The following is a 57,671-nucleotide window of genomic DNA, read 5'->3' as shown; positions in this document are numbered from 1 at the left end:
CTGGTTCACGCTCACTCTTCTAAAGGCGCTGCTGAATCTGTTGATGCTTCTGCTCTGTCTGGTGACCAAAAAGCACTTCGCCGTGATATCCACAAGACTATCGCGAAAGTAACGGACGATATCGGCCGTCGCCAAACGTTCAACACAGCAATCGCTGCGATCATGGAATTGATGAACAAGCTAGCGAAAGCACCTCAAGAGTCTGTACAAGATCGTGCAATCCTTGATGAAGCGCTAAAAGCTGTTGTTCGCATGCTTTACCCAATGACGCCACACATCTCTTACGAAATGTGGATTGCACTGGGTGAATCAAACGTAGACTCAGCAACATGGCCAACTTTCGATGAGAAAGCGCTAGTTGAAGACGAGAAAACTATCGTTGTTATGATCAACGGTAAGCTACGTGCGAAACTAACCGTTGCTGCTGATGCAACAGAAGAGCAAGTTCGTGAGCTTGGTCTAAACGATGAGAACGCTAAGAAGTTCCTAGATGGCTTAACTATCCGTAAAGTTATCTTCGTACCAGGTAAGCTTCTAAACATCGTTGCTAACTAATTTCGTTAGCACAATGCAATTGCTAAAGAATTAACGAACTTAATTCATCAAAAGCAGTCTGTAGACAGGGTAGCTAATTGCCCTGTCTACTTATTTAAGCGCTTTAGACTTGAGCCTAACCACTCAAACGAACTAAAGCCTTTAAATAAGTATTCTACCTTCATGAGAGCCATCAAATAATGCGCCTGATTTCACTATCTTCATTGAAAGTTACTGTTGTTGTTTTAACCGTCAGCCTATTAAGTGCGTGTGGTTTCCACCTACGTGGTGATTACTCCGTACCAGAAGAACTCAACAAGATCTCCGTAACCAGTTACGACCAATACAGTACGTTTACACGTATGATGAAAGGTCAACTGCGTATGAATGATGTAGAAATTGTGCCACCGGCTGAGAATACACCTAACCTGCATATTATTAGTGAGAGCGTAGGTGAGCGAACTCTGTCTCTATACCAAAACACTCGTGCAGCAGAGAAAGAACTGACATTCCGCGCTTCATACCGCGTAACTGTCCCGGATCTAGGCTCAAAGACGTTCTCAACCAGCGTAACCCGTAGTTACCTAGATAACCCGCTAACTGCACTTGCGAAGTCGGTTGAACGAGACATGATCGAAGATGAGATGCGTAAGTTGGCAACAAGCCAAATCCTTCGTCAGATGGCTCGACTAAAAGCGAACATTGCAGCTGATAGCATGGACCTAGATGCACTAGAGCACGTTCAAGTGAAAGAACTCGAAAAGCAATACAACATCAAGAATGTTGAGATCGTACCAGCTTCAGAAGAACAACCAACACTTAGCGATTCGGCTGAGTAATAGGTTTATTTGATGCGTATTTTTGCTGACCGCTTATCAGAGCAACTTATTAAACAGTTGAGTAATGTTTACCTAATTTTTGGTAACGAACCGCTACTGTTGCAAGAGAGCCGAGAAGCGATTCAAAAGGCTGCAAAACAGCAAGGCTTTGAAGAACGTCACCGCTTTGCGATTGATAGCAGTCTCGACTGGAATCAAGTCTACGACTGCACTCAAGCACTGAGCCTATTCTCTAGCCGTCAGGTCATCGAGCTTGAACTGCCAGAGTCAGGCGTCAATGCCGCAATAGCGAAAGAGCTACTCGCAATCTCCGAGCATATCCACAGTGATATCTTGTTAATCTTGGTGGGCACTAAGCTCACCAAAGCTCAAGAAAGCGCTAAGTGGTTTAAGGCTCTTTCGAATCAGGGTCACTGGGTCAGTTGCCTAACGCCAGATGTCAGTCGGTTACCTCAGTTTGTCCAAGCGCGTTGCCGTCAAATCGGTTTAACGCCAGACCCTGAAGCGATTCAAATGCTGGCGCAATGGCATGAGGGTAATCTATTTGCTCTCACCCAAAGCCTAGAAAAACTGGCTCTCCAATACCCAGATGGAAAACTCACGTTAGTACGCTTAGAAGAATCGCTGAGTCGACACAACCATTTTACTCCATTCCATTGGAGTGATGCGTTATTGGCAGGCAAAGGTAACCGAGCACAACGAATCCTGCGTCAGCTAGAAGCTGAAGGTGTCGAACCCGTCATTTTATTACGTAGCATACAACGAGAGCTTGCTCTGCTATTACAAATGCAGCAACAAATGAAACAGATGCCGATTGGTCAGGTCTTCGAAAAACACCGTATCTGGCAATCTAAAAAGCCTCTTTATAACGCCGCGCTAACAAGAGTTTCGATTTCTCAATTACACTCTTTGTTCGCGTTGCTCACTCAAGCTGAATTGATGACAAAAACTCAATATGAGCAGTCGCCTTGGCCACTAATTCATCAGTTAAGCGTAGAGTTTTGTATCCCTTCAGCTTCAATACCATTCCACGCATAAAAGCGTGTTATATTCTAGGGTCAACAAGCCCTAAACAAAGCTAAATTCAGATTAAAGGAACACCCAGTGTTACGTGAAGAACTAAAAGATTTTCTTGCAGACAAAGCCGACGACATGAAAGCAGAATCGATTGTAACTATCGATGTAGAAGGCAAATCAAGCGTTACTGATTACATGATTGTTTGTACTGGCACCTCTAAACGCCATGTTGCCTCTATTGCACAGCATGTTGCTGATGAAGTGCGTAAAGCGGGTATGCAACCTCTAGGTATGGACGGTCAGCAAGAAGGTGAATGGGTTGTTCTAGATATGGGCACAAGCATGCTTCACGTTATGCAAGAAGAGCATCGTGAGCTGTACCAACTAGAAAAACTTTGGGGCTAAGCTTTGAAGATCCAGTTAATCGCAGTTGGCACAAAAATGCCAAAGTGGGTTGAAGAAGGGTTTCAAGAATACAAACGCCGCTTCCCTCACGATATGCCATTAGAGCTCATTGAAATTACTGCAGGAAAGCGCGGTAAAAATGCAGATATTGCACGCATTCTTCAAAAAGAAGGTGAAGCGATGCTGGCTGCAGTTCCAAAAGGCAACCGTATTGTCACGCTCGATATCCCAGGTAGAAAGTGGGATACACCTCAACTTGCTGAGCAATTAGAAAGTTGGAAGCTGGATGGACGTGACGTATCTATCCTAATTGGCGGGCCTGAAGGATTAGCACCTGCATGTAAAGCGGCCGCAGACCAAAGTTGGTCTCTGTCTGCGCTTACTCTCCCTCACCCATTAGTACGCGTTATCATGGCTGAAAGCTTGTATCGAGCTTGGAGCATCACTGCTAACCACCCTTATCATCGAGAATAAGCGTTAATGTTACGTAAACGTAGCCAAATCCGCGATTACAAAGCAGAAGCACGACTATTTACTAGCCGTGCTTTTGTTGCGTTTGCGGGGATCATAGTCATGATGTCGATGTTGGTTGTTAACCTGTACAACATTCAGGTCAATCAATACCAAGACTATAAAACTCGTTCTAACGACAACCGTATCAAGGTCGTTCCGATCGCCCCTAACCGTGGTTTGATTTACGATCGCAACGGTATACTTCTTGCCGAAAATCGTCCTGTTTTCAATCTAGAAATCATACCCGAAAAAATTAAAGATATGGATGACACGCTTGCTCGTCTGCAAGCATTAATTGAGATCCCGCCAGAGCGTATCGAGCGCTTTAATCGTGATCGTCGTAATTCACGACGCTTTAAATCAGTACCTATTCTTAATCAACTGTCTGAAGAACAAGTTGCCGTCTTCTCTGTAAACCAACACAAATTCCCAGGTGTTGAAGTTACGGGAACTTTGAAGCGTTTCTACCCTTACGGTGATGTGCTCACTCACGTAATAGGCTATGTATCGCGCATCAATGACCGTGATATGCAGCGCTTGATGCGAGAAGAAAAAGACGCCAATTACCAAGCTACACGTGATATCGGTAAGTTGGGTATTGAGCGTTATTACGAAGATATGTTGCACGGTACAGCTGGCTACCAAGAAGTCGAAGTTAACAGTCGTGGACGAGTGATTCGTACCCTCAAATTTGTCCCTTCGGTTCCAGGCAAAGATATCGTACTTAACTTAGATATCAAGCTACAGCTATACGTACATAAGTTACTTGATGGCCGCCGTGGTTCAGCTATCGTTCTCGATCCGAAAGACAATGGCGTGTTAGCCATGGTATCGAGCCCAAGCTACGACCCAAACGCATTCGTGCATGGTATCTCGTCTAAAGGCTATAACGCGCTACTTCAAGACAAAAACCGCCCTTTGGTTAACCGTGCCACGCTAGGGATTTACCCACCAGCATCGACGATCAAACCCTTCATTGCTGTTGCTGCTCTGCAAGAAGGTGTTATTACACCTAATACAACGCGTAATGACCCAGGTTATTGGAAGATCCCTAATTCAAAAACAAGACCATTCCGTGACTGGTTGCGCTGGGGACACGGTGTCGTGGATATAGAAAAAGCGATTGAAGAGTCGGTGGATACCTTCTTTTACCAAATTGCTTATGATCTCGGCATTGATCGCATATCCAAATGGATGATGATGTTCGGCTTTGGTGATTATACTGGCATCGATATCTACGAAGAAAGCAAAGCCAATATGCCAACTCGTGATTGGAAGATGGCCAGACACCGTGTGCCTTGGTATCAAGGTGATACTATTCCAGTTGGTATTGGACAGGGCTACTGGACTGCAACACCCATGCAGATTGCAAAAGCCACATCAGTTTTGGTCAATGAAGGTGAAGTAACCGCACCTCACCTACTTCGTTCAACCATTGATAACGGTCGTCCATTCGATGAACAAATCATGTCGGACATTGAAACTTACCCACCGCTAACCGGGGTTAAGAAGAAGTATTGGGATATCGCTCAGGAAGGTATGAGGCTGGCTAACCACGGTAAAAAAGGCACGGCAAGACGTTCATTCCAGAAAATGTCTTACCAAACCGCTGGTAAATCGGGTACCGCGCAGGTATTCGGCTTAAAAGAAGATGAAGAGTACAACGCGGATGAAATCGCAGAGCACTTACGCGATCACGCCCTCTTTACGGGTTACGCGCCTTTTGAAGATCCTGAAGCCGTCGTGACTATCGTTCTAGAGAACGCAGGTGGCGGTTCTTCTAACGGCGGCCCAGTAGTAAGAAGGATTTTAGACCATATTATCCTTGCAGAAGATTATCAAAGTGAGCCAATTAAATAATGAAACTTGATCCTTCAACTGGACGAAATAGAGCCCTATTCGAAAGGCTGCATATCGACCTGCCGCTATTGCTCGGCATTCTGGTTTTAATGGGCTTTGCCCTACTGATCATGTACAGCGCAAGCGGACAAAGCCTTGCGATGATGGATCGCCAGGCGATGCGCATGGCTCTGTCTTTAGGTGTGATGATCTTCCTAGCGCAAATCTCACCTCGCACTTATGAAACCTTGGCACCACTGCTATTTGTAGGTGGTGTCATCTTGCTATTGGGCGTGTTGTTCTTTGGTGAAGCCTCTAAAGGCGCCCAGCGTTGGTTAAACTTCGGCTTTGTTCGATTCCAACCGTCAGAGCTATTAAAGCTCGCGGTGCCTTTGATGCTGGCACGATTTATCGGTAAGCGCTCACTTCCACCAACATTCCAAACATTAGCGATCTCGCTAGTGATGGTGTTTGTACCGACGATTCTAATCGCAAAGCAGCCTGACCTAGGTACATCTATCCTTATCGCCGCATCTGGTATCTTCGTGATATTCCTGGCTGGTATCAGTTGGAAAATCATTGCTAGCGCGGCAATCGCATTAGGGGCATTTATCCCAATCCTATGGTTCTTCTTGATGCGTGAATATCAAAAAGTGCGTGTTAGAACCCTTTTTGATCCTGAATCAGATCCATTAGGTGCGGGTTACCACATCATTCAAAGTAAGATTGCGATAGGTTCGGGTGGTATATCAGGAAAAGGTTGGCTGCAAGGCACTCAATCTCAATTAGAATTCATTCCAGAGCGCCACACCGACTTCATTTTTGCGGTCATCGCCGAAGAGTGGGGCATGATTGGTATCTTGTTCTTGCTTGCTATCTACCTGTTTATTATTGGACGTGGCTTAGTGCTTGCGAGCCAAGCTCAAACCGCATTCGGTCGAATGATGGGCGGCAGTATTGTACTGAGCTTCTTCGTTTATATTTTTGTAAACATTGGCATGGTAAGTGGCATTCTACCTGTGGTTGGTGTTCCTCTTCCTTTAGTCAGTTATGGTGGTACTTCAATGGTTACCCTTATGGCTGGTTTTGGTATTTTAATGTCGATCCATACACACAGAAAAGCATTCTCAAAGGCGACCTAATCGATGTCTATTACAACGTTTCCAAAAAAAGCATCCTTGGTTGATGAGCTGCCAATCAAAAAAATAGCCTCTATCTTAGGGCTAGCGATTTTAATCAATGGTTGTTCTTCAAAGCAGCCAACAGGCCGCTACGATATTGATTCAGATATTGCACCAGACGCACCTATCTCAGTAGAGCATCTCGAGGATGCTCACCCTCAGTATGAACCTTATAGTTTAGGTGGTAACACGGATTACACTTTACGTGGCGAAGACTACAAGATCGTAAAGAAGACCGAAGGGTTTACTGAGAAAGGCAAAGCCTCTTGGTACGGTAAGAAATTTCATGGTCACTTAACGTCTAACGGCGAGATCTATGACATGTATTCGATGTCTGCGGCGCACAAAACATTGCCAATTCCAAGCTATGTAAAAGTGACGAATACCGACAATAACAAAACGACGATTGTTCGTATCAATGACCGCGGCCCATTCCATGAAGGCCGAATCATTGACCTTAGTTATGCGGCAGCTTACAAGCTCGATGTGTTGAGAACCGGCACGGCAAATGTTGAGATTGAAGTCATTACTGTGGCTATGCCAACCGACGCAAATAAAAAGGCTGCTTTACCGCAATTTATTATTCAAGTCGCAACATCTCCACATGAAGATAGAACAGAGAAGTTAGCGAAAGATCTAGCCGAAAAGCTAGAAGTAGCAACGTTCTTGCAGCCAAATGATGACAACTACCGTCTGATGATTGGGCCATTTCATGACTATGCTCTGACTCAAGAGAAATTAGAACAAGTTAAGCTAATGGGTTACCCGTCAGCTTATATAAAAAAACACACCCTAACTCGCTAATTAATCTAACAGTTACTTCTGGTAATCAGCGCTCTGGTGTGACAGAGTGATTCTGTTAATATATGAATAGTTCACCAAATAATTGCATTCAAAATGATTAAATCTAATAAACTTGTTAAATCGATTTTTGCTACTTCTGTTGCTCTTTCTGCAACGATAGCTACATCGTCATTCGCCGCTCCTATTGTTGTTCCTGATGCACCTCAAATCGCCGCTAAAGGTTTTGTTCTGATGGATTACCATTCAGGCAAAGTACTAGCAGAGAAAGAGATGAATACTCAGCTTTCTCCAGCAAGTTTAACCAAGATGATGACGAGCTACGTGATCGGCCAAGAGCTCGACCGTGGCAACATCAACCTAAACGACGATGTTGTAATCAGTGAAAATGCTTGGGCTAAAAACTTCCCAGATTCATCTAAGATGTTCGTTGAAGTGGGCACTACGGTTAAAGTTGAAGAATTAAACCGCGGTATCATCATTCAATCAGGTAACGACGCATGTGTTGCTATGGCTGAACACATCGCTGGCTCTGAAGATGCATTCGTTGACCTAATGAACGCTTGGGCAAGCTCTATCGGCATGAAAGACACGCACTTTGCTAACGTGCACGGTCTAGACAACCCGAACCTATACTCAACGCCTTACGATATGGCGCTACTTGGTCAGGCGCTGATTCGCGACGTACCAGACGAGTACCGTATCTACTCAGAGAAGAAATTCACATACAACGGCATCACCCAATACAACCGTAACGGTCTGTTATGGGATAAGAGCATGAACGTTGATGGCATCAAAACGGGCCACACAAGCAATGCAGGTTACAGCCTAGTAAGCTCAGCGACAGAAGGCAAAATGCGCCTAGTTGCTGTAGTTATGGGCACCAAGAATGCGAATGCTCGTAAAACAGAAAGCAAAAAACTGCTTAGCTACGGCTTCCGCTTCTTTGAAACAGTGGCACCACACACAGCCGGTGAAACCTTCGTAGAAGAGAAGATCTGGATGGGTAGCAAGGACACAGTTGCACTGGGTGTCGACGAAGATACGTTCGTTACGCTACCTCGTGGTCAAGCTAAGAACCTGAAGGCAAGCTTCGTTCTTGAGAAAGAGCTAGAAGCGCCAATCAGCAAAGGCGATGTGGTTGGTAAACTATTCTACCAAGTAGACGGTGAAGACGTTGCTGAATACCCACTACTAGCACTTGAAGATGTGGACCAAGGCAGCCTATTCAGCCGTCTATGGGACTACCTAGTTCTTCTGTTCAAGGGTTTATTCTAAACAAGCCAAAGGTTTGTTCTAGGTAAAACCTAAGCTTGTTGTATAGCTAACCTAATGAGTAAGTTCATGATTTACTCATTAGCGAACCCAAAGCCGCCATGTGCGGCTTTTGTTGATCTTGAGTTCGGTGATATTTACACGTAATATTCCGCCTTATTACTCGTGTCTGTTGACCGAACACGCTTTTTATCGACATTTCGCCAATTTGCGAGAGTCTAGCCTTTTGGAGCTAATCATGAACATCAATTCTGATGCAAAACTAAAAGACCTCTTAGAGTTCCCTTGTTCATTCACTTACAAAGTAATGGGCCACGCTAAGCCAGAACTGACTGAGCTAGTACTAGAAGTGATCCAGCGTCATGCTCCTGGTGACTACAGCCCAACGCTAAAACCGAGTGCGAAAGGTAACTACCACTCTGTTTCTATCAATATTACTGCGACTTCAATTGAACAAGTAGAAACTCTTTATAAAGAACTGGGCGAGATCGAAATCGTTCGTATGGTTCTGTAATCTCCGATTACACATGAGAAACAGCGGCTTATTGCCGCTGTTTTTGTTTAAAGCACCCTATCTAGCTCAAATTCATTCAACTTAATTTTCAATAAATACAAAGAAAGTTGAAAAACCTTGCAGTCCGTCTGTAGTTAGAATCATGTTTCGCGTTTATAATGCGTTCACTTTATTAATCCTTGAGGGAGTGCAGCTTTGCAAAATAAGCTAATCGTAAAAAAATTAGGCCGTCAGGATTACGAACCTGTATGGAAAGCCATGCATAAGTTCACAGACGAACGCACGGAAGAAGACGTAGACCAAGTTTGGTTGGTTGAACACAACCCTGTCTTCACTCAAGGACAAGCAGGTAAAGCTGAGCATGTATTAAATGCCGGTGATATCCCTGTAATACAAAGCGATCGCGGTGGCCAAGTGACTTATCACGGCCCAGGCCAATTAGTGGCTTACTTTCTGATTAACATCCGCCGCAAGAAATTCGGAGTGCGTGATTTGGTGACTCATATCGAGAACCTCGTAATCAATACTCTGAAAGCTTACAATATAGATTCAGCTGCCCGACCTGACGCTCCTGGTGTTTATGTCGATGGCAAGAAAATCTGTTCACTCGGATTACGTATTCGACGTGGCTGCTCGTTCCACGGGCTAGCACTCAACGTCGATATGGACCTGTCTCCATTCCTACGTATTAACCCATGTGGTTACCAAGGTATGGAAATGGCGCAGGTAAGCCAACTCGGCGGACCAAGTGAACTAGAAAACGTTGAGCAACAGTTAATACAAGAGCTCGTAGAGCTACTCGGCTATGACCAAGTAGACATTCAAGCCACCAGTAACATTACAGCAGAAGCATAAAATCATGAGCAAACCAATCCAAATGGAAAAAGGCGTTAAATATCGTGACGCTGACAAAATGGCATTAATTCCCGTAAAGAATATGCCTGCTGAACAGAAAGAAGTTCTACGTAAGCCTGAATGGATGAAGATTAAACTTCCTTCAGACAGCCATCGTATTCAAGAAATCAAATCAGCAATGCGTAAAAACAACCTGCACTCAGTTTGTGAAGAAGCGTCTTGCCCTAACCTAGCCGAGTGTTTCAACCACGGTACGGCAACGTTTATGATTCTTGGCGCTATCTGTACTCGTCGCTGCCCGTTCTGTGATGTTGCCCATGGTCGTCCTGTTGCTCCTGAAGCTGAAGAGCCGAAGAAACTGGCTAAAACAATTCAAGACATGAAACTGAAGTACGTTGTAATCACTTCAGTTGACCGTGATGACTTGCGTGACGGCGGTGCTCAGCACTTTGCTGACTGTAACCGTGAGATTCGCGAACTCAACCCAAATATTCGTATCGAAACACTGGTTCCAGACTTCCGCGGTCGTATGGACGTTGCGCTTGACCTAATGAAAGACAACCCGCCAGATGTTTTCAACCACAACCTAGAGACAGCGCCACGTCTATACCGTAAAGCGCGTCCAGGTGCGAACTACAAGTGGTCTCTTGATCTACTGAAGAAATTCAAAGAGCAGCACCCTGATATCCCAACAAAATCAGGTGTGATGATGGGTCTTGGTGAGACAAAAGAAGAGATCGTTCAAGTACTGAAAGACCTTCGCGAACATGGTGTGACTATGCTGACACTAGGCCAATACCTAGCACCAAGCCGTCACCACTTACCAGTAGAACGCTACGTGCCGCCTTCTGAGTTCGATGAGCTGAAAGAGATTGCTCTAGAGCTAGGCTTTACTCACGCAGCGTGTGGCCCGTTTGTACGTTCTTCTTACCATGCGGACTTGCAAGCTCAAGGTATGGAAATTAAGTAATCACGATTGCTTAACGAACAATGCAAAGGCGCTGAATATTATGTTCAGCGCCTTTTTTCTATCTTGTTCGTGCCGCTATAGCTTTATATTTCGTGCCACTAAGCTTTATATAAAAACAACAAAGCCACTCTTTATGAGTGGCTTTGTGCTTAATATTTCAAGTTCAGAGGAGGTAATTTCAAAAAGCCCAGATAGGGTTCTGCATTAACCGAAAGATGCCCAGATAACCGTTGCTACCAAAATTGGGCACACAAACTTCACATACATTGGCCAAACCTTACCAAACCAACCAAGTTGAAAATCAGGACTGCCTTGTTCAAGCTCTTTCACTTTTGAAGCTCGGCTCCATACCCAACCACCAAACACACAGAACATCAGTGCAGCGACTGGTTGAAGATACTGAGTTGCAATCATCGCTACCATGCCAAACATCGCAGCAAAGTTGTAAACAATCACCACACTAAACAGCGCGATAGCACCACCAATCACCCAGCTTGTTGGCGTTCGTCTAGTATTGAAACGCTCACTCACTAGCGCAACCGGGCCTTCAAGCATCGAAATCGAAGAAGTCAGTGCAGCAATCGTTAGTAGTAAAAAGAACACAATCGCAAAGATCTGTCCAAGCACACCTAAGCTATCAAACATCAAAGGCAGAACCGTGAACACTAGCGTGTCTGAGCTTAACAGCGAGCCATCTTCCGCGTAGATTTGAACGCCTTTTTGCATCGCAACAAACATCGCAGGCATAACGACTAAGCCCGCAATAAAGGCAACAGCAGTATCAACCAAGGTTACGTTCATCGCCATTTTTGGCAGGTTCTCTTTCTTACTTAAGTAAGAGCCATAAACCAACATTGAACAGCCACCAATGGTGAGCGAGAAGAAGCCTTGTCCCATCGCTGCTAGAATCAGCTTTCTATCCCACACTTTCTCAAAGTCTGGAACTAGGTAATGTTTTAAGCCTTCCATCGCGCCAGCTTGCGTCATGATGTAGACAAACAATAGGCCGAACAACACAAACAGTGCGGGCATTAAACGCGTCGACCATTTCTCGATACCTTGTTTAACACCACCCTGTACAATCAAAATCGTCAGTACGTAGAACGCAACAGTACCAAAGACATTACGCTCAACGCTGAAGCCTTTAAACCAATCAGCAATCGCTTCTAGGCCGATAAGATCCGCGACCGCACCAATTAGGAAACAGATCAACCAGCCACCAACAATACTGTAAAACGCCAACACTGCGCTTGGTACACTCAGTCCAACCCAACCGACAAACTCACCGACTTTCTTACCCAAAGGGTTTGTCGTCAAAGATCGCATGCTATCAACTGGGTTTGCTTGGCCGTGACGGCCGATAGCCATCTCTACCACCAGCATAGGGAAAGCAACCACGAAGATCATGATCAAATAGACCAAAAGGAAAGCACCGCCACCGTTGCTGGCAACTTGAGTCGGGAAACCCCAAATATTACCCAAGCCAACCGCTGCACCAGCCGCTGCTAAAATAAAACCTAAACGAGAGCTAAAGTGCTCTCTTGAAGAGGAAGATTGTTGGTCCATATCGCCCGCATTAAAAATCAGTGAACTAGTTGAGAAGTACAGTAATAAAAAGCAATGATAGGCACAACCAATAAATGAACAATTCTCTGATTTTTACAATCAATGCACTATTTAGAACAACAAAATTAACAAACAACCAGTCTTATCGTTCAATTATAAGCAACAAAGCGAAGCAGTAGGCTTAAGAAGGAAATGGATTGAATTGAGATAAATACTCGCCGTGTGGTTCCATTTATACAAACAAAAAGAGCACCGACCGGTGCTCTTACTATTCATCACTAGACTCGAATTAAATTGTGAAGACTTGGTAATCTTTTAAGTTCGGAATGATTTCATGCAGTTCTTGCTCTTGTTCTGCCATCTCATCAAGTGAATCACAGAACTCATTCGCTTCCTCCTGTACTTGTTGAGAGTGTTCTTTCATTCGCTCTTCAACTTTCAGCTTTAATTCAGCCATACTGTCAGCCAGTTCAGTCAGGTTTAGGCCACCGTCTTGTTTCATTTTTTCTGACATCGCATTAAAAGCGCTAGAGATAAATTCTTGGTTAAAGATTTCTTTCGCCTTCTCGAAATCTTCAGACCAGCCATTGGCCATCGAATCAAAGCTTTCTGCAGGCAACACTAATTCGCCATCTTTGTAATAACGCGCTTCCAGTTCTGCAAAGTAGGTTTTCATTGATTCTTTTACATTATCAAATGACTCAGGTGAATCCAGGCTAGCCGCGATATCATCAATCACGTCATTGGCTAACGCTAAGCTATCGTTGGCCATTTGTTTCGCTCGAGGTAAGTACTCACTCATGTTTTCGCGATATTTCTCAATCGCCGCTTGTTGGTCGGCATCAAGCTCAACCTTCTCACCATGAATATAGAGGTCGTTGTTATCATCAAAAACGGCCGTATCACCATTCACTTGATGGATTTCGACTTTTTGGTCATCAATTCGTAGTTCATTCTTCAAATCAACTCGACACTGAGCAGCAAACGTTGGCAAGCTCACAACAACGATAACCGCTGTTAGTGATGCAATTAATACATTGTTTTTCATAACATCCTCTCATCAATCTGACAGATTACTATACCCTTGGTATATGCTCCTTTGTCAGAGAAACGTTTTATATCTATTAGTCAGTTAGTTAGTCGATAGAGATAACTTCGTAGCAAAACTGTTTATCTGCGACCTTAAACTCAATCTCATCACCAACTTCTTTACCCATTAGAGCCTGGCCAAAAGGTGCATTTGCCGTCACGATGGCAATCTCATTCTCATTCCACGTGACAGAAAGTCCGCCGACTCTCGGCCCCATAAAAAAGTGTTTATATTGATCATGCTCGTCAATGACCACAACGTAACTGCTCACCGTAACCTTCTCACTATCACGCAACACTAAGTTACGATAACACTGAATATCGTCTTCACACTCTTGTACCCTCACCGCTTGACCATGGGCGAGATACGAAGCTTCTAATGCCAATGTATCGTACTTATGTTCAGGCACTGTCTCTTCATCTGTCGCAGCATCAATAGCGCGTTGAGTAGCAGATTGTGCGATACGTAATCGGGATTCAAGTTGCTCTATGATTATTTGGCGAAGCTCAGACTTATTCATACTATTGGGGTGCTTTTCTATAGGAGCTACAGAATAGAATTAGGTACAATCAGGTGCAAGACATTTGATTCATCAAGCGACGCTATCATGAATAGGCGCCCGCTTTAGCATCAATACGACACTTAATAACTCAGGTAGAACATAAATGATTGAGCAGAAGCTAAAACAAGTATTCGGATTCGACTCACTGCGCAATGGGCAAAAGCAAGTCATTGATAACGTTCTATCTGGTCACTCGACTGCCGCGATATTCCCGACAGGCTCAGGTAAATCGCTGTGCTATCAATTACCAGCATTAGAGTTACCGCACTTAACCTTGGTGATATCGCCACTGTTAGCCTTGATGAAAGACCAACTCGCTTTCCTGCACAGTAAAGGCATTAGCGCAGCGGCAATCGAATCAAGCCAAGACCGACAAACCACACAACAGGTTATGCAGTCAGTGCGTAACGGTGACACCAAGATCCTCATGATCTCCGTCGAGCGCTTGAAGAACGAACGCTTTCGTCAGTTTATCTCCCAAGTGTCGATCTCACTGCTTGTGGTCGATGAAGCGCACTGTATTTCAGAATGGGGACACAACTTCAGACCCGACTACCTGAAGCTTCCTCAATACCAAAAACAGCTCAATATTCCTCAGGTTCTACTACTGACAGCCACTGCGACTACAGCGGTTATCCAAGATATGAAGTCAAAGTTTGAAATTGATGAGGAGCGCGTTGTGGTTACGGGTTTCTATCGTCAAAATCTCGATCTGTCGATTCAACCTTGTGAACAAACCAGTAAGCTAGAAACCTTGTGCAATGTGGTTAACCAAGCTTCTCTCGCTCCGACTATTGTTTATGTCACCCTTCAACAAACGGCAGAGATGGTGGCTCAGCAGCTTCGCAATGCTGGCGTTAATGCAGTGGCTTACCATGCGGGTCTTAAGCCTGAAAATAGAGATGCTATTCAACACCAATTCATGAATGATGACGTGAGCTGTATCGTCGCAACTATCGCGTTTGGTATGGGCGTGGATAAGTCCAACATTCGCCGAGTGATTCACTTTGACTTACCAAAATCGATCGAAAACTACTCACAAGAGATCGGCAGAGCTGGTCGAGATGGGCAAGCGTCTGAATGTATTTTACTGGCTAACAAACACGGTTTAAGCACACTCGAGAACTTCGTTTTTGGTGATACGCCAGACAACATATCGATCCAAGCGGTATTAAAAGAGATCTACGAAAATCAAAACATTGGCGCTTCTGGCTCGAATCAATGGGAGATCATGCTTAATCAACTATCACGTGAATCCAACATTCGTCAGTTACCGCTAAAAACACTACTGGTGTATCTCGAAATTGAAGGTGTGATTGAGCCCAAGTACAGCTACTTCGCAGACTACAAATTTAAGTTCATTCGTCCGAAACAGCAGATCACAGAGCAATTTCAAAGTGAACGTCGTCAATTTGTCGAAGCGATTTTCCAATGCTCTCCTCAAGCAAGAGTGTGGTGCCAAGTCGACTTCGATGCGCTTTGGACACACTTCCAAGCCGATCGTCAGCGTGTGATTGCGGCTATCGACTACTTCAATGAACAAGGTTGGATTGAACTAGAAAGCAAGCAGATCACCGATGTCTACGCGATCCACAATACTTCTGAAGATATGATGCAACTGTCAGAGCGTCTAACTGAGTTGTTTAAAGCAAAAGAAAACAGCGAGATAAACCGCCTTAACCAAATGCTGAATTTCTTTGAGGCGGATACTTGCCTAAGCTCACGCCTTGCGAGTTATTTTGCCGATGATAAAGCACCAACAAACTGCGGTCACTGCTCTGTATGTCGAGGAGAAGTGGCAATCTTACCAACCGTTGATGTTGAACCTATCGATGATGAGACGGTGATGACATGGATACATGAGTTTATTTCGGCTAGCCAACAACTGATTACCGACGAGGCAATTACTCGCTTCTTATGTGGAATCGCCACCCCGCTTTCAACCAAACTCAAAGCCAGTAAAATGGTCGGTTACGGCAAGCTAGAGCAGCAACCGTTCAGTGATACCTTAGCGCGAGTAAAACAACTTCCTAGGTAATTCTTACTTATAAAAAACCGACTAGGCTATGAAGCGTAGTCGGTATTCATCTCACTCATTATCTTTAAAAGAAGCTCAACTGACGCATTTGGTCTTTAGGTTGCAGCATTACGCTTAAACCAAGCAGGCGTATTTCTCGCCCCTGTTGTCTTTTCAGTATTTCACTAAGCAGCTCTTTGAAGTGTTCACGATCGAGAGAGGCATGGATGTGTTCAATCGTGGTTTGTTGAAAGTCGGCGAACTTGAGCTTAATGCCCTGCTTGATGATCGCTTTGCTTGGGCTAGCCTTTTCTAAGCGAGTCTCGAGTTCAGGAAATAGCTTATCTTCGATTACCTGCCAACATTCTGCGTAGCTTGAAATGTTTTGGGTAAAGGTGCGCTCTACACCTACCGATTTTCGCTCGCGCTCGATGATAACTTCTCGATCATCAATGCCATGACTGCGCTTCCAGAGTGATGCACCTTGACGGCCAAACTTGAGTAGGAGGTCTCGATAGTCAGACTCTTTGATATCCTTACAAGTAAAGAAACCCGCTTGGTGCAGCTTTTCTATGCTCACTTTGCCGACACCGGGAATCTTTTCAAGTGGTAGCTCATCGATCACTGATTGCACGTCTTGTGGAGGGATAACAAACTGACCATTGGGCTTATTCAGATCTGAGGCCACTTTCGCCAAGAATTTAATCGGTGCAATTCCTGCAGAAGCTGTCAGGTTCAGTTCGTTCCAAATATCACGGCGAATAGACTCGGCAATAAGTGTTGCTGAACCGTGACACCGCTTAGAATCGGTGACATCAAGGAAAGCTTCATCCAAGGAAAGTGGTTCAATGATTGATGTGTATCGAGAGAAGATTTCACGGATCTTTTTAGATATCTCGACATAGACCGACATTCTTCCCGGCACAACCAATAGATTAGGACAAAGCTGTAGGGCCTTTCCGGTAGGCATTGCAGAGCGAACACCAAACTTGCGGGCTTCATAATTACAGGTGCTCAAAACGCCGCGTTGCTTTTCATGCCCACCAACAGCTAACGGGCGATTTCGGTAAGCAGGGTTATCACGCATTTCTACAGCCGCGTAAAAACAATCCATATCGACATGGATTATTTTTCTGACTTTCTTTTGGTCCGAACTGCACATTTGGAAATAACTCAACCTTACAACTGTATCTATGAACAGTATAATCAATTATTCTCAGATTTAAAATGATCTGGAGTCCAGCTCAACAGGTTTCACTTCATTCGCCGCCCACTATTCTGATAGTATTGTTAGGAGTATTTAGTCTATAAGTAGGGATAGCTTTTGAGTGAAAAAATACTAGTGGTAGAGGATAGTCGCGCATTCAGAAACTATCTTTACCAACAATTTAAGAACGATGGCTATGAAGTTGCGTTGGCGGAATCTGTAGAAGAAGCCAAAGCGATCTTAGAGCAAGAAACGGATTTCTTGTGTGCAGTCCTCGACTACTGTTTACCTGACGGCCAAGACGGCGAGATCATTGATCTCGTCTTAGGCTATCAACAGAAAATCATTGTCCTGACCGGGATGTTCGACAATCAACTGCGAGAGCAAGTCCTAGCCAAAGGCGTTATCGATTACATACTTAAAGACAGTATGTCATCAGTAAGCTACCTACTTCCCCTGGTTCAAAGAATTTCGAATAATCGCCATCACAAAGCATTGGTTGTCGATGATTCAGCGGTCGTTCGCCGTTACATAGCTCAACTTCTAGAACACCAATATATCCAAACTATCCAAGCCGAAGATGGCGAACAAGCATTAAAGCTCCTTCATAACGATCCCGATATTACGTTCGTTGTTACAGACCATGATATGCCGAAGAAAGACGGTATAGCGATGATCCGTGAGATACGACGCGATCACGACAGAAACCAGTTGGCTATTCTAGGGTTATCAGGCAGCGATGATCGCACCATGACAGCTCGATTCCTTAAAGCGGGGGCTAACGACTTCCTTTACAAGCCTTTTAACCAAGAAGAATTTTTTTGCCGTATCCATCAACTGCTTGATATGAAAGAAGCGGCCAACGAGCTATTTCGACATGCCAACGAGGATGCTCTTACTGGCTTATGGAACCGTCGTTACCTGTTCAATCAAACATGTAAAGGTTGTGAGCAGCGCAGTATAGCCATGATGGATATCGACTTCTTCAAGAAAGTGAACGACACCTACGGTCACGATGGTGGTGATGCAGTCCTCGTGGAAGTCGGCAAGATCATCAAAGACCATTTTAAAGATGATGTTGCTGTACGCTTCGGTGGCGAAGAATTTTGTATTCAGTCGTGTGGTTCGTTTGAGAGCTTTGTTGACAACTTAGAGTCCATGAGAGAAGCCATTGAAAGCCATGTTGTTGAGCATGACTCTCAAAGAATCAAGGTCAGTATCAGTATCGGCGTAACCGATTTAGACGCGAAGCTAGATGAGCAGATCAAAGCCGCTGATGAGCTTCTTTATACGGCAAAAGAGCAAGGTAGAAACCAACTAGTGTTTGCGCGTAACAGCATGCAAATCGAACAATAGTCATTCGCCTCTGTTTCCATTTTTGGTATACCAAGATTAATTGCTAGACCTCAAAACTAAAAAAGCTCAAGACGATAATCTTGAGCTTTTCAATTTGAGGGCATAGATAACTCTATCCCCTATGACTGTCACCAATTAAGCGATACGGTCTTTACTCCAAGCCGCTTCTTTTTGTTGACGCTCAGCCAGCTTCTCTTCACGGTATGCTTCACGTGCTTCACGCTTCTTACGCGCGTCACAAGGTTCAGGGCAGTTACATACTTTATCAATACCAACAGCACCCAAACCGCCACAGCTACCTTTCACAACTTTCTTTTGGATAATGTAGCCAATTGACATCGCTGCGATTACTGCAAGAAAAACACCAAATGTAATCAGAAATGTATTCATAATTATCTCGCTTACCTTATTTACCTAAGTATGGCTTAAATGCTTCAGAAGCAATTTCTTTAAAGCCATCTGCTGTTTTTACCACCATGAACACTGGGATGTTATGTTGGTTTGCGACTTCCATTCCTTTTTCCTCACCTAAGACCATAAGGCCCGTAGATAAGCCGTCTGCAGTCATTGAAGACGGGTTTAAAACAGTCACAGAAACCACTTTATGGTGAAGAGGCTTTCCTGTTTCAGGGTTGATGATGTGTGAGTAACGAACACCATCACGTTCAAAATAGTTACGGTAATCACCAGAGGTTGCGATAGCCATATCACCCGGCTCGATGATCTCTTGGATATTACGCTCATCAACGCTTGGTTTCTCAATCGCGATACGCCAGCCCACGTTCTCACGGTTTAAACCTTTCAGACGAATTTCGCCACCGACTTCAACCATGTAGTTGTGAATACCGATAGAATCAAGGTAGTCAGCGACGACGTCAACACCCCAACCTTTTGCAATCGTGGATAGATCGACATACAGGTTAGGTAGGTCTTTCTTCAACATGTTGCCTTCAACGCTAAGATGATGAATACCAACCTTAGCCTTGCGAGCCGCCAGCTCTTCATCTGATGGCACAACTTCAGGACGAGCTTCAGGACCAAAACCCCATAAGTTAACTAACGGACCAACCGTTACATCCAGAGCTCCTTCAGTAAGACCGTTCAAACGAATCGCTTCTTTCACAACCGTCGCTGTTTGCTCAGATACTTCGAACGCATCCGCACCTTTATGCTGGTTGAAACGGCTTAATTCGGAATCTTCACGGTAAGTCGACATCTGGTCGTTTACTTCTTCAAGTAGACGATCGATCTCTGTATGAACTTCATTAGACTCAGGAAATTCATCACCATTGATGTATTTAATATTGTAACTCGTGCCCATCGTTGGGCCACTCAAATGCACTTGCTCTCTTGACTGCTCACAGCCCGCAAGAAAAATCAAAGAAGTTAATGCAACAAGCCAAATTCTCACTTGCTTACTCCTGTCTAATGTTGAGGATTTATATAAGGAAAAATAAGAGTAAAAAATAGGTATTTTGAATGCCTTACTCTTTCTTATATAAGCCAGTATGTTGTCAAAAGCTGTCTTAGAAAAACAAATGGCTGACTCGTAGGAGTCAGCCATAATATCAATCACTTAAGTGGATTAACCACCGAAGTCATCTAGTAGGATGTTTTCATCTTCTACACCAAGATCTTTCAGCATGCCGATAACAGCAGCGTTCATCATCGGTGGACCACACATGTAGTACTCACAATCTTCAGGAGCTTCGTGATCCTTCAGGTAGTTTTCGTACAGTACATTGTGGATGAAACCAGTGTAACCGTCCCAGTTGTCCTCTGGTTGAGGATCAGACAGTGCACAGTGCCACACGAAGTTTTCGTTTGCAGCCGCTAGGCCATCGAAATCTTCAATGTAGAACATCTCACGCTTAGAACGTGCGCCATACCAGTAAGACATCTTACGAGTAGACTTAAGACGCTTAAGTTGGTCGAAGATATGAGAACGCATAGGCGCCATACCTGCACCACCACCGATGAATACCATTTCATTGTCTGTGTCTTTAGCAAAGAACTCACCAAATGGACCAGAAATAGTACACTTGTCGCCTTCTTTAAGAGACCAGATGTATGAAGACATCACACCAGGAGCAACATCAGGGTTGTTTGGCGGCGGAGTCGCGATACGAACGTTCAACTTGATGATGCCTTTCTCTTCTGGGTATGAAGCCATTGAGTAAGCACGGATTGAATGTTCTTTAACGATAGACTCGTAACGGAATAGGTTGAACTTATCCCAGTCACCACGGTATTCCTCAGGAATATCGTAATCTGCGTATTTCACGTGATGTGGTTCAGCTTCAATCTGAATGTAACCACCCGCGCGGAACGGTACTTCTTCACCTTCAGGGATTGCTAGCGCAAGTTCTTTGATGAAAGTAGCTTCGTTGTTATTCGAGATAACAGTACATTCCCACTTTTTAACACCAAAGATATCTTCGTCTAGTTCAATCTCCATGTCAGTTTTCATAGCAACTTGACATGCAAGACGTTCGCCTTCGCGAGCTTCACCTTTTGTGATGTGATCAAGTTCAGTAGGTAAGATGTCGCCACCACCAGACTTAACTTTTACACGACACTGACCACAAGAGCCACCGCCACCACAAGCAGAAGATACGAAGATACCAGCGCCAGCCAGGGCACCAAGTAGCTTGCTACCAGGTTGAGTAACGATCGCCTTTTCAGGGTCGCCGTTTACTGAAATAGTGATGTCACCTGATGGTACTAACTTAGACTTAGCGAAAAGAATCACTAGTACTAGAGCCAGTACAATAATGGTAAACATCGCTACGCCAAGAATAATACTAAACATTTGTTATTCCTTATTACTGGGTGCTTACCCTACAGTTGAACACCAGAGAAAGACATAAAGCCTAACGCCATCAGACCAACAGTAATGAACGTGATACCAAGGCCACGAAGACCTGGAGGTACGTCAGAGTACTTCATCTTCTCACGGATACCCGCAAGAGCAACGATAGCTAACATCCAACCCACACCAGAACCGAAGCCGTAAACAACAGATTCAGCAAAGTTGTAGTCACGAGTTACCATGAAAGATACACCACCAAAGATTGCACAGTTAACTGTGATCAGTGGAAGGAAGATACCTAGTGCGTTGTACAAAGGTGGGAAGAAACGGTCTAGAACCATCTCTAGGATTTGTACAAGTGCCGCGATAACACCGATGAATGCGATGAAGTTAAGGAAACTTAAATCGACACCTTCAACAAGCGCGTTTTCTTTCAGGATGTGTGTGTAAACAAGGTTGTTTACAGGAACAGCGATTGTAAGTACTACAACTACCGCAACACCAAGACCAAAAGAAGTTTTAACTTTCTTAGATACCGCTAGGAATGTACACATACCTAGGAAGAAAGAAAGCGCCATGTTTTCGATGAAAATCGATTTAACTAGCAGACTAATATAATGTTCCATGACTACCTTACCCCTTCGCTTCTACTTGTTCTGGTTTGAACACACGAATTGCCCAAATCAAGAAACCAATTAGGAAGAATGCAGAAGGTGCTAGAAGCATCAAGCCGTTTGGCTGATACCAACCACCGTTGCTCACTAGAGGTAGTACTTCCATACCAAATAGTTTGCCAGAGCCTAGAAGCTCACGGAAGAAACCAACAGTGATAAGAACGAAACCGTAACCAAGACCGTTACCAAGACCATCGATTAGAGATGGGATTGGCGCAGACTTCATTGCGAATGCTTCAGCACGACCCATTACAATACAGTTAGTAATGATTAGGCCTACGAATACAGATAGCTGCTTAGAGATATCGTATAGGTATGCTTTAAGCACTTGGTCTACCACGATTACTAGTGATGCGATAATTGCCATCTGAACGATGATACGCACACTGTTAGGAATGTGGTTACGGATCAAAGAAACGAAGAAGTTAGACAGAGCAGTAACGAACATTACCGCGATAGTCATAACAAATGCTGTTTCTAGCTTAGTGGTTACCGCAAGAGCAGAACACACACCAAGAACCTGTAGCGCGATTGGGTTGTTGTCCAACACCGGCGCTAAGATGCTCTTTTTAATTTCTTTTGCACTAGACATTAGTTCAGACCTCCGTCACGAACTTTTGCTAGGAACGGACCAAAGCCCATATCACCTAACCAGAAGTCAAATGTATGTTGAACACCAACGCTAGTCAGTGTTGCACCAGAAAGGCCATCTACACCGTGCTCAGAACCTTGAGGAGCGCCACCTTTAACAACCTGAATAGCAGGTTTGTGGTTTTCGTCGAATAATTTCTTACCAACGAATTGAGCGCGCCAAGATGGGTTCTCAACTTCACCACCAAGTCCAGGAGTTTCACCTTGCTCGTAGTAAGTGATACCAGAAACTGTGTTGCCATCAGTTTCTACCGCAACGAATGCGTACATCATTGACCATAGACCGTTACCGTGAACAGGGATGATAACTTTAGAAGTTTCAGCGCCATCTTTCACAAGGTATACAGTACCCGTGTTAGCACGACGAAGGATCTTAGCGATGTCATCTTCAGCTGAAAGCTTGATTGACTGAGCTGGATCTTTTGCCGCTTTACGTTGGTCGTATGCAGCAGCATCGCCGTCAACGAAATCGCCAGTAGCGAAATCAACTAGACGAGGTTCAATGTTCTCTGCGTACAGTTCAGGGATATTACCCGCAAGTTCAATGCCCGCAACTTCAAGGATCTTAGTTTGCTGATCTAGAACCGCGTTAGCTTGTTGCTTAGGTTTAAGAACAACTGCAGCTGTTGAAACGATGATTGAGCACACTAGGCTCAATGCGATAACAACAAACAGCGTCTTTTTAATGCTATCGTTATTACTTGCCATAGCGCGCTAGTCTCCGCTTAATGTTCTTCTCGATTACAACGTGGTCAAACAGAGGAGCAAATAGGTTTGCGAATAGAATCGCAAGCATCATGCCTTCTGGGTATGCAGGGTTAACTACACGAATCATTACACACATTGCGCCGATTAGGATGCCGTACCACCACTTACCACCATTGGTAAATGACGCTGATACAGGGTCTGTTGCCATGAAGAACATACCAAATGCGAAGCCACCTAGAACTAGGTGCCAGTGCCAAGGCATGCTGAACATTGCGTTAGTGTCAGAACCGATCACATTAAACAATGTTGATACAGCAATCATACCGATCATAACACCAGCAATGATGCGCCATGAAGCAATGCCCATGTATACGATCATTGCAGCACCGATCATAAGTGCAAGCGTTGATACTTCACCGATAGAACCTGGAATGTTACCAATGAATGCGTCCATCCAAGTGATCGTCTCACCAGATACCGTGTTCATTAGCGCGCTACCACCGCCTTGAGCCCATTGGCTAAGCGCTGTTGCACCAGAGAAACCATCAGCTGCAGTCCAAACTACGTCACCAGAAATCTGAGCAGGGTATGCAAAGAATAGGAACGCACGGCCAGCAAGTGCAGGGTTTAGGAAGTTACGACCCGTACCACCAAAAATCTCTTTAGCAACAACAACACCGAAGGTAATACCTAGTGCAGCTTGCCATAGAGGAAGTGTTGGCGGAACAATAAGCGCGAACAAGATAGAAGTAACAAAGAAACCTTCGTTAACTTCGTGCTTACGCACCATACAGAACAGTACTTCCCAGAAACCACCAACGATAAAGACCGTCGCGTAGATAGGTAAGAAGTAAGTCGCACCCAAGAGCATCTTACTGCCCCAACCTGCATCGGCTCCTAAGGAGGCTCCAAGCATTTCGGTTAGCCAGTAGTGCCAGTTACCATCAATGATAGAAACTAGTTCTGCACCTGAATACATGTGGTTTAGTGCTGCAATAGCTTGACCACCTGCGTTGTACATACCCCAGAACATTGCTGGGAATACCGCAAGCCAAACCATGATCATGATACGTTTTAAGTCAACGCTATCACGGACATGCGAGCTTTTCTTTGTAACTGTACCTGGTGTGTAGAAAAGTGTTGCTGCAGCTTCGTAAAGCGCAAACCACGTTTCGTGTTTACCACCTGGTTCAAAATGATGCTCGATGTCTTCAATAAACTTTTTAAGGCCCATGAAAATTACCCTTCCTTCACAATTGTATCTAGGCATTCACGAAGTAACTGACCGTACTCGTACTTACCAGGACATACAAAGGTACACAGTGCTAAATCTTCTTCATCTAGCTCTAGCGCACCAAGTGCTTGTGCACTATCAACGTCGCCAGCACATAGATCGCGAAGCAGCAAAGTAGGCTCCATATCTAATGGCATTACTTTCTCGTAGTTACCAATTGGAACCATAGAGCGATCACTACCGTTTGTTGTCGTTGTCATGTTGAACAACTGACCTTTAAACACGTGACCAAGGAATGAACGAGTAACAGAGAACTTGTTCTTACCAGGCATAGCCCAGCCAAATAGCTCTTTATCACGACCTTCACGAAGAACCGAAACCTGTTGATGGTAACGGCCAAGGTAAGCATGTGGACCTGAAGCGTGAACACCAGATAATACTGAACCTGAGATCAGGCGAACTTCACCTGGCATCAACTCGCTGTCCGTCAACTCTTCAAGGCTAGCACCAATTTGAGTACGAACTAGGCGTGGGTTATTAACTACTGGACCAGCCAGAGAAACAACACGCTCAGAGTAAATCTCACCAGTAAGGAACAACTTACCGAATGCGATAACGTCTTGGTAGTTAATGCTCCACGCTACATTTTGTGCATTTACCGGGTATAGGTAATGCATATGCGTGCCTGCAAGACCTGCAGGGTGTGGGCCATCAAAAACATGTTCTTCAACGTTAGACTGAGCTGAACGAGGTAAGCTAGTACCTTTTTTACAAACGTACACTTTACCGTTAGTCAGAGTTGAAAGAAGATCTAAACCAGCAACGAAAGCATCAGACTGCTCGTTAATGATTAATTCTGGCTCAGCTGCTAGCGGATTAGTATCCATAGCAGTAACGAAAATAGCCTGAGTTTCAGAATCAACTGCTGGAACCTTGCTGAACGGACGAGTTCGCAAAGCGGTCCATGCGCCAGACTCAACTAACTGAGCTTTAACCGTTTCACGGTCAAGGCCTACTAGTTGGTTAGCTTCATAGCTATTGAACGTGATTTGCTCATTGCCTGCTACTTCAATCACTACTGATTGAAGAACACGCTTAGCACCACGGTTCACTTCAATAACTTTACCGCTTGCTGGAGAAGTAAATACAACACCTGGGTTCTTTTTATCTGCAAAAAGAACTTGGCCTTTCTTCACTTCATCACCAACGCGAGCATGCATCGTAGGACGCATACCAACGTACTCTTCGCCAAGCAAGGCGACTTTAGTGATGGACTTACCATCATTAATCACCTGGGATGGAGTTCCTGCGATAGGAAGATCCAAACCCTTCTTTATTGTAATCATACGCACTTGCACTACTTTATCGGGAAAAAGATTCTTTTAATTGCGTAAATTCAGGACGTTTTAAAATCGCCCTTAGACACGACATTACAGTGTCCGGTTTTGGTAAATTTGAGATACCAAAATCGCAACATTACATTAATAAATTCACCACAAAGATTATGTGAGATTTATCAGGTGCCGTATTCTAGCATTTTTTGACAACTTGATGCCATGACCAATAACTTGAATACGGCCTATATTTGGTGAGATTTGAAGCATATGGACTCTGAAATATGTATAAATTTGACGAGCCGCACAGATAAAATGGCTTTTGAATCGTGTTTTAAACAAGAGGTTAATACTCTGTCACAAACTCATATTTTTCGAGTTATGTTGAAACACTGTTAATAAAAACACTACTCGTTGTGGGTATTTTCAACCGCTCGATTTACCATCAGTTTGAGTGATATAACAACGAAAAACAGATGTATTTGGCAACAAAAAAGGTGGCATCGCCACCTCTTCTATATTCGATTACTCTACTATTTCCCACCGCCCATACACATTGGGCTATCTGGCACGTTATCTAGCTGCTTCAACCATTCATCTTTTGTATAAGTGTGAATGGACAGTGCGTGAATATTGTTCGCAAGCTCTTCTGAAAGAGCTTTATTTACCGCTCGATGACGAGCAATAAGGCGTAAACCTTCAAACGCATCGCTGACAACAATCACTTTAAAATGACTCTCAGAACCGGCCGGAACATTGTGCATATAGCTCTCATTGATCACGTTTAAATGACTTGGTGAAAACTCATTGTGCAATTTTGTTTCGATAACTTCTTGGATCATTGTGATTCCTTTATAACGTATTGGCATTATCCGTGGGGTGAGTATAAACCCTAATAGGTCGAGTGTCCGAGTATTTAATAGCGAATGGCATAGGTTTGGTTGAGTTTTATCTATCTTGTTCAGGCCGCATTTGAGACAATATCTTTGTTATTTCTTACATAAGTATCTCAAGCAATGAAAACCGAACTTACCCTTCACGATAGAACTTTAACCTTACATCGTTTCCCGAAACGTTCAAATGAAACCCTTCAAGCTTGGGATGCGGGCGACGAATACCTGATCAGTCATGTTGAAGAGATGAACCTCGAACCTGGCAAACACATCCTGATCATGAACGACAGCTTCGGTGCCCTATCCGCTTGGTTCTCGAAAGATCATGATGTCACTATGATGAGCGACTCATTTATCTCTCACCGTGGTGCCCTGAAAAACTTGCAGCGCAATCAAAGTAACCGAGTGAACTTCTTGAACACGATGGATGATATCCCACACGGTATCGATCTTGTGATCATGCAGCTGCCAAAAACAAATCGTCACCTAATCTGGCAATTGAGTCAGCTACGCCAAGCATTGCCTGAAGGCTGCCAAGTGATCGGCGTCAACAAGGTAAAAGAGATTCACACCTCTACGCTTAACCTGTTCGAAAAATACCTAGGCGAAACCAAAACATCACTAGCGAAGAAAAAACACCGCTTAGTCTTCTCATCTCCAAACTGCCAACCAATTCAAACGGTAGAGCCTTTTGTTGAATGGGATGTAGACGGTGAAGATATCCGCCTGAAAAATTTACCAAATGTTTACTCAGGGGAAGCACTCGATCAAGGCGCTCGCTATATGCTAGAGCACATCCCTCAAGATCCTGAGCTACGTCATATCATCGATCTTGGTTGTGGCAACGGTGTATTGAGTGTAAAAGCAGGGCAATTGAACCCACAAGCCCGTATCACCTGTGTGGATGAAAGCTTTATGGCGGTGGAATCGGCGCGCCAAAACGTCAAAGATAACCTTGGTGAAGAAGGCAACTTCCAGTTCATCGCCAACAACTGTTTAGATGGCTTCAAGAAAAACAGCACCTACTTAGTGATGTGTAATCCTCCATTCCATCAGCAACAAGCGATTACGGATCACATTGCGTGGCAAATGTTCTGTGATGCAAAGCATGTTCTAAGCAATGGAGGCAAATTAATTGTTATTGGCAACCGACACCTCGGATACGATGTCAAACTAGCAAGACTATTTGGTGAAGCTAACGTTGAAACGCTTGAACTAAACCAAAAATTTGAGATATTACAAGCAACAAGAGAACCTGCGAATTTTAATAAATAAGCAGAAACGGCTTCACAAGAATTTAAGATACCGAGCTTCTGGTGTGAATTTAGAAAGGATAAAGGAATGAAAAAACTGATTTTGGCTGCTTCTATTATGGCTTTGACAGCATGTTCAGCCCCTCAGCAAGAACAGATCAATGTAATGCCAGAAGCTTCACTAAGCTCAAGCAACCTTGTACAAGGCAAAACATACACACTAACCAGTAAAGATGTTCGTGCCGCTCAATATGTTGCATTGGTTGATAGTGGCCGTTCAAACATTCAGCCAATTCACGCTAAGCAAAACATGCGTATTTCTCTAGAAAATGCTGTTGCACAGCAGTTAGAGTCTCAAGGTTTTCGTGCGAGCGTAAACAGTGAAAACTCGATTGTTTTAGAGATTCAAGAAGCACTCGTTACCGTAGAGCACACCATTATGGAAAACAAAATGGACGGTAAAGTAACGCTTGAAGTTACCGCTGAAACGCCTGAAGGCAAACTAGTTAAAACATTCAACGGCACTGCAACACGCACTGGTGCATTGAGTGCATCTAACGACGACATCTCTATGGTTCTTAATGACGTGATCAACTTGGTTCTTACTGAGATCGCTAACGACCAAGAGCTACAAACTTACATGAAGGAACGTTTCTAATGGGTCGTATTTTATCTTCTATCGCATTAATGCTAGTGAGCGTGAGCGTTTGGGCTGGTCCTAAAGTAAACGTGGAAACAACATTAGGCGACTTCACTATTGAGCTTAACCAAGAACAAGCACCGGTTAGTGCGGAGAACTTCCTAAAATACGTTGCTGACGGCAGCTACGAAGGCACTATCTTCCACCGTGTTATTCCTGGCTTTATGGCTCAAGGTGGCGGCTTCGATCAAGAGATGAATCAACAAGCAACTTACGCTCCTATCAAGAATGAAGGCAGCAATGGCTTGAAGAACGATACAGCAACAATCGCGATGGCTCGTACTAATGCGCCAGATTCTGCAACTCGTCAGTTCTTCATTAACTTCTCTGATAATGACTTCTTGAACGCAAAAGGTAGCAACCCAGGCTACGCTGTATTCGGCAAAGTAACTGAAGGTTTTGATGTTGTTCAAAAGATGGCAACGATTCCAACCAAGCGAATGGGCCGCATGTCAGACATACCAGTTGACCCAATCGTCATCACTAAAGTGACCATTCTTAAGTAATCCAATCTAACGCCCTTATTTCTTAAGGGCGTTTTTCTACACAAGGACGCCCTATGTCATCAGGCACTCCCTCTCTTTCTTGGATGCAGACTTTCCGCAGCTACCTAGATAAACGCCTACTTTGGGTGTTTATGCTCGGCTGTTCGAGTGGCTTCCCATGGGTTCTTATTGGATCCAATATGTCTGGTTGGCTAAAAGATGCAGGTTTAACGCGTGCTGCCATCGGCTACTTTGGCAGTGTGTTTGCCGTGTATGCGATTAACTTTCTATGGGCACCATTGGTAGACCGAGTAAAACTGCCGGTGCTTCACGCAATACTCGGCCAGCGACGCAGTTGGATCTTTTTCTGCCAATCCATTGTTTTAATCGGTACCTTATTCATCGCAGGCGTCAATCCCGCAGAGAACTTGGCGTTTACTTCAATGTTGGCGCTCGCTATTGCCATTGCCTCAGCCACGCAAGACATCGCGATTGATGCATTTCGTATTGATACCTTCCCAAAATCCGAAGCATCAAAACTGCCGCAAGCTTCTGCAATGGCCGTAATTGGTTGGTGGACGGGGTATTCTCTACCAGGCTACCTTGCCTTTATTAACGCAGACTCAATCGGTTGGAATGGCGTGTATTACGGAATGGCAGGCGTCGTTATCGTACTAATGCTGTTTACTCTTTTTGTCGGAGAGCCAAATACACAACGCGAAGCCCTGCAAGAACAGGCTCAGCAACGCCACAATAAGGTTGTCGGTTCGAAAGTCGTGGCTTGGTTCAGTGTTACCGTGTTAGAACCGTTTTATGACTTCTTCAAACGAAACGGAGTTCAAGTTGCCATCACCCTACTGCTGTTCGTATTCCTGTTTAAGATAGGTGAGGCCTTCTTAGGCAGAATGTCGATTCCCTTCTATAAAGAGATCGGCTTTAGCAATGAACAAATCGGCCACTACTCCAAATTAATTGGTTGGGGTGCAACCATATTCTTCACCTTGCTTGGCAGTGTCTTCAATGTGAAATTTGGTATTGTACGTGGGCTAATGATTGGCGGCGTAGCCATGGCAGCCAGCAACCTAATGTTTGCATGGATTGCTCAAGTAGGACCCAATGAAAACTTATTCTTGGCAACGATTATTGTCGATAATTTCACGACTGCCTTTTCGACCGTCGCATTTGTCTCTTTCTTAACGCTATTAACTGGGCAAGCTTTCTCGGCAACGCAATACGCCTTGCTAGCATCATTGGGAAATTTCGGTCGTACAACTCTGGCTTCATTTAGCGGTGAGCTGGTCGACTTCCTCAATGATTGGTCAACCTTCTTTATACTAACGTCATTAATGGTGATTCCAAGTTTGATCATGCTCTACTCGTTACGCCACTTTTTCACTGATTTATTAGAAAAAGCCAAAAACAACCACGAATAAGAGTAAAAGAAAACAAAAGAGAAGAGGGTAGCCCAGTGCTACCCTCTTTTACTTTCTGCCAGCAGAGACTTAAACGCTAATCTGTTGTATCACTTACGATTAAGTTAAAGCCTGTTCCCATCGAATCATCAATCGCGACGACTTGATAAACAACACCGTCAGCCAAAGTTGCAGGCGCAGAGTCAATGGCAACAGTAGTTGGGTCTCCTGCGACAGTAATTGTCACGTAGTAAGATCCCGCTGCAACATAAATACCATTCGCGTAATCTTTGAACTTCACATCACTTAGTGCCGGAGTGCTACCAGAGATTCCCACGTTCTCAGTCAAGTAGATATCAACAGATGCTGCGACTGGGTTTGCCGCCGCATGAGTAATATTTAACACCGCACTGGTTGCAACTGGGCGTCGACTTTCAGGAACAACGAGTGCTTCCAAATTGAGTGGACTTACCGTACCCACGGCATAAATGCTGTAATCCATTCCGGCAAATACAGCCACCCCGTCAGCATCAATCAATGCATTGGTCGTTGTGCCATCGGCAAAGATGTCAATATCATAAGTCCCTGCTGCTAAATCTAAGAATCCACGGATCTCTTTAAACATTAAATCAGCAAGTGGAGCAAATGCAGAACCGTTGACAAATGGGTCGACATCCGGCGCACCATCAACCAAATGCCCCACTCTCACTTCTGCCTTTTCTGCCATATCGTAGATTAAAGATGAACCCTGACCATCCATCACCATCAACTTCACCGGAGATGCACTGTTTGAATCAGCTCTTGGCACCGCCGCAATCGTTAGCTCGCTACCGCCAGAAAGAGTGATTTCTCCAGAGTCAAAAGCAATAGCACTACCGCTCACGGTTTCTAATCTCACTCGGTATTGCCCTGCTGGAATATTGAGTACGTCAGTAAAGTCTTTATAACCGAGAGTGCCAAGCGGAGCGCCCAATGGATCATTCGGTGCCGTTACGTATAAGTTCACATCCCCAACCCCTGTTGCCGCGTGAACAACTTGCACATCTAAGCTTGAACTCGTTGCCGTTCCCTCAGCAGGCCTTGTAACAACTAAAGCCTCAACCGGGTTATTCGAACCATCAGCATCGCCGACCACCATTACGGTGTAATCTAGATCACCGCTCAAATCGAATTGGCTTGGCGGAATCACAGTCGCTACTGCGTCACCTGGGAGGCGGACATCGACTTGCAGGGTTGTCTGTCCTTGATCTACTGAGGCATATCCGGATGCTTGAGCATAATCGACACCGCTCCAACGAGCCTGACTATTGACTAACACATTAGCCAACGGAGCATCTGGCGATGCATGTACAGCTTGCAGTTGAGTTGTTGGTTCGTCGTCATCATCACACCCAACAATGAAAAGGGCTGATATCGCTACAGCGAGTATAGGTGAATATTTCATCGGTCTTCTCTCCAAAAAAGTTAGACCAGTTCGTCACACAAATGATTAGTCCAATAACTAATCTTTAAAAAGTATTTCAAAATCTAGTGCAGTGAACTGTCTTTAATTCTCCGTGATTCAAAAAGTAGCTAGGTTCAAATCCCTAGGCAGTCATCACATGAGTTGTCCATCAATTGATTCCAACTCCACTACGCTGTTGGTCAAAAATAGATCAAAGACGAGGTTAAGAGGTGGTTTGAATGAGTCATTTTTTAAGAGAAAACGCTTAGAAAAGAATACTGTTGATTTTGATATGCATATCACTCTAATTAGTAGAATCGTTTGCTTAGCGCAGTATTCCACCTATTTATCCACAAAATAATCGAATTTCACAAAATCAATAGAATTAGAGGTGCATCAGGATGCATTGCCACCGTAAAGTTCCATCATTTAGATCATTAGTGTGATCGATCTCACTTTAATAATTGCAATTTTCACTCTGTCTCACTTTTATTTGAGAACAAAATCGCTATGATGCTCGGCATTCGGACACACAAACACGCACGGATTAGCGGGTCACTTATTTTAAACATAGAGAGTTCCATTATGCGTAAATCACTTTTAACTCTTGGTCTACTTGCTGCAACTTCAGCTCCTGCAATCGCAGCTGATTATTCAGAGGGTGTTCGTAGTAACGACTATTCATGGATGCAGTTTAATATCATGCATGTGCTTGATGAAAAGCCAGGAGATATCGACCACACTTACCTAGAAATGGAATTTGGCGGTCGTTCTGGAATTTTCGATCTTTATGGCTACGTTGATCTATTTAACCCAACAAATAACTCAACGAGCGCTAAAGATGGTGCTGACCGTCTGTTTATGAAGTTTAACCCACGTATGTCACTGGATGCAGCGACAGGTGTTGATTTATCTTTTGGTCCGCTACAAGAGCTCTACATTGCCAGCGAAAACATCATTGATGGTGGTGATAATGGCTATACAACTAAATGGGGTATCGGTTCTGACATCATGGTGCCTTGGTTTGGCAAAATGCAATTCAACCTATATGCACGCCACGAACTAACATCGCATGAGTGGAATGGTTACCAGATCTCGACTAACTGGTTTAAACCATTTATTAACTTTGAAAACGGTTCTTTCATCTCATACCAAGGCTACCTAGATTACGAATTCGGTATGGACGATACTGCTGATAACCTATCAGGTCACGGCGGTGCAATGTACAATGGTATTTACTGGCACTACAAGAACTACGCAGTAGGTTATGGTCTAAAACTTTACAGCAATGTTTATGGCCTACAAGACGGAGCTTATTTCGATAATGCAGCTCCTGAAAATGGTCGCTTCTCTACGTCTGGCGCAGCTCACTACTTTGCAGCGACGTACAAGTTCTAATCGAACCTCTGACAAAATTTCCTAAATGGCACCCTCGGTGCCATTTTTTATTGCTTTCATTTATGGCCTCGTTATCCTTGCAGCATCATTTTCTTATCTCGGTATTGCTGTGAATATCACGATTGTAGGGCCTGGTGCTATCGGCTCTTTATGGGCAATAAAACTGCTTCAAGCTGGTCATAATGTCTCTTTGTGGAGCCGTTCTTCCGACCACTCCATTGAGCTATCACTTGATGGACAACCCTCTCTCCCTATCAGTAACAACAATATCGAACGATTAGCCGCGAGTGATCTGGTTATCTTCACCGTCAAGGCTTGGCAAGTCGAAACCGCAACCACTCCGCTCCTCCAACATCTCGACCCAGACACCATTCTAATGTTCATGCACAATGGAATGGGCGCGGTCGATAATATTGCTACTCAAGTCGATGGTTACCCCGTTGTATTGGCGACCACGACTCAAGCCGCATTCAAACCCAGCCGTAATCATGTATCTCATACAGGGTTAGGCCACACCCAATTGGGTGCTTTTAACCAAGTCGGTCAGCAATGCACGTTTTTAGTTGATGTCCTCAACCATGCCCTGCCAGAGGTAAGCTGGAACCCTGAAATAAAAACTGCGCTTTGGACTAAGCTCGCGATTAACTGTGCCATAAATCCACTCACTGGGCTCAAGCAGATTAAGAATGGCGAACTTGCTGATCACCAATTTGAGGGGGTGTTGCGTTCGATAGTTCAAGAACTGACAGAAGTGATGCAAGCAGAAGGGATCGCCTGTTCATTCGATGAATTAGCAGCAAGCGTCAAACGCGTCATCCTAGCGACGGCAGAGAACTACTCTTCAATGCAGCAAGATATGTTTTATCAGCGTAAGACAGAGGTCGACTTCATTAGCGGCCATCTAATCAAGACAGCACTTAAGCACGGCATAAAGGTTCCTGTTAACCAAAAGCTGTTTGCTCAAGTCAAAGAGCAAGAAAAGCGCTGGGATCATGAATATTCGTCAGCAACGCTTAACAAGTCGCGATAAAATAACAAGACCGCTCAGCATAATGCTAGCACCCACTTTCAAGATTTAGGTAAGAACAGATGTTTGATATCAATCACATCCGAGAGCAGTTTCCTGCGCTATCCCAAACCATCAATCAACAACCGTTGATTTACTTAGACAGCGCGGCGACGACACAGAAGCCTCAGGTGGTTATTGATGCCATTAGCCAATATTACTCGAAGCAGAATGCCAATGTGCACCGTGGTAGCCATAGCTTAACTGCCCATGCTACCAGTCAATTTGAAGCCGCTAGAGACAAGGTCGCCCAGTTTATTGGTGCTTCGTCTTCAAAAGAGATCATCTGGACTCGCGGTGCTACCGAAGCGCTTAATCTTATCGCTCAAACCTACGCCAGAAGCACCCTTAAGCCCGGCGATGAGATCTTAGTCAGCGAAATGGAGCATCACGCCAACATCGTGCCTTGGCAAATTGTGGCAGAACAAACCGGGGCTAAAGTCGTTAAAGTACCGATGACATCGGATTGTGAATTTGACCTAGTCGCGTTTGATACGCTTTTAAATGAACGAACCAAGATTGTTGCATTAGCTCAGATAACCAACGTGACGGGTTCTCGTCAGCCGATTGAAGCCGTCATAGAAAAAGCACACAAGATGAATGCGATTGTTGTGGTCGATGGTGCGCAAGGCATCGTTCATGAGTCAGTTGATGTTGCTGCTTTAGGTGCAGATTTCTACGTTTTCTCAGGTCACAAGCTCTATGCCCCTGCGGGTATCGGTGTGCTTTACGGCAAGCTTGAATTGCTCAAAGCGATGCCACCTTGGCATGGCGGTGGCAAAATGGTCGAGCGCGTCTCTTTCTCTGGCACTACTTTTTCAGAACTGCCTGGCAAATTCGAAGCGGGCACGCCAAATGTGGCAGGGGCCATAGCATTAAGCACCGCAATAGAATGGTTAAGTGGTTTTGTACAACAAGATGTCGAAAATCATATCCACCAACTACAACACGAGACTTATCTTGCGCTCAGTAAACTGGATGACATTCAGATTTTAGGGTATCAACCTAACGCAAGTGTGATTACTTTTGTGATGGATGGTGTTCACCATCAAGATATAGCGACTCTACTGGATCAGCAAGGTATCGCAGTACGTGCAGGACATCATTGTGCTCACCCATTAATGGATGCACTTAATGTGAAAGGAACGGTTCGAATTTCATTTGGTATTTACAACACCATGGAGGATGTTGAAAAACTCATCGCGGCAATAGAAAAAGCCGTTGATATGCTTTAGGGAGTAGCGAAATTACTTAGGGTTGGCGTTTAACGTCAACCCTTTTTGCTTCTGTGTATCAAGGAGATATTAAGCACTTAGCTCTTGGATTTGAGCAACAATCGCTTTTAATCCATTACCGCGAGATGGGCTAAGGTGGGTAATTAGACCGATTTGTTCAAAGTAACCATCAATATCGAACGCTTGAACCTGCTCTGATGTTTTTCCATCATACGCAGCCATCACTAATGCAATCAGACCGCGCACAATACGAGCATCAGAATCAGCATAAAAGTGCCAAACACCGTCGATATTTTGAGAAACCAACCACACTTGGCTTTCACAGCCAGAGACAATCACCTGCTCACTTTTCAGTTCATCAGGCATCGTTGGCAGTTTCTTACCCCATTGAATCACTTGGCGATAACGGTCTTCCCAGCCGCTGAATGTCTGCATCTTCGCGACGATATCATCACTGGTAATTTCAGTGCCGAATGGAGAGCTTGGGAATGTGGTCATTTTAATATCCAGTCGATTGTTAATTGAGTAAAAGACGTTACTTAGCGTGCTTTTGAATCAGCTTTTCAACGATACGCGAAACAGCTACAAAACCAAACGTCGCCGTTACAACTGTTGCCGCACCAAAACCCGTCGCACAATCCATACGTTTTGGACCTTCTGCTGTCGCTTTCGCAGCACAGACACTGCCGTCAGCTTGAGGGTATTTCAGCTGTTCAGTTGAGAACACACAATCGATACCAAACTTACGTGCTGGATTCTTAGGGAAATTATGATGACGACGAAGGGTATCTTTTAGCTTCTTCGCGAGCGGATCTTGAATCGTCTTCGTCAGATCAGCCACTTTGATTTGAGTCGGATCGATTTGACCACCCGCACCACCAGTGGTGATCACCTTAATTTTGTTGCTACGACAATATGCCAACAGTGAAGCCTTAGCTTTCATGCTATCAATCGCATCTAACACAAAGTCGAACTCTTTCGATAGGTATTCAGCCTGATTGTCTGGGCCGATGAAGTCGTCAACCAAGTTAACTTTACACTCAGGGTTAATCAGCTTAACGCGCTCTGCCATCACTTCAATTTTGCTTTTACCAACGTTACCCGACATTGCGTGGATCTGACGGTTGATGTTGGTCACACACACATCATCCATATCGATCAAAGTCAGCTCACCTAAACCAGTACGAGCAAGCGCTTCAACCGCCCATGAACCTACACCGCCAATACCGATCACACACACGTGTGCTGCTCTAAGTATGTCGACTTCACTATTGCCATATAGGCGACGGGTGCCACCAAATCGTTGGTCATAGTTTTCTGAAGCTGGAGTGGTCAATTCACGCATTGTTGCCGCCAATTTATTTCTGAGAAAAAGAAAAGAGTGCGTTTTATACGCACTCTTGAATAAAAAGTCTAGGGGATTAGCGATTCGCTTTCAATGCCCTATTTTATTGTAGCTTACTCAACCTTTTCAGGAGGCAAAGCCCAAGGCGCTTCAGTTGCGCTGCCATCTAAACCGAGCTTCCACACACGACCAAAATGCTTGTAATGGCCCGCTTCTGTACCCGCTCGAGGGCCCATGCCGTGGTAAAGGTCCAAATGGTTTTGCTTAACCGCGCCGCCCGTATCCAAAACCAATAGCAGTCTTAGTTGATGAGCGCCGCTCCAAGTACCATCAGCATTCAGTAGTGGAACCTCAGCAAGAATCGGCGTCCCCATAGGCAAGATAGAGCGATCGCCCGCAACCGCCGCCATAGGTAATAGAGGAATGCCCGCGCTACCCATCACAGATAGGTCGTCTCTCGCTTCAAAAAACACGAAAGATGGGTTTTGCTCAAGCAGCTCTTTGACCACTTCAGGATCGTTTGCCAATACCCACTCTTTGATTGCTTTTAGCGACATTTTTTCGCGTGGAACTAAGCCTCGTTCAATCAGAACACGGCCAATGCTCACATAAGCTTTATTGTTCTTACCCGCGTAGGCGAAATACTGCAGCGTGTCATCATCACCGAAGTGTACAAATCCACTGCCCTGTACTTCCATCATAAATGGGTCGATACGGTTTGCTGAGTAACCTAACTCAAGGCCCTGACCTTCTAGTGCGCCGTTGTAAATCTCTTGGCGTGTTGGACACTCTTTACCACACTCAGGAAGCCCGTAAACAGGGTAACGATATTCTTCATTCGCTTCGTGGCGCAGCTCCATCACAGGAGAAAAGTAGCCCGTGAACAAAACATTGCCTTGTTTATCACCACCACCTAGTTGAGCGGTTTGAACGCCAAAATTCGCTAGCTCGCTTGGATCTCCACTCAGCATCGCCCACTCATTGAGTTGTTGATAAAGCGGCTCATAGATTTTAGCCATCGAAGGGGATTTAGAAACCACCATCTCAGCTTGTTCTGCAAATGCGGTGTAGTCTCTTGGTTTATTGGATTCAACCTGATCGACCTTATTCAAGGTGCGAGGAAATTCGTCATCAAGGTGTTGCTGAGCAAGATCAGTGGGTTGAGCACAGCCAAATAACAAAGAGGCAGCGACAAGGGGAAGCCATTTTTTAATCACAAGAGTCATCCTAAAAATTCTATGCATCGAGGATGACAAAAACAGTCAGATAACACAATCTTAGATTGTAAGAGTTTACAAGAAGATAACCTATCGGACGGAGTTATCGATATGGCCCTTAAGGCGGAAGATGGGATTGTAGTGACTGTCAGAATCGAGCACCATTTCTGTATTGTCAGAATTGGTCATGCGGAAGCGATAGGTTTTATCACCCGCCTTGTATTCAAAGTAGTTTCCATCAAAGTCAAAGCTCGTCGAAACAACAGACCCACGAACTGACACACCATTAGCATTCAGAACAAACTCATCGGTCGCATAATGTGCAACATCTTGCTCTATCCAAGTGCCGTATATCAGATTGTCGGGCGTCGCCGCATTTTGCACTCGGGAAAGCACATCGCCGAACAAAGAAACCACCGCAAACGAACCCACTAAGGCTAGAACCATTAAACAACGTTCAATGATCTTACGCTTCAACTTAGATTGATTGCGCTGATCAGCTTCGCTGTAGAGACCTTTGGTTATCTCATCGATTTTGTTCTTTGTTGCTGGAGCTTGTTGCATTCGGTGACTACTCATAAGGATGCTATGCGCATTCTACACTGAGACAGTTTATATATTGAAGCCTAGATAAGAATAGTTTGCGCTTTATTCCAAAAAGGTGTTGTTTACATTTGAATTTAAATGCTAAATTATCGAATAAATAAACAAAATGGACTTGTTCTGTGAAATTAAGAAGTACAGCGCTAGTAAAAGGTTTCAGACAATCAACCCCTTACGTAAATGCTCACCGTGGCAAAACCATGGTCATTATGCTGGGAGGCGAAGCCGTTGCCGACAGGAACTTTGGTAACATTATTAGTGATATAGCCTTGCTCCACAGCCTTGGAGTAAAGATTGTTCTCGTTCACGGGGCAAGACCGCAGATCAACCAATTGCTTGCCAAGCAAGATTGCCATACGCCTTATCACAAGAATATTAGGGTCACTGATGAATATTCTTTGGGCGTCGCTATGCAGGCTGCTGGACAGCTTCAACTTGCCATCACCGCACGCCTCTCAATGAGCTTAAACAACACGCCGATGGCAGGCACTCAACTCAATGTTATGAGTGGCAACTTCATTACGGCTCAACCGCTTGGCGTGGATGACGGTACGGATTATTGCCACAGCGGGCGTATTCGTCGAATCGATATCGAAGGGATCAATCGCACGCTTGACCAAGGTTCAATTGTACTGCTTGGCCCTATTGCCAGCTCCGTGACAGGCGAAAGCTTTAACCTACTTTCTGAAGAGGTCGCTACCCAAGTTGCTATTCGTCTAAAGGCCGACAAGCTGATTGGCTTCTGCTCCGAACAAGGGGTAACAGATGAACGCGGTAACGTGCTCGCCGAACTCTTCCCTAAAGATGCCAAGCAAATTCTGGAACGATTAACGGAATCTCAAAATCCTGCCGAAGACATGAGCACAGGAACACTGCGCTTCTTGAAAGGAGCGATCTCCGCTTGTCGAGCTGGTGTGCCTCGTTGTCATCTAATCAGCTACAAGGTAGATGGCGCATTAATCCAAGAGTTGTTCTCTTTTGACGGTATTGGAACCCAAGTGGTCATGGCTAGTGCCGAGCAAGTAAGACAAGCTCAGATTGACGATATTGGTGGCATATTTGACCTTATTCGTCCTTTGGAAGAACAAGGCATTCTCGTTCGTCGCTCAAGAGAACAATTGGAACAAGAGATTCACCGCTTTACGATTATCGAAAAAGACGGACTGATTATTGGTTGCGCTGCACTATATGCGTATCCGGAAGATCACATGGCAGAGATGGCGTGTGTGGCGATTCATCCTGATTATCGTGATGGCAACCGCGGGCAAATATTACTGGACTACATGCGTCATCAATCGAAGTCTCGTGATATCGACCAAATTTTCGTTTTAACCACACATAGCCTGCATTGGTTCCGTGAACAAGGGTTTTACGAGATCGGAGTTGATGAGCTACCGATGGAAAAACAGGGGCTGTACAACTATCAACGTAACTCAAAAATCTTAGCGTTAAATGTGTAAATAAAGTTTTGGACTAAAATCTCACTTCAAAGGAAAAACAATTGCAAATGTAATCGTTTTCTATATGAGATTTATTAACTATGCACTTTCACTCACACGTATAATTGTATAGAATTTAGACGCTTTAATAATCTTAACAAATGTTTTTATTGGAATTGCCATCTCGATAGTCATGTCGAACTCATTGAGGTGGTCACTGCACGGATTGCTATACCCGTTGACGGCCAGCACGCTAACATTAGCTCTGCTCGTTAATATAAACAGCAAAAAGAGCAATATTGATATGAGAACCATTGTTTGTAACTCGCTGCAAAGTTTTTGGGATATGGCTGATAACCAATTCTTAGAAGGGCTAGACGTACACTGCGTGTTCCCTGTTAGCGAGAATCTAAAAGAGTTTATTTTGAATTGCCAAGCAAAGTACAAGATAAACCACATATCGTTTACTCGAGCGTTTTTAGGCTCTGATTCCTAATAACGCACAAAGCAACCAAGGATGGTTGCTTTGTGTTTATCTAGCCCTAAGTTCAAAACCTTCTCTAGCCGTCCATAACGACTAATTCGTTAAGCGACTGCCTAAACCACTCACTCGCTCTGTTTTCACCTTAATCCCACGCTTCAACACATTTGTATCGCTGAACATCATCAGTCGTTTCTTCGCACGTGTAATACCTGTATAGATAAGCTCCCGCGTTAAAATAGGGCTGAAATCTGGCGGCAAGATCATTAAGGTCAGATCAAATTCACTACCCTGAGATTTGTGTATTGTCATTGCATAAGCCGTTTCATGATCGGGCACTCGGCTTGGTAGCACAGCTTTTACGCTGCCATCGGGCAACTCAAAATAGACCTTCAAACGAGGGGTTAAGTCAGGTTGACTAGAACCCGCCTCAAGCATACAGATACCAATATCACCATTGTACAAACCCAAGCCATGATCATTTCGCGTCACCATAACAGGACGTCCGTGATACCACAGCTCATCATTATGAGGGCTCACCAAACGCCTTGCGGCCAGTGCTCTTTCAATTCTGTGGTTGAGGCCTTTAACACCAAAATCCCCTTCACGAATGGAACACAACAGTCGGCATTGGCTGAACAAATCGAGTACCGATTTCGCTCTCGCTTCTTGAGTTTCTAACTCTTCCAACGGCACATTCATTCTATTGAGGTACGCACCATACTCGTTAACCAAAGTACGCAGCATCAGGTTATAGCTGTCACTCGACAGAGGGTGGTTTTCGATATCGCCAAAATCTTTGGCAAACACTTGGTCTACTTGATTCGCAGAACCATTATTGATTGCTTTTGCCAGCTGACCGATACCGGAGCGCGCATCGAAACGATAACTCTTCTGCAGCATACACAAGCTATCCGCAATCGCAGGCGGATTCACCGCTCCAGCTTTGTCTTGTCTTGGTTTAGCTATCGCATCAAAACCTGTCATCTCTGCAATCAAATTGCCTTGCGCTGTGCTGTACCCTGCAGAGTTGAATGAACAGATATCACCGAGCACAGCACCTGCCTCTACTGAAGCGAGTTGGTCTTTATCACCCAATAAGATGAGCCTTGCGTGCTCAGGAAGTGCATCCACCAGCTTATACATCATCGACAGATCAACCATTGAAGCTTCATCCACTACCAAGATATCAAGGTGGAGTGGATTGCGTCGGTTATGTCTAAACTCAGCACGGTTAGGAATCGCGCCGAGTAATCGATGTAACGTGCTCGATTCAGTTGGTATGTTGGCCTTCACTTCAGGCGCTAATGGCAGCTGCTCAATCGCTTTACCAATCGACTCGGTTAAACGCGCCGCCGCTTTACCTGTCGGTGCCACCAGCTTAATCGTTGGCGTTTTACCTTGGCTGAGCGATTGCTCGATCATCGCCGACAGTAATTTGGTTACTGTGGTCGTTTTACCGGTACCCGGCCCACCGGAAATCACCGCAAAGCGACGACTCAGCGCCACCGCTGCCGCGACTTTTTGCCAGTTCAAACATGCCGATAACGGCACCAAGTCGTCCAACACATCTAAGTCCGTCACCTGCTTAGCTTGTACAATCGCTTGGTCGATTGATCCCCAATCTAAAGCCTGCTCATTCACAATATCAAGATGGTCACACACCAATTGTTGGCGTAATACCTGAGACGTCTGCTGATTTGCTTCAGCCCTGGCTAAGGCGTTAAACAGAAAATGATAGCTACGTGCAAAAAGCAGATTGAGCGTTTCAGTCAGCGCTTTTTTCTGCTCAGTATTGAACTCTACCGGCTTACTTAAACGGTTTAAGGTCTCAGCCAACACAACTTCGTAGTTCCAATAACGCTGTAAATAGACACGCTGCCCATCGAACATTAGAGGCTTAACACAATCGTTGGTCGTTCCCACTAAGTTTGATGATTGAAGCACAGCCACCCAATCAATACCCAACAGTTTTTGGTTCAATTGCAGTGCAGTTTCACCGTATAACCCAAGTAACTGAGCAAGATCTGCCGCTAGTTCAGGGCCTGTCGTATGCTGCTGTATAAGCTGAGTACAAATGTGTCCTTTGCCTAATTCATGGCTCACTACCCCCGCGAGAAAGCCGATCTCTTGAGGGTAGCTCGTGGCTTGCTGAGCAAGAAAACGGGCAAATTGATAATCCAACTGACGAATAGAACCCTTATCCGCAAGAAACTGGAGTACATCCATCAGTTGCTCAGGAATAAGTGAAACTGGCTTTGCTGTGTTCGCAGTATCTATGCCGGTATTAGTGGTCGTTGTTGTCATTATAAAAGCCCCATCTGTCCAGTTTCATCGTCATTCAATTGTGCCGAACGTCTGTCTATCACTTTACCGTCAATCAATTGATCCATTTCATCAAGTAAAGCCAGTGTTGGTTTGGCCGAGAAAATACCTTGCTGAGATTGGCCGTCCATTCCTCGTAAGAACAAGTAGTACACGCCACCAAAATGTTGTTCGTAGCTGTAATTGGCAACGCGGCTGCGTAAGAAACGGTGCAACGCCAATGCATAGATTTGATATTGCAAATCATAGCGATGGTCGGCCATCGCCGATTTCAATGCCTCGCCATGGTAGACAGCAACATCATCTCCTAAGTGATTCGATTTCCAGTCGAGTACATAGTATTTACCTTGGTGCTCAAACACCAAATCGATGAAGCCTTTCAACATACCTTGCACGGTTTGGAAACCTAGATCGCCCGCTTTGGCTGACAATGGATCGTGATATTGAATGGTTTGATTCAGTTCAGATGCAGCCAATACTTCGATCGGCAGTAAGAATTCCATCTCAACTAAACGTTGCGTCGAGTCTTTCTCGCTTAGCTTTAAGTTCTTGCCGTCTAATGCGGTGTTCAGCACTGTATCGACCAGTTGCTGAAGCACAGGTAGCCACTCTAATTCATATTGCTCTGATTCTAATAAGTGAGTGATTACTTGCGTGTTATGTTCACTGGTTGCTGGCTCGGTAAATTCAACCTCCTCAAACAAGGTGTGTAAGAAAGTACCTGGGCGAGCACCACGAGGGAACGTAAAGATAGAGCGTTCAGGCTCAATCAACTCAGACTCATCCTGCTCATCAGCCGAGTCAATATCAAAACCAGACACCTCAATGGTCGCGTCATGGCTCGCGCCGTGACTGCCTTGCTTTACAAGCCCCGAGTAACTGGTGATACGCCAAGCTCGGTCGATTGAAGCCTTGAGTTCATTAGCATGTAAGTCGTCACTCACTTGCTCTGTTTGTACAAACACCTGTTCATGAGCGGTTGGTGTTTCGGCTAACAGCACACTTGAATTTTTGCCTTCAATTGCCGTTAGAGCTTGATGCAATTCGGTAATACCCTGCTCTTGTCCGTTTTGAACCAAGTAGCCCATCGCACTCAAATGCACGCCTGTCGGTTCTTTGGTTGAACGCCCTTTACGCAGTGGCGCTATACCAATAAAACAGCCATAAACCGCACGAGTCAGCGCTACATAAACCAGGCGCAAATCTTCCGCTAGTCGTTCTTTATCGGCTTGCGCTAAGGCACTGTCGCTGCCAGTAATATCGAGTACTGTGGTGTCTGAATCATGGTCGTAGAACTTACCTTCACTCGCTTCACGATAGCTTGCAACGAACGGTAAAAATACTAAGTCATATTCCAAGCCTTTCGATTTATGAATGGTAACGATTTGAACCAAGTTTCTTTCTGATTCAAGGCGTTGAATGTCGTCGTCACTGCCACCTAAACCATTTTGTGCATCTGAGATTGCTTCAGCCAGCCAACGCAACAAGCCATAGTCACTGTCGAGTTCTTGTCTTGCTTGTTGCAACAATTCGCCAATGTGCATTAAATCAGTGAGTGAGCGCTCACCATTTTCTTCTTCCAGTAAGCGTTCCGCGATATGTCGTTTACTGATCACGCTGCGAAGCATTGGCAACACGCCGCGCTGAAGCCACAACTTACGATATTCTCTAAACTCGTTAACGACGTTTTCCCACACCACTTCATCGTTGTTGAGTTCATCCAATGATGCGGCATCCAGAGCAAACAATTCAGACGCTAAACTGGCACGTAATGCTCGGTCATTTTCAGGTGTCAGCACCGCCTGCAACAAACGTTGAATATCTTGTGCGACCAAGCTGGTGAATACACTGTCTCGGTTGGATAAATACACGCTCGCAATGCCTTGTTCCGACAACGCGTTCTTAATCAGACGACCTTCACTACCGGTTCGAACCAAAACAGCAATATCACCCGCATTCACGGCATGTTGTTTTTTGCCGTTATCAAAATAGGCTTGTTGATTTTGAGAAGCGGTCAGAATAGTTTGAATTTGACTCGCTGTCGCTTCTGCCATGGCCTTGTGATATTCACCCTTTGGTAACGGCTTATCTTCAGCCTCTTGCAGCCAAAAGGTAAGTGCGTGCTGAGTTTCTCCGTTCATCACCCATTGGCGTTTGTCGGCTGATGGACTGGCAGCAACGGGCAAAAATGGAATGTCTTGATCGTAGATAAACGGGCTGTCCGAATTCATAAACACTTGGTTTACTGCACTGACCATATCGGCACTTGAGCGCCAGTTAGTGCCTAAGGTGTAGTGAGCACTAACTTGGTTTCTCGCCTTGATATAGGTAAAGATATCTGCGCCACGAAAGCCATAAATCGCCTGCTTTGGGTCACCGATCATAAACAAGCCGCACTGCGGATTATCAAGATAGATTCGGCTAAAAATACTGTATTGCAGTGGGTCGGTATCCTGAAATTCATCGATCATCGCCACCGGGTAGAGCGTGCGAATCCTTTCCACCAGCAGTGACTGCTCATCGACATCGATCGACGCAGATAACTGGGTCAGTAGGTCATCAAACGATAACCACTGCTTCTGCTGTTTAGCCTTAGCTAACATGATTCGACAATGAGTAATCGCATGCGCCAGCAATGGAGCTTTTAGATCTACAGGAGAATTTAAGAAATTCTCAATAGCCTCAAACACCGCGTGCTGAGGCGCGGTGCCTTTTGGTGTTTTTTCAATTAGCGTTGCTTGTGAGAACTTCTCTAGTTTATCTGGAAACTGGTAATCATGAGTGTCGCTCTGCGCCCATGCTGTCACAGCTTCTAACCATGTCGGCAGAGATTTCTTAGTGTAGCTACGCTTGTTCACATCCGAAGCAGAGATCAAAGCCAAAAAGTCCGCTTCGGATTCACACCACAGCGCTTTAAGTTGCTTCACTTTATCTAGGTTTTGGTTGTGCAGAGTTTGCAAGTCGCCCGACATCGCATCTACCGTCAATTTCAGCGGAGATCCTGTCAGATAACGATTTACGTCTGCTAATAATGCAGCCGGTGAACCCCAGATATTACGAACCTCACCAGCCAGTTGAATGGGCAGCGGGTAAAACTGTTTACGCCAATAGTCAGCAACTACTTGTGCTTTTAGGTGGCTTTCATCGGTCACAAATTCGTTATCAAAGCGGCTTCCAGACTCAAAAGCATTTTGAGTCAACATTCGCTGACAGAAACCGTGAATGGTGTATACCGCAGCCTCATCCATTTGTCTTTCAGCGTTAAGCAGAGTTTTAGCCGCGCCAGCATGATCATCGATGGCTTGTAACAAAGGCGCAATCACTGGGTCGTCACTTTGCCCACGTGCAAACGCAATGCGTGCATCATGAATACGAGCACGAATACGATCTCGCAGCTCAGCCGTAGCTGCTTCAGTAAAGGTCACCACCAGAATTTGGTCTACGGTTAGCGGCTCATGGTGTCGAGTGGCTTCAGTCAGATCACCTTGTGGAGCGGCCGTGCCATGCCCGAGCAGTAGGCGTAAGTACAAGCCAGCGATGGTAAATGTTTTACCTGTACCCGCTGATGCTTCAATTAAACGCGCGCCATGAAGTGGAAACGTCATGGTATCGAGTGTCTGTGGAGCGATTACCTGAACACTGCTTGTGGTCGTCATGCCTTACTGCCTTCTGATAAATGTGTTGTTACAAATGTGACCTAGCGTGGAAAACGTCATTCAATTTACGTCCTACGCTAATTTGTTAATAGTTAGTGCGATCTCTCTCACGGATCAATTCGGATCGCCTCGCTACTATGCGCCCACGAGTTCAGGAGCACGTACGAGTTTTGTACTTTACGGCGTTACTTTGAACCACAGAATAATGGTCCCTCTGACCTGTGGCCGTACAGCGAACGCCCTACACTAATAATGATTTACTGGCGGCCACTTTATTTCCTGTACCTTGCTTCTATTCACCTTGATTCCCTTCATCTTGAAAGCAAGCGTACCAAACGCTTACCAGCGACTCTCTTTTGTCTTTCATTAATTCAGCGCACTCGCTATTGATCTTGTCGATCACAGCCACCTACTCCTGATCTTCCAGATCGGCAGCAGCCAACCTTGCCGCCTGTAGCACAAGCGTTGAATACATACGCGACTCAGTAGCCAATTCATCGTCCCATTTAGACCAGATTCGTGAGATGTAGGTATCTCTACCCTCGCCCGTGAAGGCGAAGCTGTCATTAAAGGTATCGGCCATTTTCTTGAGTGACTTTTCTTCATCATCGACCCACTTACCACGGCTAAAGCCCGCTTCAACACCAGCTAATGCCGTTTTCGGGAAGTATGGCAATGGTGCAGTCATACCTTGATAAAACAGTCGTACTAACTCAGCTAATATACTCTTCGCTTGCTGCGCATCGCCGATAGGTTGTAGCGTTTGGTGAACCACGCCCTCTTTTCTGTCATAGCCAATAATATGGGTCGTTTTTCCGTGTCCCATAACAGCGCAGGATAGATGATCAATCCACGCAGCCAAATAATCTTGAGAGCGTATTTTGCCGCTACGGAAACGCACTAGACCTGATTGATAGTTTTGAGTTAACCACCCCATCAAGCGAACAGGCTTACCTTCGCCTAACACGTCAAACTCGATATTCACTTCGAGATCTTGCTGCGGTGATCCGCTCACAAATCTAATCTCTTTGGCTAAGTCTTCCGCTTGAACACGGTTGGTTTCAAATTCGATGTCACCGAAGGCGCCGACCGGTAATCGACCTTGGGCTTTTTGCTCAGAGACAAACAGTCGCACCGCTTCGTCTGCGCCTTCTGGGTGGTCCTGCAACACTTGCAGCAGCGCATCTTTAAGCTGGAAGCTTTCTAAGCCATTAAGCACGAACGGCTCGTCGTCTTCCATTACCGGAAGCGGTGGCTCAAACACGACTTTTAGACGGCGATTAAAGAAGTATTGCACCGGCAAACGCCAGAAACGCTGTAGCTCAACCAAATCGAGTTCTAACGGATAGCTCGCACCAAGCAAATAGTCATCCAAAGCGCGATTGAATTCACCACTGCGCTCACCAGAACGATTTGCCGCAGGAAGCCATTCTTTGGCGTAGCTCAATACATGACCTGCATCACCTTGCGTAAAGGCTGCTGGGCTAAATGGTGTCATGGTGTGTTCAAAGCTGATTGCTTGAGTCAGTTTGATACCAGAATCATCACTTGGTAACGCTTGATCTGCACTTAGGCAGTAGTTCTGGTGGCAGTACTCAATCAACTCAGAAACCAATACCGACGGTACTCGCTCAGTATTATCTTGAATCGAACGGCCGACATAGCTGATGTATAAACACTCTTGTGCTGACAGCATTGCTTCTAGGAATAGATAACGGTCATCATCACGACGAGAACGATCACCAGGTCGAGTGCGCCCGTTCATCAGGTCAAAACCTTCTGGCGGCATTGAGCGAGGGTAAACCCCATCATTCATGCCTAACAAACAGACGGTTTTGAACGGAATAGAACGCATCGGCATCAAGGTACAAAAGTTAACTTGTCCCGCTAAGAAACGCTGACTGATACGGGCGCCCGACAGTTTATTATTTAAGTACTGATAGATGATACTCGGCGACAACTCTTGCTCATACAAGGCATCATCAAGCTGTTCATTCAGTTGTGAAAGTGCATCACGAATCGACTTAAGCACCACCTCACCTTCCAGCTCAACCGCAAAAAAATCATCAATCATTTGCAGCAAGGTTTCACGCCAAATATCGATGGATTGCGTCTCAGCAAGGCGTTGACGGTAATGGGCAATACGATCAATAAAGTGCGCTAACTTACCAGCAAGTTCGGCGTTAATGCCCTGAACTTCGTTATAAGATGCAATTGGAGAGTGTCCAGTTTCAAACAAACCTGCGGAATCCGACATCGCATAACCCAGTAACATACGCTGGATACCAAATAGCCAGGTATTTTGCTCGGTGGCAGGCAAATCAAACTCTGTTGCCGTAGAAGAATCGACGCCCCAGCGGATACCCGCTTCTTCAACCCACTGCTTAGCTTGTTCAAATTGAAATTCATCAATACCGAAGCGTGCCATCATCGCTGGGATTTCTAATAGCTCTAGAAGTTCAGAAGCTAGACAACGCGTGTTCGGTAACGCGACCAACTGCATGAACGCGGTCAGAATTGGGCTCTCTTGGTCTGCCGTTCTATCCGAGATCGAGTAAGGGATATAACGCTCACCCGGAGCATTACCAAATACCGCCTGAATAGCAGGGCTGTAAGCATTGATGTCTGCCACCATCACAATGATATCGCGTGGTTTTAAGCTTGGATCAGCATCAAACATCGCTAACAACTGGTCATGGAGAACCTCCACCTCGCGCATTGGGCTGTGACAAGCGTGTACCGTCAACGAACGATCGCCCAGCTCAACCACTTGTTTGTGGTTGCTGGAGTCTAAGATGTGATCGTCTTGGTGCTCTTCTAACTCAAGAATATCGGCTTGCAGTTGATGCAGCAGGCTGTCTCTCTCGACATCAATAAAGAACTCATGCTCTTCGCTGTCTGATTGAGACAGCAAGAACAGGTTATCTCTGCCCAGTTTACCCATAGACGCCAGTAAGCTATTACCGACCGCTTGGCTGGTATGCAGTTCGTCTTCAATATTGGCTTCAATGCCATCTTTTAATGGTGAGACTTCGCCTTCTAGCTGAGGTAAACCATCAACCAAAGCAAACTGCTTACGACGCTGCGCTTCCACTCTCGCCAAGTATTTACGGTCACGAATATCGCCCCAGTAATGTTGGCAAGGGTTGGTAAACATCAGGTGGACATCAATCTGCTCGCCAAGCGCTTTCAAGGCATCCATGTAGCGAGGAGGCAGTGACGAAATACCAAACACAAACAGACGTTTCGGCAGGTGTTGTAACTGGCCTTGTTGATTAGCTAACGCTTCAATGAAGTCGTGATACAAGTTACCACGGTGATATTTCGATTGGCCTTGAGAGAGCGTTTGATCGTAGAGTGCCTTCCACAAAATCGGCTGCCAAGGGTGCTCTTGTTGTCCTTCACTATCAATCAATTCTGCAACGGGTTCTCCCGCTTCCCACATCGCCATCCACTCAGGTCGATACACCAAGTAGCCATCGAAGATATCGGCAATTTTCTCGGCTAATTGATACAACTTAGAGCCGTCTTCGTCGTTTTCAAGATAGCGCTGTAGGGGTAAGAAATCAGGGTGGTCAAGTTTCGCGGGTAGCAAACTCATCAGCTTCCACGTCATCGCTTCTTTGTTAAAAGCACTGCGTTTAGGTACGTCAGGAAGCACTTGGGTAAACATATCCCAAATGAAGGTCGCTGGAAGAGGAAAATCGATATTTGCTGCTACACCAAACTCTTTGGCGAGTTCCATCTTAAGCCATTGAGACATACCCGGGCTCTGAACCAAGATCTGCTCTTTTTCGAAAGGATTGGCTAAAGGGTCACTTTTGATTAAGTGAACGAGAAGAATTTTTAAAGTATCAACTTTATTGGAATGGTAAACAGTAAACAAAGTGCACTCACGCTAATCTTGCCACAATATAAAGCCAGATTAGCATAAGTGCCGAGTTTGGATTAGGAATATAAGCTTATGAAATACTGAAAACTTAAGCTCCGTTTATCTTTTGAACTATTGCTTCTTACAATCTACTGCCTACCGCGCTTAGAACACGGTGAGGTTTGTAATTCATGTAATAACGAACCGCCACATAACCCACTACAAACGTTGCCACAATCAATTCTAGATACGCTAGGCCAAACACTTGATTGATGTAATGCGCTTCAATACCTTGTGCTTGCATCCACGCAGCCAGTTTGAACAAGGCTGTTGCACCAATCACGATTGGGAAGGTAAACGCTGCATAACCAGGGCTAAATGGAAGACGAAGTAGTTTGAAAAACGCCATATAGATAATGAACGTCATCAACACTGCAATACCAAATAGTAAACCAATGATCACAGGTGAAGGGTTAGCAGTAACGGTTAAGTAACCCGCCAAAGATAGGCTTGCCGGTGCTGCCATAATCGCAATCGTTGGTTTTGCAGCATCTGGCACTTCGTGAGAGAAGATCAAACGGTAAACCATGATTGGTAGCATTACTGCGTAAACCAATAAGCCGAATACCAAAGTCGCGTTAGCTACTGGCTCTAAAACTGGATTACCTGAGAAAGAGACGTCAGCGACGATAATACCGATCGGTGGCACAAACCAGCTTGGCACCATGTGGTGAATCTCAAAGTTTTTAGCTCTGTGGTACAAAAAGCTCGTTAGAAACACAACATGCAAAGCCACAGAAGCCAACCACATAGCTTCTTGTAAGAATTGAGAGATTGGCGCCAAAGACGCTGACACCACCATGCACCCCATTGCAAATGTTGGTACCACACTGCCGACAACAGGGTGAGCAAGATCTTCACGCAATAGGTGACCATGAATCAAAAATTTCACAGCTAAAACAAGAAGTAATACCGCCGCAATGCCAGCACTGATCCACTGCACCAAACCCGGTGTGTGTAAGATACCTTGTGCGACTAGAACACCATCCCAACACCAGCCTAAGCTTGCAATTGCGAGTGCTAACCCTGCCATGGGTGTTGGAGCTCCTGTTAATCTATATTTAATACGTTGAATCATGTCAGCCTCTCTTAAACCTAATTCACTAAACTTGTGAACTCATCAGCTTGTTGAAGCCATAATACGCTTGCGCTTCGTTAAACAATATCCAATTATATATAACAAGTGTTCATCAATACTGAACAGAATCCATTTTCACCAGCAGAGTAAAACTAGGAATCTGATGGCTAATATTTCAATAAAACAGCTCAAAGTGTTCGTCACTATTACTCAGCACTCGACATTGACTGCTGCCTCTGAGGCTCTGTTTCTGTCTAAAGCTGCGGTCAGCATGGCACTAGGCGAAATGGAGAAACAACTCGGCCACTCTCTATTTGACCGGGTCAACAACCGATTAATTCTCAACCAAGAGGGACATAAGTTACTTCCATTGGCGGATGAAATATTACATCGTGCTGCTGGTATTGATGTTTTGTTCCGTGATGATCAGCCTTTAAGTGGCAATCTAAAGGTCGGCGCGAGTGACACGATTGGTAATCAGGTCGCACCGTTTATTTTGTCAGGCTTTCGCGAACGAACTCAACATCAGGATCAAAGCTTGTTCATTTCAAACAGTGCCCTGATCTGCCAAAAGTTGGTGGATTATGAACTTGATATCGCGCTAATTGAAGGAAAAACATTACACCCTGAACTCATTTCGAGTCAGTTTAGCAGCGATGAAATGTGCATTATTGTTAGTAATCAACATCCTCTCGTTGCCAAAGAAAAAGTGATTTTAAGCGATTTGGAAGACAGCCATTGGATTTTACGTGAATCAGGCTCAGGGACTCGCGAGTTTTTCCTTCGTGCCGTCGCACCGCGCATCGAACATTGGTATGAATCTTTTGAACTCAACACCACAGAAGCAATCATCAACTCTGTTTCTGCCGGTCTTGGCTTTGCCTGTTTGTCCCGTTTAGCTGCTCAGCGAGCGATCGATTCAGGCCGAGTAAAAGCGCTTAATGTGCCACTTGATATGAAACGCCGATTCTGGATGCTGGTCCATAAAGACAAATATCAAAGCCCACTGCTGAAATCTTTCATGAGTTATTGTGAAGACTGGGCGGCACATCAAGATTGAGGCCGCATAGTACGGGCTCCAACTGGACTTTTAACATCAGAAACTGTATAAAAAGCCAGTAAAATTTATCAAACTTAGAGGATTAACCATGGCTGTTATCGTCAAGTACGTGGTGGAACGCAACGGAGAAGAGAAAATGACTTTTACCTCTAAAGCCGAAGCTGACGCATACGACAAAATGCTGGATATGGCTGATGAGCTTTTTGAACTGTTAGGCAAAAGCGATTTAGTTGAAGATGAAGGCAAGCAAGAAGAACTTGCAATGTACCTAGCGAAGAACAAAGAAGAAGTTCTTTACGCATTAGGTGCTAAGCGTAAGCCAGCTCCGAAAAAAGCTAAGAAGCTTGAAGCTGTTGAAGACGCAGAAGAAGATGCAGCTTAACTAACTGATACCTTTCTAAAAAACGTCAATGACGCCTCTAATCAGAGTTCGTTATTGGCGTTTTTTTATACTTATCGAAATATAATGAAGCTTGTTTATAGTCGAAATCGCTCTAAACATTCGCTTGCATGAAAGTGTGAGGAAGATCTAATCTATAGCCATCAGGTGATGGGGTTCCACCTAAGCTTTTGCTTCATCCGCCCGTTCTTTCCGAACAGTGCTAATGACTCCTACAGAATCGAAAACAGGTAATACTGTTGGACGTATCGCTATTCCTCCATTTTGAAATGGACTTAGTCTATTAAGACCAAGTTCCATGACACCTTTGGATTATCGATACTCAAGATCTGTAGTGAATTAGCCGCACCTCTTCCAACACGTCCTGTTTTCTCAACGCCCTAGGCCTTAAATGGCTCTATAAGTGAGAAAACATTATGCACTACTCTTCAGAAATTCAATCAATGTGCCCTATTCAAAGGGGTGATCTTCACAATTCAGCTCCAATTCCAGTTGAAGGCGCAATGGTTAGCCCAAAAGATGTCATCGCTATTTCTGGCTTAAGCCACGGTGTTGGCACTTGTGCACCACAACAAGGTGCTGCAAAACTGACTCTTAACGTAAAAAACGGCATCATCGAAGAAGCATTAATCGAAACGATTGGTTGTTCAGGTATGACTCAATCTGCCGCGATGGCTGCGGAAATCCTCACCGGAAAAACCATTCTAGAAGCGCTGAATACTGACTTGGTATGTGACGCGATTAACGTCGCGATGCGCGAAATCTTCCTGCAGTTTGTTTACGGTCGAACTCAGTCGGCTTTCTCTGAAGGTGGCCTAGAGATCGGCGCAGCACTAGAAGACTTAGGTCAAACACAGCGCAGCCAAGTTGGCACCAGCTACTCAACCGCAGCAAAAGGCGTTCGTTACCTAGAGCTTGCAGAAGGTTACGTAACCAAGCTTGCACTTGATGATCACAGCGAAGTGATTGGCTACGAATATCTCAACCTCGGCAAAATGATGAAGGCGATTAACCAAGGCGTGCCAGCGAATGAAGCGGCCGACCTTGCGACAGGGACTTATGGTCGCTTCGACGAAGCCGTGACCACCATTAACCCACGTCAACAATAATTTTTGCCAATAAAAGAGGAAAGATATGATGAACACTCAATTTAATGAATCAGTAACTCGCGTATTGGCAGAAATGAACTTCGACTCTTTAGAGCAAGCAAACCAATACTGTTTATCACACAATGTCGATCCAAAAGCATTAGTGATGGACACTCAACCTATCGCATTTAAAAGCGCAGCTGACGCTTACACTCTTGGTGCAGCATTGGCTCTGTTCCGTAAAGCGAACAACGCAGAACAAGCAGCGAATATCATTGGTGAAGGCCTTCAAGCATTCACAAAACCCGGCAGTGTTGCGGAGCAACGCCAAGTCGGTATCGGCCATGGCGCACTGGCTGCTCGCCTTCTCAATGAAGAGAGCCACTGCTTTGCTTTCCTTGCAGGCCATGAGTCTTTTGCTGCTGCAGAAGGTGCGATCAAGATTGCACTGAACGTGAACAAATCACGGAAAACACCATTGAAAGTTATCTTGAACGGTCTAGGTAAAGATGCCGCTTACCTAATCTCTCGCATCAATGGCTTTACTTATGTTCGCACTCAATTTGATTACCAAACGGGTGAGCTAGTTGAAACAGAACGTCGCCGCTTCTCACAAGGCCCTCGTGGCGAGATCTTGTGTTACGGCGCTGATGATGTACGTGAAGGTGTAGCGATCATGCACAGAGAAGAAGTGGATGTGAGTATCACGGGTAACTCAACCAACCCAACACGCTTCCAACACCCTGTTGCTGGTATCTACAAAGCAGAACGCACTCGCCAAGGTTTGCCATACTTCTCAGTTGCTTCAGGTGGCGGTACAGGTCGAACATTGCACCCAGATAACGTAGCAGCAGGCCCAGCGTCTTACGGCATGACCGATACCATGGGCAGAATGCACGCTGATGCTCAGTTCGCAGGTAGCTCTTCAGTTCCTGCTCACGTGGCGATGATGGGCTTCATCGGCATGGGCAACAACCCAATGGTCGGATCGACGGTTGCATTGGCTGTGGCAGTGAGTGAATCTCAACACGCATAACGACAAAGTGAGTCCCACAATCTGCCTGTTATGTAGAGTCTGTTAGTTGAGAATCAAGCAATAACGGACGACTAAAACTCTACACCTATCACTAAAACCAAACAGCCAGCCTTATGCTGGCTGTTTTTTATTCACACTTGCTCTACTATCTATTTCTAATAATTATTTGTATCTAAGATTAAATACATTCTGCTGTCGTATTTAACTACATATTTTCAAAGGAATAATATGAAAGAGCTCATCATTCATACCATTACCGTGTTCATGGGCTTTTTTGCCATCATGAACCCTATCGCCAACACACCGATCTTTCTTTGATTAACAGGTGATAATGATAGGGAAACGGTCAAGTCTATCGCTTTCCGCTCAGTGTTCATCGCCTTCATCATCGTCAGCACCTTTGCTGTCTCGGGTAAACTCATCTTCGACCTCTTTGGTATCACGCTTTACGCGCTTCGTATCACCGGCGGGATCCTCGTGTTCTTGATTGGCTTTCATATGCTGCAAGGTGACTCAACACACTCTAAAGCAAAAGAGAAGGTCAACTCAGACGCTCAACAAGATGCGGCGCTCAGTATCGCCGTCTCGCCACTGGCAATGCCAATATTAGCCGGACCGGGCACCATTGCCACCGCGATGAACTTTGCCAGCACCGAAGGCATCTACGAAACCATCGTCGCCTTTGGCCTACTATGCGCCTTAACCTACGTATTGTTTGTATTTGGCGAGCGCTTCGTTAAAGCCGTTGGACCAAGCGCACTGAACGTGATTACTCGAATGATGGGGTTGATACTCGCGGTAATCGGTATGCAGATGTTGATTGAAGGGATTGAGCAAGCTTATAAGGCACTGTTTATCTAAAGAGGGGATTCACAGGAGAATGTTGATTAACGCACCAATCAATTTGTGTTGATCTGCAGTGTTTTCTCATTGCAGAAAACTATCTCTCAAAAGACAAGCAATATCATTTTACAGACTTTATCCCGATACGCCCTTTCATAACGAGGGCGCTCTCTTTATGATGAACGCAATTAAATTAACTTTGCTAACGGCAGCGCTTGTTATTCGAGCCGTTGTTTTGGAATAGCAAAATCAAGACTCAACACATGGAGATTCAACATGGCTTATTTTTCACTAGCCTTCGGTACGGCAACCAAAAATCGCGACAATAAAATCATTGAAGCGTTCTTCCCTAACCCGCTTCTAAACCCAAGCGACGCTCTTGTAGCAGCTGTAGCTGAAGTGTCAGGTTACGCTGAAGGCAACCAAGCTATCGAAATCTCTGCTGCACAAAGCGCAGAACTGGCGAAAGCATTCGCAGCAAACGATGATGCAGCTAACGCATCTTTCGCAGAAAAAGCGGCAGCGTCTGAACAGCCACTTGTTCTTGTTGTTCTTGCTACTGACGAGAAGCCAGCATCAGTTGCTGAAGGCTTCCTAAAGCTACAACTTATCTCTAACCGCCTAGTACAACCACACGGTACGGTACTGGACGGCATCTTCGGTCTACTGCACAACATCGCATGGACAAACGAAGGCCCTATCGACCTACCTGAGCTGGCTGAGCGTCAAATCGAAGCTCGCCTTGCAGGTCGTGCTCTGTCTGTAGATTGCGTAGACAAGTTCCCTAAAATGGTGGATTACGTAGTACCAACAGGTATTCGTATTGCTGATACTTCTCGTGTTCGTCTTGGCGCACACGTAGGCGAAGGCACAACGGTAATGCACGAAGGTTTCATCAACTTCAATGCGGGTACTACTGGCGTGAGCATGGTTGAAGGTCGTATCTCTGCGGGTGTTGTTGTGGGTAACGGTTCAGACATCGGCGGCGGCGCTTCTATCATGGGTACTCTGTCTGGTGGCGGTACTATGGTTATCTCTATCGGCGAAAACTGCCTGCTAGGCGCAAACGCGGGTCTTGGCTTCCCAATGGGCGACCGTTGCACGGTTGAATCTGGTCTTTACGTGACTGCGGGTACTAAGGTTCGCATGCTAGATAAAGAAGGCAACGAAGTAGAAATCATTAAAGCCCGTGACCTTGCTGGCGTTTCTGACCTTCTATTCCGTCGTAACTCGATTACTGGCCAAATTGAATGTCTTGCGAACAAGTCTGCAGTTGAACTGAACAGCGAGCTACACAGCAACAACTAATCTAGATGCTAGATGCTAGAT

At 45.0% G+C, this 57,671-nt stretch carries 50 protein-coding genes, 1 pseudogene and 1 riboswitch (1 of these 52 only partly in view); of the genes and pseudogenes, 29 read left to right on the top strand and 22 right to left on the bottom strand.

Annotated features, from left to right (window positions below):
- From leuS to lipA, 12 genes are all read left to right on the top strand, one after another.
- Positions 1-555 carry the 3' end of a leucine--tRNA ligase gene (gene leuS / locus AB4351_RS18105; RefSeq protein WP_137002402.1) on the top strand. It extends 2,022 nt beyond the left edge of the window, so 555 of the gene's 2,577 nt are visible here — the last part of the coding sequence; its start codon lies off the left edge, out of view; its stop codon occupies positions 553-555.
- 179 nt (positions 556-734) lie between these two features.
- Positions 735-1,373, top strand: coding sequence for an LPS assembly lipoprotein LptE (lptE, locus tag AB4351_RS18100; protein ID WP_017068504.1), 639 nt, complete (start codon positions 735-737; stop codon positions 1,371-1,373).
- A gap of 12 nt (positions 1,374-1,385) precedes the next feature.
- Positions 1,386-2,411 carry a DNA polymerase III subunit delta gene (holA, locus tag AB4351_RS18095; RefSeq protein WP_017068505.1) on the top strand — a complete coding sequence of 342 codons (1,026 nt, stop codon included), beginning with the start codon at positions 1,386-1,388 and terminating at the stop codon, positions 2,409-2,411.
- Positions 2,412-2,477: 66 nt separating this feature from the next.
- On the top strand, positions 2,478-2,795 hold the full coding sequence (gene rsfS / locus AB4351_RS18090) for a ribosome silencing factor (protein ID WP_004735247.1): 318 nt from the start codon (positions 2,478-2,480) through the stop codon (positions 2,793-2,795).
- A gap of 3 nt (positions 2,796-2,798) precedes the next feature.
- Entirely contained in the window at positions 2,799-3,269 is a 471-nt protein-coding gene (rlmH, locus tag AB4351_RS18085) for a 23S rRNA (pseudouridine(1915)-N(3))-methyltransferase RlmH (protein ID WP_017068506.1), read from the top strand.
- Between the two features lie 6 nt (positions 3,270-3,275).
- A complete protein-coding gene (mrdA, locus tag AB4351_RS18080; RefSeq protein WP_017068507.1) occupies positions 3,276-5,168 on the top strand; it encodes a penicillin-binding protein 2 in 1,893 nt (630 codons plus the stop codon).
- A complete protein-coding gene (rodA, locus tag AB4351_RS18075) occupies positions 5,168-6,289 on the top strand; it encodes a rod shape-determining protein RodA (protein ID WP_017062334.1) in 1,122 nt (373 codons plus the stop codon). The genes mrdA and rodA overlap by 1 nt, the downstream gene beginning before the upstream one ends.
- A gap of 3 nt (positions 6,290-6,292) precedes the next feature.
- Positions 6,293-7,132 carry a septal ring lytic transglycosylase RlpA family protein gene (locus AB4351_RS18070; RefSeq protein WP_136974115.1) on the top strand — a complete coding sequence of 280 codons (840 nt, stop codon included), beginning with the start codon at positions 6,293-6,295 and terminating at the stop codon, positions 7,130-7,132.
- Positions 7,133-7,225: 93 nt separating this feature from the next.
- The gene (locus AB4351_RS18065) at positions 7,226-8,407 is read left to right on the top strand and encodes a serine hydrolase (protein WP_017068508.1); all 1,182 of its coding nucleotides are present in this window, start codon (positions 7,226-7,228) and stop codon (positions 8,405-8,407) included.
- Between the two features lie 232 nt (positions 8,408-8,639).
- A complete protein-coding gene (gene ybeD / locus AB4351_RS18060; RefSeq protein WP_026084358.1) occupies positions 8,640-8,918 on the top strand; it encodes a DUF493 family protein YbeD in 279 nt (92 codons plus the stop codon).
- Positions 8,919-9,113: 195 nt separating this feature from the next.
- Entirely contained in the window at positions 9,114-9,773 is a 660-nt protein-coding gene (lipB, locus tag AB4351_RS18055) for a lipoyl(octanoyl) transferase LipB (RefSeq protein ID WP_004737632.1), read from the top strand.
- 4 nt (positions 9,774-9,777) lie between these two features.
- Positions 9,778-10,743: a lipoyl synthase gene (gene lipA / locus AB4351_RS18050; protein ID WP_017064177.1), complete on the top strand. Its 966-nt coding sequence runs from the start codon at positions 9,778-9,780 to the stop codon at positions 10,741-10,743.
- A 204-nt stretch (positions 10,744-10,947) separates the two neighbouring features.
- Here lipA and AB4351_RS18045 read toward each other — a convergent pair whose 3' ends face one another.
- The 3 genes from AB4351_RS18045 to AB4351_RS18035 all read right to left on the bottom strand — a co-directional run bounded on the left by AB4351_RS18045 (position 10,948) and on the right by AB4351_RS18035 (position 13,919).
- On the bottom strand, positions 10,948-12,309 hold the full coding sequence (locus tag AB4351_RS18045; protein WP_372126782.1) for a sodium-dependent transporter: 1,362 nt from the start codon (positions 12,307-12,309) through the stop codon (positions 10,948-10,950).
- Between the two features lie 289 nt (positions 12,310-12,598).
- The gene (locus AB4351_RS18040; RefSeq protein ID WP_372126780.1) at positions 12,599-13,357 is read right to left on the bottom strand and encodes a YggN family protein; all 759 of its coding nucleotides are present in this window, start codon (positions 13,355-13,357) and stop codon (positions 12,599-12,601) included.
- Positions 13,358-13,445: 88 nt separating this feature from the next.
- Positions 13,446-13,919 carry a GreA/GreB family elongation factor gene (locus tag AB4351_RS18035; protein ID WP_017059917.1) on the bottom strand — a complete coding sequence of 158 codons (474 nt, stop codon included), beginning with the start codon at positions 13,917-13,919 and terminating at the stop codon, positions 13,446-13,448.
- A 145-nt stretch (positions 13,920-14,064) separates the two neighbouring features.
- Between AB4351_RS18035 and AB4351_RS18030 the strand changes: the two genes are divergently transcribed.
- Positions 14,065-15,999, top strand: a complete 1,935-nt coding sequence (locus AB4351_RS18030; protein WP_017059916.1) for an ATP-dependent DNA helicase RecQ — start codon at positions 14,065-14,067, stop codon at positions 15,997-15,999.
- Between the two features lie 64 nt (positions 16,000-16,063).
- Here the strand turns inward: AB4351_RS18030 and dinB are convergent, their stop codons facing one another.
- The gene (dinB, locus tag AB4351_RS18025) at positions 16,064-17,140 is read right to left on the bottom strand and encodes a DNA polymerase IV (RefSeq protein WP_372126778.1); all 1,077 of its coding nucleotides are present in this window, start codon (positions 17,138-17,140) and stop codon (positions 16,064-16,066) included.
- 162 nt (positions 17,141-17,302) lie between these two features.
- Between dinB and AB4351_RS18020 the strand changes: the two genes are divergently transcribed.
- On the top strand, positions 17,303-18,541 hold the full coding sequence (locus AB4351_RS18020; protein ID WP_102333772.1) for a response regulator: 1,239 nt from the start codon (positions 17,303-17,305) through the stop codon (positions 18,539-18,541).
- A gap of 135 nt (positions 18,542-18,676) precedes the next feature.
- Here the strand turns inward: AB4351_RS18020 and nqrM are convergent, their stop codons facing one another.
- The 9 genes from nqrM to bolA all read right to left on the bottom strand — a co-directional run bounded on the left by nqrM (position 18,677) and on the right by bolA (position 26,796).
- Complete coding sequence (gene nqrM, locus AB4351_RS18015; protein ID WP_009848378.1) at positions 18,677-18,931, bottom strand: (Na+)-NQR maturation NqrM; 255 nt, start codon at positions 18,929-18,931, stop codon at positions 18,677-18,679.
- A 16-nt stretch (positions 18,932-18,947) separates the two neighbouring features.
- Positions 18,948-19,952, bottom strand: coding sequence for an FAD:protein FMN transferase (locus tag AB4351_RS18010; protein ID WP_372126776.1), 1,005 nt, complete (start codon positions 19,950-19,952; stop codon positions 18,948-18,950).
- A 174-nt stretch (positions 19,953-20,126) separates the two neighbouring features.
- The gene (gene nqrF, locus AB4351_RS18005; RefSeq protein WP_017059912.1) at positions 20,127-21,353 is read right to left on the bottom strand and encodes an NADH:ubiquinone reductase (Na(+)-transporting) subunit F; all 1,227 of its coding nucleotides are present in this window, start codon (positions 21,351-21,353) and stop codon (positions 20,127-20,129) included.
- 29 nt (positions 21,354-21,382) lie between these two features.
- A complete protein-coding gene (nqrE, locus tag AB4351_RS18000; RefSeq protein WP_009848375.1) occupies positions 21,383-21,979 on the bottom strand; it encodes an NADH:ubiquinone reductase (Na(+)-transporting) subunit E in 597 nt (198 codons plus the stop codon).
- Positions 21,980-21,986: 7 nt separating this feature from the next.
- The gene (locus AB4351_RS17995) at positions 21,987-22,619 is read right to left on the bottom strand and encodes an NADH:ubiquinone reductase (Na(+)-transporting) subunit D (protein ID WP_008223083.1); all 633 of its coding nucleotides are present in this window, start codon (positions 22,617-22,619) and stop codon (positions 21,987-21,989) included.
- A complete protein-coding gene (locus AB4351_RS17990) occupies positions 22,619-23,386 on the bottom strand; it encodes a Na(+)-translocating NADH-quinone reductase subunit C (RefSeq protein WP_017059911.1) in 768 nt (255 codons plus the stop codon). Before AB4351_RS17990 ends, AB4351_RS17995 begins: the two co-directional genes overlap by 1 nt.
- A complete protein-coding gene (locus tag AB4351_RS17985; protein ID WP_010439046.1) occupies positions 23,376-24,620 on the bottom strand; it encodes an NADH:ubiquinone reductase (Na(+)-transporting) subunit B in 1,245 nt (414 codons plus the stop codon). Before AB4351_RS17985 ends, AB4351_RS17990 begins: the two co-directional genes overlap by 11 nt.
- A gap of 5 nt (positions 24,621-24,625) precedes the next feature.
- Positions 24,626-25,966: a Na(+)-translocating NADH-quinone reductase subunit A gene (locus tag AB4351_RS17980; protein ID WP_017080319.1), complete on the bottom strand. Its 1,341-nt coding sequence runs from the start codon at positions 25,964-25,966 to the stop codon at positions 24,626-24,628.
- A 521-nt stretch (positions 25,967-26,487) separates the two neighbouring features.
- Entirely contained in the window at positions 26,488-26,796 is a 309-nt protein-coding gene (gene bolA / locus AB4351_RS17975) for a transcriptional regulator BolA (protein WP_004737616.1), read from the bottom strand.
- Between the two features lie 174 nt (positions 26,797-26,970).
- On the opposite strand from bolA, the gene AB4351_RS17970 reads away from it, so the two are divergent.
- From AB4351_RS17970 to AB4351_RS17955, 4 genes are all read left to right on the top strand, one after another.
- The gene (locus AB4351_RS17970) at positions 26,971-28,122 is read left to right on the top strand and encodes a methyltransferase (protein WP_017068516.1); all 1,152 of its coding nucleotides are present in this window, start codon (positions 26,971-26,973) and stop codon (positions 28,120-28,122) included.
- A gap of 66 nt (positions 28,123-28,188) precedes the next feature.
- Positions 28,189-28,758, top strand: coding sequence for a YajG family lipoprotein (locus AB4351_RS17965; protein WP_017059907.1), 570 nt, complete (start codon positions 28,189-28,191; stop codon positions 28,756-28,758).
- The gene (locus AB4351_RS17960; protein ID WP_372084249.1) at positions 28,758-29,306 is read left to right on the top strand and encodes a peptidylprolyl isomerase; all 549 of its coding nucleotides are present in this window, start codon (positions 28,758-28,760) and stop codon (positions 29,304-29,306) included. Before AB4351_RS17965 ends, AB4351_RS17960 begins: the two co-directional genes overlap by 1 nt.
- 53 nt (positions 29,307-29,359) lie before the next feature.
- A complete protein-coding gene (locus AB4351_RS17955) occupies positions 29,360-30,718 on the top strand; it encodes an AmpG family muropeptide MFS transporter (protein ID WP_372084247.1) in 1,359 nt (452 codons plus the stop codon).
- Between the two features lie 76 nt (positions 30,719-30,794).
- Here the strand turns inward: AB4351_RS17955 and AB4351_RS17950 are convergent, their stop codons facing one another.
- Positions 30,795-32,141: a DUF4397 domain-containing protein gene (locus tag AB4351_RS17950; protein WP_372082520.1), complete on the bottom strand. Its 1,347-nt coding sequence runs from the start codon at positions 32,139-32,141 to the stop codon at positions 30,795-30,797.
- Between the two features lie 513 nt (positions 32,142-32,654).
- Between AB4351_RS17950 and AB4351_RS17945 the strand changes: the two genes are divergently transcribed.
- The 3 genes from AB4351_RS17945 to csdA all read left to right on the top strand — a co-directional run bounded on the left by AB4351_RS17945 (position 32,655) and on the right by csdA (position 35,840).
- A complete protein-coding gene (locus AB4351_RS17945) occupies positions 32,655-33,539 on the top strand; it encodes an outer membrane protein OmpK (protein WP_372082524.1) in 885 nt (294 codons plus the stop codon).
- A 109-nt stretch (positions 33,540-33,648) separates the two neighbouring features.
- The gene (gene panE, locus AB4351_RS17940) at positions 33,649-34,569 is read left to right on the top strand and encodes a 2-dehydropantoate 2-reductase (RefSeq protein WP_372082522.1); all 921 of its coding nucleotides are present in this window, start codon (positions 33,649-33,651) and stop codon (positions 34,567-34,569) included.
- Positions 34,570-34,628: 59 nt separating this feature from the next.
- Positions 34,629-35,840 carry a cysteine desulfurase CsdA gene (csdA, locus tag AB4351_RS17935; protein WP_372126774.1) on the top strand — a complete coding sequence of 404 codons (1,212 nt, stop codon included), beginning with the start codon at positions 34,629-34,631 and terminating at the stop codon, positions 35,838-35,840.
- 69 nt (positions 35,841-35,909) lie between these two features.
- On the opposite strand, the gene csdE is transcribed toward csdA, so the two are convergent.
- The 4 genes from csdE to AB4351_RS17915 form a co-directional block, all read right to left on the bottom strand.
- The gene (csdE, locus tag AB4351_RS17930; RefSeq protein WP_372126772.1) at positions 35,910-36,338 is read right to left on the bottom strand and encodes a cysteine desulfurase sulfur acceptor subunit CsdE; all 429 of its coding nucleotides are present in this window, start codon (positions 36,336-36,338) and stop codon (positions 35,910-35,912) included.
- A gap of 37 nt (positions 36,339-36,375) precedes the next feature.
- Positions 36,376-37,185: a tRNA cyclic N6-threonylcarbamoyladenosine(37) synthase TcdA gene (gene tcdA, locus AB4351_RS17925; protein ID WP_017065783.1), complete on the bottom strand. Its 810-nt coding sequence runs from the start codon at positions 37,183-37,185 to the stop codon at positions 36,376-36,378.
- A gap of 113 nt (positions 37,186-37,298) precedes the next feature.
- Positions 37,299-38,411, bottom strand: coding sequence for a murein transglycosylase A (gene mltA, locus AB4351_RS17920; RefSeq protein ID WP_017064192.1), 1,113 nt, complete (start codon positions 38,409-38,411; stop codon positions 37,299-37,301).
- Positions 38,412-38,492: 81 nt separating this feature from the next.
- Positions 38,493-38,966: a DUF2850 domain-containing protein gene (locus AB4351_RS17915; RefSeq protein WP_017064193.1), complete on the bottom strand. Its 474-nt coding sequence runs from the start codon at positions 38,964-38,966 to the stop codon at positions 38,493-38,495.
- A 161-nt stretch (positions 38,967-39,127) separates the two neighbouring features.
- Between AB4351_RS17915 and argA the strand changes: the two genes are divergently transcribed.
- Together argA and AB4351_RS17905 are read left to right on the top strand one after the other, a co-directional pair.
- Complete coding sequence (gene argA, locus AB4351_RS17910) at positions 39,128-40,465, top strand: amino-acid N-acetyltransferase (protein ID WP_017064194.1); 1,338 nt, start codon at positions 39,128-39,130, stop codon at positions 40,463-40,465.
- A gap of 283 nt (positions 40,466-40,748) precedes the next feature.
- Positions 40,749-40,940 carry a hypothetical protein gene (locus AB4351_RS17905; protein WP_046224581.1) on the top strand — a complete coding sequence of 64 codons (192 nt, stop codon included), beginning with the start codon at positions 40,749-40,751 and terminating at the stop codon, positions 40,938-40,940.
- An 81-nt stretch (positions 40,941-41,021) separates the two neighbouring features.
- On the opposite strand, the gene recD is transcribed toward AB4351_RS17905, so the two are convergent.
- The 4 genes from recD to AB4351_RS17885 form a co-directional block, all read right to left on the bottom strand.
- Positions 41,022-43,232 (bottom strand): exodeoxyribonuclease V subunit alpha, encoded by a 2,211-nt coding sequence (recD, locus tag AB4351_RS17900; protein WP_372126770.1) that lies wholly within the window; start codon positions 43,230-43,232, stop codon positions 41,022-41,024.
- Complete coding sequence (gene recB, locus AB4351_RS17895; RefSeq protein ID WP_372126768.1) at positions 43,232-46,906, bottom strand: exodeoxyribonuclease V subunit beta; 3,675 nt, start codon at positions 46,904-46,906, stop codon at positions 43,232-43,234. Before recB ends, recD begins: the two co-directional genes overlap by 1 nt.
- A gap of 409 nt (positions 46,907-47,315) precedes the next feature.
- Positions 47,316-50,792 carry an exodeoxyribonuclease V subunit gamma gene (gene recC / locus AB4351_RS17890; protein ID WP_372126766.1) on the bottom strand — a complete coding sequence of 1,159 codons (3,477 nt, stop codon included), beginning with the start codon at positions 50,790-50,792 and terminating at the stop codon, positions 47,316-47,318.
- Between the two features lie 127 nt (positions 50,793-50,919).
- On the bottom strand, positions 50,920-51,870 hold the full coding sequence (locus AB4351_RS17885) for a TDT family transporter (protein ID WP_017071043.1): 951 nt from the start codon (positions 51,868-51,870) through the stop codon (positions 50,920-50,922).
- A gap of 208 nt (positions 51,871-52,078) precedes the next feature.
- Here AB4351_RS17885 and AB4351_RS17880 point away from each other — a divergent pair, with 208 nt between their 5' ends.
- From AB4351_RS17880 to dapD, 6 genes and pseudogenes are all read left to right on the top strand, one after another.
- On the top strand, positions 52,079-52,975 hold the full coding sequence (locus tag AB4351_RS17880) for a LysR family transcriptional regulator (protein WP_017059889.1): 897 nt from the start codon (positions 52,079-52,081) through the stop codon (positions 52,973-52,975).
- Positions 52,976-53,063: 88 nt separating this feature from the next.
- Positions 53,064-53,357, top strand: coding sequence for a YebG family protein (locus AB4351_RS17875; protein ID WP_008223840.1), 294 nt, complete (start codon positions 53,064-53,066; stop codon positions 53,355-53,357).
- 155 nt (positions 53,358-53,512) lie between these two features.
- Positions 53,513-53,597: riboswitch (Fluoride riboswitch) on the top strand.
- A gap of 194 nt (positions 53,598-53,791) precedes the next feature.
- A complete protein-coding gene (locus tag AB4351_RS17870) occupies positions 53,792-54,484 on the top strand; it encodes an iron-sulfur cluster assembly scaffold protein (RefSeq protein ID WP_017071044.1) in 693 nt (230 codons plus the stop codon).
- 25 nt (positions 54,485-54,509) lie between these two features.
- Positions 54,510-55,499: a GGGtGRT protein gene (locus tag AB4351_RS17865; RefSeq protein ID WP_372126765.1), complete on the top strand. Its 990-nt coding sequence runs from the start codon at positions 54,510-54,512 to the stop codon at positions 55,497-55,499.
- Between the two features lie 228 nt (positions 55,500-55,727).
- Positions 55,728-56,360 (top strand): annotated as a pseudogene (locus AB4351_RS17860) (MarC family protein).
- A gap of 258 nt (positions 56,361-56,618) precedes the next feature.
- Positions 56,619-57,650, top strand: coding sequence for a 2,3,4,5-tetrahydropyridine-2,6-dicarboxylate N-succinyltransferase (gene dapD / locus AB4351_RS17855; RefSeq protein ID WP_017059885.1), 1,032 nt, complete (start codon positions 56,619-56,621; stop codon positions 57,648-57,650).
- Positions 57,651-57,671: the final 21 nt, after the last annotated feature.

Source organism: Vibrio sp. 10N.261.51.F11 (assembly GCF_041471665.1).
GTDB classification, from domain to species: Bacteria; Pseudomonadota; Gammaproteobacteria; order Enterobacterales; family Vibrionaceae; genus Vibrio; species Vibrio crassostreae_C.
The sequence above is the reverse complement of the archived record's forward strand: the minus strand, read 5'-3'. Positions and strand labels throughout refer to the sequence as shown.

Coding starts and splice junctions, on each gene's coding strand:
- lptE (WP_017068504.1), top strand. CDS start 735: ATGCGCCTGATTTCACTATCTTCATTGAAAGTTACTGTTGTTGTTTTA.
- holA (WP_017068505.1), top strand. CDS start 1,386: ATGCGTATTTTTGCTGACCGCTTATCAGAGCAACTTATTAAACAGTTG.
- mrdA (WP_017068507.1), top strand. CDS start 3,276: ATGTTACGTAAACGTAGCCAAATCCGCGATTACAAAGCAGAAGCACGA.
- rodA (WP_017062334.1), top strand. CDS start 5,168: ATGAAACTTGATCCTTCAACTGGACGAAATAGAGCCCTATTCGAAAGG.
- AB4351_RS18070 (WP_136974115.1), top strand. CDS start 6,293: ATGTCTATTACAACGTTTCCAAAAAAAGCATCCTTGGTTGATGAGCTG.
- AB4351_RS18065 (WP_017068508.1), top strand. CDS start 7,226: ATGATTAAATCTAATAAACTTGTTAAATCGATTTTTGCTACTTCTGTT.
- lipA (WP_017064177.1), top strand. CDS start 9,778: ATGAGCAAACCAATCCAAATGGAAAAAGGCGTTAAATATCGTGACGCT.
- AB4351_RS18045 (WP_372126782.1), bottom strand. CDS start 12,309: ATGGACCAACAATCTTCCTCTTCAAGAGAGCACTTTAGCTCTCGTTTA.
- AB4351_RS18040 (WP_372126780.1), bottom strand. CDS start 13,357: ATGAAAAACAATGTATTAATTGCATCACTAACAGCGGTTATCGTTGTT.
- AB4351_RS18035 (WP_017059917.1), bottom strand. CDS start 13,919: ATGAATAAGTCTGAGCTTCGCCAAATAATCATAGAGCAACTTGAATCC.
- AB4351_RS18030 (WP_017059916.1), top strand. CDS start 14,065: ATGATTGAGCAGAAGCTAAAACAAGTATTCGGATTCGACTCACTGCGC.
- dinB (WP_372126778.1), bottom strand. CDS start 17,140: ATGTGCAGTTCGGACCAAAAGAAAGTCAGAAAAATAATCCATGTCGAT.
- nqrM (WP_009848378.1), bottom strand. CDS start 18,931: ATGAATACATTTCTGATTACATTTGGTGTTTTTCTTGCAGTAATCGCA.
- nqrF (WP_017059912.1), bottom strand. CDS start 21,353: ATGTTTAGTATTATTCTTGGCGTAGCGATGTTTACCATTATTGTACTG.
- nqrE (WP_009848375.1), bottom strand. CDS start 21,979: ATGGAACATTATATTAGTCTGCTAGTTAAATCGATTTTCATCGAAAAC.
- AB4351_RS17995 (WP_008223083.1), bottom strand. CDS start 22,619: ATGTCTAGTGCAAAAGAAATTAAAAAGAGCATCTTAGCGCCGGTGTTG.
- AB4351_RS17990 (WP_017059911.1), bottom strand. CDS start 23,386: ATGGCAAGTAATAACGATAGCATTAAAAAGACGCTGTTTGTTGTTATC.
- AB4351_RS17985 (WP_010439046.1), bottom strand. CDS start 24,620: ATGGGCCTTAAAAAGTTTATTGAAGACATCGAGCATCATTTTGAACCA.
- AB4351_RS17980 (WP_017080319.1), bottom strand. CDS start 25,966: ATGATTACAATAAAGAAGGGTTTGGATCTTCCTATCGCAGGAACTCCA.
- bolA (WP_004737616.1), bottom strand. CDS start 26,796: ATGATCCAAGAAGTTATCGAAACAAAATTGCACAATGAGTTTTCACCA.
- AB4351_RS17970 (WP_017068516.1), top strand. CDS start 26,971: ATGAAAACCGAACTTACCCTTCACGATAGAACTTTAACCTTACATCGT.
- AB4351_RS17965 (WP_017059907.1), top strand. CDS start 28,189: ATGAAAAAACTGATTTTGGCTGCTTCTATTATGGCTTTGACAGCATGT.
- AB4351_RS17960 (WP_372084249.1), top strand. CDS start 28,758: ATGGGTCGTATTTTATCTTCTATCGCATTAATGCTAGTGAGCGTGAGC.
- AB4351_RS17955 (WP_372084247.1), top strand. CDS start 29,360: ATGTCATCAGGCACTCCCTCTCTTTCTTGGATGCAGACTTTCCGCAGC.
- AB4351_RS17950 (WP_372082520.1), bottom strand. CDS start 32,141: ATGAAATATTCACCTATACTCGCTGTAGCGATATCAGCCCTTTTCATT.
- AB4351_RS17945 (WP_372082524.1), top strand. CDS start 32,655: ATGCTCGGCATTCGGACACACAAACACGCACGGATTAGCGGGTCACTT.
- csdA (WP_372126774.1), top strand. CDS start 34,629: ATGTTTGATATCAATCACATCCGAGAGCAGTTTCCTGCGCTATCCCAA.
- csdE (WP_372126772.1), bottom strand. CDS start 36,338: ATGACCACATTCCCAAGCTCTCCATTCGGCACTGAAATTACCAGTGAT.
- tcdA (WP_017065783.1), bottom strand. CDS start 37,185: ATGCGTGAATTGACCACTCCAGCTTCAGAAAACTATGACCAACGATTT.
- mltA (WP_017064192.1), bottom strand. CDS start 38,411: ATGACTCTTGTGATTAAAAAATGGCTTCCCCTTGTCGCTGCCTCTTTG.
- AB4351_RS17915 (WP_017064193.1), bottom strand. CDS start 38,966: ATGCAACAAGCTCCAGCAACAAAGAACAAAATCGATGAGATAACCAAA.
- AB4351_RS17905 (WP_046224581.1), top strand. CDS start 40,749: ATGAGAACCATTGTTTGTAACTCGCTGCAAAGTTTTTGGGATATGGCT.
- recD (WP_372126770.1), bottom strand. CDS start 43,232: ATGACAACAACGACCACTAATACCGGCATAGATACTGCGAACACAGCA.
- recB (WP_372126768.1), bottom strand. CDS start 46,906: ATGACGACCACAAGCAGTGTTCAGGTAATCGCTCCACAGACACTCGAT.
- AB4351_RS17885 (WP_017071043.1), bottom strand. CDS start 51,870: ATGGCAGGGTTAGCACTCGCAATTGCAAGCTTAGGCTGGTGTTGGGAT.
- AB4351_RS17880 (WP_017059889.1), top strand. CDS start 52,079: ATGGCTAATATTTCAATAAAACAGCTCAAAGTGTTCGTCACTATTACT.
- AB4351_RS17875 (WP_008223840.1), top strand. CDS start 53,064: ATGGCTGTTATCGTCAAGTACGTGGTGGAACGCAACGGAGAAGAGAAA.
- AB4351_RS17870 (WP_017071044.1), top strand. CDS start 53,792: ATGCACTACTCTTCAGAAATTCAATCAATGTGCCCTATTCAAAGGGGT.
- AB4351_RS17865 (WP_372126765.1), top strand. CDS start 54,510: ATGATGAACACTCAATTTAATGAATCAGTAACTCGCGTATTGGCAGAA.
- dapD (WP_017059885.1), top strand. CDS start 56,619: ATGGCTTATTTTTCACTAGCCTTCGGTACGGCAACCAAAAATCGCGAC.